Here is a 57,671-nt window from a genome sequence, read left to right on the forward strand (position 1 = left end):
TTTAGGGCGAAACCTAAATTTAGATAAGAAATAATTTAGCTAAAAGTTTTATAATTGATTTTATAAACTGAATGGAGTAATACTTACTCCACTTTTCTGCTATACAAATAATGCTTGGCTGACTAAATTAATCAGGAAACCCCCAATCGACAACCAGAAGAAAACAATTAATCCTAGCACTAAAGGTTTCGCACCTGCTTTTTTAATCGCATCAATATGAGTTGTTAGACCTAATGCCGACATTGCCATCATTAATAAAATAGTATCTAGTTCAACCAACCAATGAGTAATGACAGCGGGAATAATTGGGAAAGAGTTAACAATCGCCACCACAATAAACCAAACAGCAAACCAAGGAATATTAATTTTTCTTGCCTGTGAAGTAGATTGTTCACGACTTAAGAAATAAGAAAGCCCTAATAAGAATGGTGCCAACATCATCACCCGAATCATCTTAGTGATTACCGCACTATCCGCAATCTGATTATTAATATTTTGTCCCGCTGCATAGACTTGAGCCACTTCGTGTACGGTCGAGCCAATATAGATACCAAATTGATATTCGCTCAAATACGCATTTAGCCAGGTGTATAAAATAGGATAAACAAACATTGCAATGGTGCCAAAAATAACCACAGTCGCGATAGCAACAGACACCTTATGCGATTGCGCTTTTACCACTGGTTCTGCCGCCATTACCGCAGCTGCACCACAAATACTCGCGCCGGTTGCACATAATAAAGTCGTTTCACGATCAATCTTCAACCATTTCATACCTAACCAACAGGTAATAAAAAAGGTAGAAAGCAACATTACAGCATCAGTCGCAATAGCATTAAAACCGACGGAATCAATTTGCTGAAAAGTAATACGAAAACCATACAGAATAATCCCTGCACGCAATAAAATGCCTTTCGAGAAATTAACACCTTCGTGAGAAACATCTGCAATTTTGGGGTAAATAGAATTACCAACCAACATTCCAATAAGAATGGCAAAGGTTAAAGCACTAATGCCTAAAGATTGCCCAACTCCAAAATAAGTTAATGTGAAAGCAACGGCAGTCACCACACCAGACAATAGTAGTCCCGGAAATAAAGCTTTAATATTCATTTTTGATTTATCTAATAAATTAATGTTATAAGAAATTATAACTCGTTATATAACGGAATTCCATTGTGGTTAACCGCAATGTGGCGTAATACGCCAATATCGGTCAACACTAAAATATGCTAAAATCGCGTGTCAAATTTTCTCAGCCGATCTTGTTATGAAAAAAAACAGTAAACCCTTTATTTTACATTCCGATTTTAAACCTTCCGGTGATCAACCTGCAGCAATCGCAAAACTGGTAGAAAATTTAAATGATGGTTTAGCGCATCAAACGTTGCTCGGCGTAACCGGTTCAGGAAAAACCTTTACCATTGCTAACGTCATTGCGCAATTAAATCGTCCAGCAATGATTTTTGCCCCAAATAAAACCTTAGCAGCACAACTTTATGCTGAAATGAAAGCCTTTTTCCCCGAAAATGCAGTGGAATACTTTGTTTCTTATTATGATTATTACCAGCCAGAAGCCTATGTTCCTGCTAGCGATACCTTTATCGAAAAAGATGCTTCCATTAATGATCAAATTGAACAAATGCGTTTATCGGCAACAAAATCCTTTTTGGAACGACGTGATACGATTGTAGTCACCTCTGTTTCGGCTATTTATGGCTTAGGCGATCCAGACTCTTACCTAAAAATGATGCTGCACTTACAAACCGGTGATTTAATCGATCAGCGACAAATTCTCTCTCATTTGGCAGCACTACAATACACGCGTAATGATCAAGCTTTCCAACGCGGTACTTTTCGCGTACATGGCGATGTTATTGATATTTTCCCTGCTGAATCTGACGATGTTGCCTTAAGAGTTGAATTATTTGATGAAGAAATCGAACGTTTAAGTCTGTTTGATCCATTAACCAATCATTCGTTAGGGGCTGTTCCTCGTTATACGGTTTATCCGAAAACCCACTATGTCACTCCGCGCGAGAGAATTTTAGAAGCGATTGAGCAAATCAAAGTAGAATTAGCAGAACGTCGCGAATACTTTATTAAAGAACATAAATTACTCGAAGAACAACGTATTACGCAACGCACTCAATTTGATATCGAAATGATGAATGAGCTAGGCTATTGTTCAGGTATCGAAAATTACTCCCGCTATCTTTCTGGTCGTAAAGAGGGTGAACCACCACCGACCCTGTTCGATTATATTCCAAGCGATGGTTTACTGATTATTGATGAATCTCACGTTACCGTACCGCAAATCGGCGGTATGTATCGTGGCGACCGCTCTCGTAAAGAAACTCTCGTAGAATACGGATTTCGTTTACCATCTGCATTAGATAACCGCCCATTGCGTTTTGAAGAATTTGAGCGCTTAGCGCCACAAACAATTTATGTTTCTGCGACTCCGGGGCCTTACGAGTTAGAAAAATCTGGTGATGAAATTATTGATCAAGTGGTACGCCCTACCGGATTATTAGATCCTGAAATTGAAGTGCGTCCTGTCGCGACACAAGTCGATGATTTACTCTCCGAAATCCGTTTACGAGTGGAAAAAAATGAGCGGGTTCTCGTTACCACTTTAACGAAAAAAATGGCAGAAGATCTTACCGATTACCTAGCAGAACATGGCGTATTGGTACGTTATCTTCACTCCGATATTGATACTGTTGAACGAGTCGAAATTATTCGTGATTTACGTGCTGGGGAATTTGATGTGTTAGTCGGTATCAACTTATTACGTGAAGGATTGGATATGCCAGAAGTTTCCTTGGTCGCGATTTTAGATGCTGATAAAGAGGGTTTTTTACGTTCCGAACGTTCTCTAATTCAAACGATTGGTCGTGCGGCACGTAATTTAGCCGGTAAAGCAATTTTATATGCCGATCATATTACCCCTTCAATGCAGCGAGCAATTGAAGAAACCGAACGCCGCCGCCAAAAACAACAAGCTTACAATGAAGAACATGGTATTGTGCCAAAAGCCTTAAATAAGAAAATCGGTGAAATTTTGGATATTGGACAAAGCCCAAATCAAAAAGGTAAAAAACAACGGGTTAATAAAGCGGCTGAACCGCAAGCAAGTTATGCACCGTTGGATAATGCTAAAGATCTGCAAAAAGAGATCAAACGCCTTGAACAACAAATGTATAAGTTTGCCCAAGATCTGGAGTTTGAAAAAGCGGCACAAACACGCGATCAATTGCACGCTCTACGGGAACGTTTTATGCAATTACAGGGGGATTGATTTTAGGCTTAACGAACAAAAGTGTGGAATTTTTTGCACATTAAGCCCATAAAAAAACCGAGTGGTTACCCACCCGGTTTTCTATTTATATCGTCTATTTAACGTTGTTGTTACTTAGCTATTATTTCCATTGGAAACCAACGCCTGCGCCAACACCGAATCTACCGCTGCTATCTGATGAACCGCTAACTTTGAAGATAACTTTACCGTTATCAGAAAGTCTTGAGTAACCTAACGCAACAGAGTTTTCACCGCCGTAAGAACCGCCAGCAACTGCGATAGAGTTATAACCCGCTACACCGGCTTGCGGTAAGTTAGCTGTAGCAATTGCTCCAGCGATACCAGCACGTAAGCGTTTATCCATCTTGTTAACTTTGCTTTCTAAGTTAGATACACGAGTATTCACTTGATAACCTAACTCTTGCATTTGTTTCAAGTTCACAGCGTCAGTTGGGTCTTTCGCATCAGCAACACCGGTTACACGAATACCGTTAACGTTCAACGCAGTTTCGCTGCCTTTATATTGATCTTGACGAACAACAGAAAGTTTCGCGTTATCAGTACCGTTAGTTAAGGTTACAGTTTCGAGAACAAGGTTCTTACTCATATTAACGCTATAAATGCTTTGGCCATTTTCGCCTTTAGTTTCATCAACGCTAATATTTCCACCGCTAGAACCATTATTCACTTCAGAGCGAACTTCTTTCAACGCACCGTCAATAGTATCTTTTGTTGTACCGCCGATACCTTTGACTTTACCATTATCGTCAGTTTCCATACCTAAGACTTTCGCAATTTGTCCGCCGTTAACCGCATCTTTACTATCGTTCGTGATGCCGCCATCTTTCACGTTAGTGACTTTTTGGTTACCTGCGTCAATACCGTCTCTAGTAATTGATGGAGCATTGTTGTCTTTCGCTACTGTACCATCTTCATTGATAGTAACAAAACTTACACCTTTACCATCTACTTGTAAGCCTGCTGTATCTGACTCTTCAAAGATTGCACTCTTCAAGTTTCTGAGGTCTTCAGCGAGTTTAACAGTAAGTTCTGCTTTTTCTGCATTAGTTTCTACAGTAATATTATCTGCTGCGGTACCACCTGTTACAGAACCTTCACCCTTGATAGTTACTTTAGTACCTAACGGACTATGAACAACATCCCCAGAGTTACCAGCAAAGTCTAAACCAGCTTGTGCAACAGCTTGTAAGTCGCCGAGGTTAACTGCATGATTTAGCTCTAAACCAGATTTAGTGAGTAAGCCACCGTTACCATCTTTATTGTCACCAGCAATTGCTTTTTGTGCTGCATCTTTGTGAATAGCTTGTGGGTTAGTTGGATTAGCTGCACCATCCTTATTATCAGCATCACCATTTAATCCTAACGCACTCTTCACATTGGCTAAGGTCATTGTTGAACCATCACCAACTTGTACAACTACATCAGTATCAGCAACATCAACAACTTCTTCATCAGCATTTTTATATGTGCCATCATCTTGTTTAAAGAGTTGTTCTAACACTTGATTTCCATTTTTAGTAACATAATGCGCATAACTTACTGGAATAGCGCCATTATCAATTGCACTATTCGCAACAGCGCTGTTATCAGTAGAAATCTTAATCTCACTACCAGTTTGATCAAGTTTGATATGCTTACCAGCAACTAGTGTTAAACCATTTTGTCCAGGTTGAACGCGATATGGATCTTCAGAAGTATCTTTAGTTACTGAGCCACCATCAGCTTTAACACCAATTGTCCAACCAGCTTGAACCATATTGTTTACAGCTTGTAAATCTTTAATATTTACTGCTGCTGTTGGTGAGTTTTCTGCAGCACCATTTAATGCGTCTGTGAAGCTATCAACATTTTGCTTAGTGATATCTTTTAGATCTGTTACGTTAGCAAGATTATCAACAGCATTTGAATCTTCCTCAGTGATTGCACTCTTCACACCAGTTAATTTCACATCATTAGTTCCATCCGGACTAAAGAGTTTTACTCCAGTAATTTCAGTAGTCTCTACTCCATCGATTTTGTTTCCATCATCATCAACTTTGTAGAAAGCATCATCAAATTTAGCCACTTTATCACCATTCTCAGTAACATAATATGTTGGAGAAGCCACATTATTAATTGTTACTGTGTGTTCAGTACCTTTTTCATTAGAAGTTACAGAAACATGAGTATTGGCACCATCTTGAATGATAACTTTATCACCAAGTTCTACTCTTGAAGCATTATCGCCATTTGATTGTAAATCAAAACCTCTTTCAGTTAATGTTGTATCTAACTTTTCGATAGCATTATCAACATACTCTTTATTTGCTGCACTAGCCTTGTCTGTTGGAGTAGCAACATTGGTGATTTCTTTACCGCCGTTATTCAAGCCTTTATTAGTCAAGCTAACAGCATTTCCACTTGTTGGAGTAATAGTTACACCACTGCTATCCACTTTAGTTGAACTTGCTGCGTTATCTTTCGTAAATGTCGCTTCTTCTAAAGCTTGTAGTTTCTTCGCTAACTCAATAATAAGTTGGTTATTAGTAGCATCTGCAGTAACGCGGATATTACCTGCTGCATTAGCCACTCCAGCAAAGTTAGTGTCAGTTATTGTACCAGCGCCAACAATACCTAATGATTGACTTAATGCTCTATGAATTGAAACATTTGCTGTATTTCCAGTAAAGTTCAACCCTGCTTGAGCAACGGCTTGTAAGTCGCCTAAAGTAGCTGCATAACCAAGGTTTGCTCCACTTAGAGTTAATAAACTACCAACTGCTGTATCAGCATTCTCTTTAGTAATTGCTGTTCCTTGTGCTGTTGAATCAATTAAATTAGACAGACCAGATTTCAAGTTCTTTAATTTAATTGGTGTACTTGTACTATTACCATCCCCTACTAATGCAAGTTCTGAATTACCATCTGGAACATTTGATGCACTTAAACTAGTATATCTAACTGGACCTGCAACACCATTTTGAAGATCACCAATATTGCCTTTCAATGTTGCAAATGCACCGCTGATAGTTGTTGCCCCTGTAATACCTGCAATAGTGCCATTTACAGAAAGTGTGCCATCATTTGCAATGTCAAAATCACTACCTAAAATATTAGTCTTCAGGTTGCTTAACACAGTATAGAGTTGACCACCATTAACTACTTGTTTTGAACCATTTTTAATATCACCATCTGCTACACCACGAATTTTCTTATCATTTAATTTCAATGAATCATCATAAAGTGTAAGCGTAATAGAATCATCTCCTCTGCTAATAGAAGTAATACCTGTCAACTTATTATTTAAAGCATAATTAACAACACCATTAGCTCCAGTAGTAATCGTAATATTTTCGTCACCATTAAAGGTTAAACCAGTATCTAAAGTTGTTTCTTTAGCAGTAGTTTCCGTACCTGCTTTATATTTCAACTTCGCACCAGTGGTAACATATTGTTGAACTGCATATGCAGTAGCTAACTGGCCATCAGTATTTGTAGCTGAACCAATTGCAGCAGCTGTTTCAGCACGATTATTTGCTGCCTCAATCAATCGATTAATTGCCGTTAGTGCATTTAATGGAGCATCAACTGAAGTAGAACCTTTCACTGCTGTTGCAAAAGTAAACTTAGATTCATCTAATGTTCCATTATTACCGCTACTCATTGCACCACCAAGTTTTGTGACTAATGCTTTATATTGTTCAACATTAACCGCATCAGTATCAGCAGTACCTTTTGCCACGTTAATAATCTTATTGTTACCGTTGTCTAATCCAGTATTACTTAAAATAACTGATTGACCGCTTCCGGCAAATGTAAGTTGCGAAGCAGTAAGAGTTGCTGCTGGAGAACCTGCTGTTGAACCAGTAGCAATATTTACACTATCTTTATTAATGGTAGTATGTTGACCTTCAGTATCTCCAACGAACTGAGCAGAAGTTAAATTGGTAAGTACAGGATTTAAGCTAATTGTAGAATCAGTAATCTGAATATTACTTCCTGCAACTAAATCAGCAGCTTTTAAGAAAGTCTCATCGAGTTTGTCTTTTAACCCAGAAAAATTAACTGCTACTTTGTAGCTATTACCTGTTAAACCTTCAGGTTCTGTTGATGTAACAGTAATATAACTATCGCCCTCACCAGCAGTTACTTTTGTCTTCGCGCCTGCAATTGCATCATATACAACATCTGAGGTAACAACTTTTGTATCATTATCAGCAACAGCGGTGGCTTTGTTTAATGAAATAGTAATAGTTCCTGATGTTGCTGTTGTGGTGATATCCTTACCATCCCCATTGATCGCTAAAGTTGTCGCCCCTGATATCGCTTGTTCTCCTCCAGAATTACCCCTAATCTTTGTAATTCTATTATCTATAGCTTCAGTAATTTGCTTGTTGAAGCTACTTTCTAATTTATTTTGAGTAATTATTCCATCATGAAGATCGTTTGTTTGAATAGAGCCATCTATAATTTTTGAGCTGTCAACAGCATCATTCTGAATCTTATTTTTGCTTACTGAATTATCAGCTAATTGAGTAGTACCTATCCCATTCTCTTTTACAGAAATTATAATATTATTATCTTGTCCTTTTGTTTCTACGGTAGAATTATCCCCAAGAATCCCAAGTGTATAGGTACTATGTTCTTTTTTTGGAGTTGCTGTACTCTGATTAGCCACAAATGTAGTTACAACTTCAGTAAATGTCTCCTTATTTTCACCAGTTTCTGGCTGTCCACCACCAGCCATCACAACATTTGAAGCACCCAATCCAACAAGCAATATTGTACCGGCAGTAGCTGCTGCTTTAGTTAGAGAATTCCCCCCCCCCATTGACAATTTCTACAGGGTTAGCATTTTTTTCAGATTTGGTCTTACCATGAGCCTTAGTAAGTTCTGATACCGCAATCCAAATTCCTTTTGAATGATCGAAAATTACGCGAAATATATGGCTCATAAACCGTTCCTTTTTTGGTTATATATAGCATACAGCTACTATACGATTGAAAAATATGACTTTGACTTGAAGGAATTACGTCAATCGGCTTGAGGGAATTTCGTCAATCAGAGCCACTCCGATAAAATCGGGTAGAATGTAACACTGAGATAAATTTATGTAAATAGTGAATTTTAAATTTAGTGATATTCTTCAAATTTTTTGCAAAAAAAGCCATTTACTTTATTTTTATCTATCTGTTTATTTTTTATAAAAAATCATTTTTAACAAGAAAAAGTACAAGTTTTTTGTTATTTTTTACAAGTATAAAACCGCTTAATGCATTGGTATTACTGGTTTTGACAAAATCGCCTGGGGGGGGGTAATTTGTTTTAATTGTTACTATATTTTTAATTTATCGTTATCATAAACTGAATGAGAGGATGGATATTTTATCACCAATTACAACTTTAAATATTTTAGCGAAATGATTAATTTTAAAATGTCAATTTGGTTAAATGGTGTTTAATTTTATCTTCAAATAACACTTAAATGTAACACCTAAGAGGTACAATTCTTTTTTATTAATCACCTAGATGACTATTAGCCTTTGCTTTGCGCTTGTTTTTACAATGATTTTTCAGCCAACAGAGATGTAGCATTGATATGCCATAGTTTAAAAAGAATTTATTTCTTGTTACTAATTTGGTTCAAGATAAATTTCATTTGGAGTGAAAGTTCAGTCTATTTTTGCACTAAAAAATAAATTTAGATTTCGTGGTGAAATTTATTTTATCGTTTGTGTTGGTTGGTGAGATTGGCTTATTTCGCGTAAGCGATCTTGTCTGGTGTATATTAAAGTTGGTGTTTGCTAGGAGTAGTTTTTGCTACTGAATTGAAGTGAATATTTGTAGCAAATGCTTTTGTTGTTATCGAAATGCGCGGGGTTATGCGTTTCACTGGCAGAGGGTACTGGAGATTTGAAAAACTAGACTTTTCAAAGGGTTAGAAAAAAAGTACTGGAATATCTGTGAAAATGTGAGTGTGTTAAATAAATTATACTTGTTTGCTTTTATTGGGTTTAAATCTCCCCCCCCCCCTCTTTATTGCATTAAAGAGGGGGCCCTATCATCATTTGGATTAAGGATTGTGCTTTGTAGCAATATCTTTTACCACTTCAATGAAGAACTGTGCTTTCGATATCTTTTACCACTTAATAACAAATGCTTTTGTTGTTATCAAAATGCGCAGGGTTATGCGTTTCACTGGCAGAACCCTCTTCAAGATTGAAGAGGGTATGGGAGATTTGAAAAACTAGACTTTTCAAAGGGTTAGCAAAAAAGTGCTGGAATATCTGTGAAAATGTGAGTGTGTTAAATAAATTATACTTGTTTGCTTTTATTGGGTTTAAATCTCCCCAACCCCTCTTTATTGCATTAAAGAGGGGGCCCTATCATCATTTGGATTAAGGATTGTGCTTTGTGGCAATATCTTTTAGCACTTCAATTGAGATTTGTGCTTGTGGTGATATCTTTTGTCCCTCAATGAAGAGCTGTACTTGCGGCGATATTTTTTGTCCTTCAATTAAAAACTGTGCTTTGTGATGATATCTTTTACTACTTCAATGAAGAGCTGTACTTTGTAGTGATATCTTTTACCACCTAAATAGAACAAATATTCTTCTATTATTTTCTTTAAATGGCAGAGAGATACTTTTTCTTACCATATTGCAAGCCTTTTATTATTGCTCTTTTCAATATTTCTACTTAGATCACAAAATGAAATAAATTTTTTATTTAAATAAATAGATGAATTGAAATTTCCATTTTGCAATAGTATGTTACCTGCTAATCAGATTAAATTACTGCTCTATCCTTCTTAACAACAACCTACGTTAATTCCGATATGGGCAACTTTCTCAATCTATTTTTCACAAAGGAGTCAAATATGGACAAGGTAAGAATTGGTTTAGTGGGGACTGGTTATATCGGTCGTTGTCACGCCATCGCTTATGCCCAACTACCCACTGTCTTTAACTTACAAGGCAAAGTAGAGCTTGAATATCTTGCCGAAGTTACCCCTGAACTTGCTGCACAACGAGCAAAAGAGTTTGGTTTCCGCCGTTCTACTGCTCATTGGCAAGAGTTAGTCGCCGATCCTAATGTTGATGTTGTTGATATTTGTACCCCAAACTTTTTGCATAAAGAAATTGCCCTTGCGGCAATTCAGAATGGTAAAACCGTTTATTCAGAAAAACCGTTAGCGCTTACCGCAGCTGAAGCAAAAGAGATGTATTTAGCGGCAAAACAAGCTGGCGTTAAAACTTTGGTCGGCTTTAATTATGCCAAAAACCCGACCAGCCAATTAGCGAGAGAAATTATTGCTAGCGGCGAAATTGGTGAAGTTATCCATTTTTATGGCACCCATAATGAAGATTATCTCGCCAATCCGAATACACCAATTGATTGGCACTGCTACCGCCATTTAGCCGGTTTAGGGACTATCGGCGATCTTGCTGCTCATATCGTTCATATGGCGGAATATCTGCTTGGTACAGAAATTAAAGAGGTCTGCGGTGATATGCAAACCGTAATTAAACAACGTCCAGATGCAAAAGACCCAAGCAAACTCTGCACTGTTGAAAATGAAGACCAAGCCAGTGCGTTAGTGCGTTTTGCGAATGGTGCAATGGGCACGATTGAATCCTCTCGTATCGCTTGTGGTAGAAAAATGGGCTTAACGTATGTGGTCACTGGTACAAAAGGCACATTAAGTTTTACCCAAGAAAGAATGGCTGAATTGCAACTCTACATTCACGCAGATGCTTCTAATCGTCAAGGTTTTAAAACCATTTTGACCGGCCCTGAACACCCCGATTATCGCCCATTCTGTATTAGTGCCGGACATGGGATTGGTTTCAACGATCAAAAGGCAGTGGAAGTGCGCGATTTAGTTGAAGGATTGCTATACGACAAACCGATTATGCCTGATTTCTATGTTGGTTATCACGTTTCTCAAGTATTAGAAGCGATTGCCCAATCTGCACAAACTAGATCTTGGGTTTCCGTTACTGAAATTTAATTATTTGCAATTTAACTATTTGATGCTTTTGTAGCTTAATCATCGCTAATGATTAAGATGATGTAGGAGAAAATAATGTTTGCTTTTATTTCATTTATTGCATTTACCGCATTTGTTGCTGGTTACGCCTACTATAAAACGCGTAATGCTCATCTCACTGAATCCGCAGAAGGCTATTTTCTTGGCGGACGTTCATTAACCGGTATTTATATCGGCTCATCAATGTTATTAATGAATCTATCAACCGAACATCTTGTTGGTTTAAATGGTTTATCTTTCCGTACTGGTTTTATTGTAATGGCGTGGGAAGTTATGGCGGCGATGACAATCGTTCTCTTTGCGGTATTTTTCTTACCACGTTATCTAAAACTCGGTATTTCTAGTATTCCGGAATATTTGGAAAATCGTTTTGATAAACAAACGCTAACCATTACCTCTATTTTATTCCTTGGTTTATATGTGATTTCGCTGTTACCGATTGTGTTATATACAGGCGCAATTGCCTTAGAAAATCTCTTCCAAGTATCAAACGTGTTTCATTTAGATCGCTCCACTGCACTGTTGATTATGGTTTGGGGTGTTGGCGCTATTGGTGCTATTTATGCTGTCTTTGGCGGTATTAAAGCGATTGCGATTGCAGATACCTTAAATGGTGTTGGCTTAATTGTTGGTGGTTTAACCGTTACCTTATTTGCGCTCGGTTATGTTGGCGACGGTAACGTTTGGTCTGGCTTAGTAGAAGTCTTTGAATCCCATCCAGAAAAATTTAATTCTATCGGTGCCGAAGATTCATTAGTGCCATTCTCTACTTTATTTACTGGTTTAATCGTTTCTAATATGTTCTTCTGGTGTACCAACCAATCAATTGTACAAAAAGCTTTGGGCGCCAAAAATCTTGCCGAAGGACAAAAAGGGGTTTTCCTTTGCGCTTTCTTTAAACTGTTAATTCCTAGCATTATTATTCTGCCGGGTATCATTGCCTATCATATTTTTAACGGACAAATGGATAACCCAGATAATGCCTACCCTCGTTTGGTGCAACTTGTTTTACCGGATCTATTAGTTGGTTTCTTTGCCGCCGTAGTGGTAGGCGCCGTATTCTCAACCTTTAGTGGTGCGTTAAACTCATCGGTGACTTTATTTACCGTCAATATCTATAAGAAATCTTTAAATCCAAAAGCTTCTGAAACACAAGTGGTGACCGTTGGTAAAATTCTTGGCTTAAGTTTAGCGGTGATCGCAATGGTCGCGGCACCATTAGTAGCTAACAGTAGCGATGGTTTATTCTATTTAATCCAACAATTACAAGGTATGTTCAACGCGCCAATTCTTAGTGTTGTTCTCGTTGGTTTACTCACCAAACGTGTGCCGGCTATTGCAGCGAAACTAGGGCTATTATTCGGAATGAGTGCTTATATTGTGTTCAACTTTATTATTAAAGTGGATATTCATTTCTTCCACCTTATTGGCTTATTATTCGTTGCTAACATTATCTTTATGTTAACTATCGGCTACTTCTATCCTCGCCAAACCGAATACCAAGAAGTCTATACCGAACAAGTTGATATTAAACCTTGGTCATTGACTAAACCTGTTGCGGTTTTAATTACCTTAGCATCAGTATCAATGTACACCTTCTTAGCGCAAAATGTTGCTGATTGGGTAATGCCTAGTTATTATGTGCTCGCCGCAGCATCAATCAGTTATGTATTATGGTCAATTATGCAGGCTTTACGTTACGCTAGAGTAACTGAAACTGCCTAATTGCTTGATCGAACAAATAAACCGCTAACCATTAGCGGTTTATTTTATCCAGTATGAGTAGTAGCTATGACAGAAACATCACTTTTACCCAATATTGTTAATTTCTTATCTAATATTCACCCTTTTGCGCAGCTTAATCTTGAAGATCAAAAAGCATTAGCCGGTGCGGTAGATATTTTATATTTGATTAAAGATCAAACATTAGAGCAACAGCAATTAGTGGGTAAAGGGCTATTTATTATTCGTTCAGGCGCCATAGAACAACGGTTGCCATCAGGCGAGCTAAGAGCAAGATTAACCGATGAAGATCTATTTGGTTTTAGTCAGCTCGATCAAGAAGGAATAGGTGACTATTATGTAACTGCTATCGAAAATACACTGCTCTATCGCATTCCTAAAACAAAGCTGTATCAATTAATTGAGCATAATCCAACTGTTCGCAATCATTTCGCCGCTCAAGAGGGCGTTCGGATTGCACATTCCACCAGCAAACCATTTGCCGAAGAAGCTCTTTATTTAAAAACTGTTGAAACAGTGATGAATAAACAGATGGCAATTGTTTCGCCCGATCTTTCCATTCAGGCAACGGCGCAAATTATGGTGAAAATGCACCGTTCCAGTGCTTTAATTATGCAAGATCAACGCTTGCTCGGTATCATTACTGACCGAGATATTACTAAACGTGTTGTCGCTGAAGGTATCTCGATTCAGCAACCGATTCATACCGTAATGACACAACAGCCAAAAGTGATTGAGAAAAATGCGTTACTGATTGAAGCGATTGAAATGATGATGTTGCACAATGTCCGCAGTTTGCCTGTGATTGATACCAATAGCGACAACGTTATTGGGGTGCTGACCGCAACCAGTCTGGTTGAACGAAGTAAAGTACAAGCGGTATTCTTAATTAGCCGTATTTATCGGCAAGAGTCGTTAGAAGAATTACTCTCTTTAGTGCCACAAAAACAAGCAGTTTTTCTTACTTTGCAGGAAGCTGGCACACACGCTTTAATTATTCAGCAAATGCTGACGTTAATCGCCGATGCCTTTACTAAACGTTTATTACAACTTGCTGAACGAGAATTGGGAAAACCGCCAATGCGTTATGCGTGGTTTGTTATTGGTTCGCAAGCTCGACAAGAAATGCACCTCAACTCCGATCAAGATAGCGGCTTAATTTTAGAACGTTCGCCTACTGACGAAGAACGAGCTTATTTCCAACGCTTAACTGATTTCGTTTGTAATGGCTTACAGCATTGTGGTTATCCATTATGCGATGGTGAAATGATGGCAAATCAAGCCAAATGGTCGGTGGAATTAGCGAAATGGAAAGAGTATTACCGACAATGGATTTACAACCCTGATCCACAAGCACTATTAGATGTCAGCGTCTATTTAGATATTCGCTTCCTGTTTGGCGATCAGTCATTGGTAGAACGTTTGCAGGAAACCATACTAATACATATCAAAGGCAATCAACGTTTCTTATCGTTGTTGATTGCTAACTCATTACGGGTTAATCCGCCATTAGGTCTATTCCGCCAATTTGTCTTGGCAAAAAATGGTGCTAATCAAAAGGTTCTCAATCTGAAAAAACAAGCTATCAATTTAATTATTGAATTAGCCAGAGTTTATGCTTTAGCGGCGAATAGCTTAGCGACTAATACCGCAGAACGCTTAAAAATTGCCAGCCAGAAAGAGATTATTAGTGAAGATAGTCAGCAAGAACTTTATGAAACGCTATCTTTCATCAGTCAAGTACGATTATCGCATCAACAACAGGCGTTACTGCAACATTTGCCGTTGAGTAATGAAATTGCCCCTACTTCATTAACGCCGTTTGAAAGAAATCATCTGAAAGATGCTTTCCGTATTATCGCGCGCTATCAAGAAGCGGCACAGATACGTTTTAATAGCAAAGGATTGTTACGATGATTTGGCAATTTTGGCACGATCCCTTAAAAAAATTAGAGAAACAGCGGCAAAAAGCACTGGATTCAGCGGATATTCCTGCGATGGCTTTACCGTTATTTGCACAAGCTATTCCTAATGGAGATACGCCGTTATCTCAATTACCACTAGTCGCATTAGATTTTGAAACTTCAGGGTTAGATATTACTCAAGATCGCATTTTATCGGTTGGCACTGTTGAAATTAATCAGCAAGTGCTTTCGCTTGCTACTGCACAGCATTACTATCTTTCTACTGGCGAAGCAATCAAGCCGGAAACGGCAATTATCAATCATATTCGCCCTGAAGTTTTAACGCTTGGAATGAGTGAACAAAGTTGTTTACAACAATTGATTCCTTATTTGGCAGGTAAAATTGTGATTGCCCATTGTGCAACTATCGAGCAGAATTTTCTCAGAAAAGCGCTAACTTTATCCTCTTCACTACCGTTGCCATTAATTTTTCTTGATACCCTTTGTTTAGCGCGTTCACTTTCTGAATATTGGGGAAAAAGTAATCCGGATCTACGTCTAGCAGAAATCAGGCAGCATAAAGGCTTGCCTGCCTATTTGGCGCATAATGCTATCGCAGATGCTATTGCTACTGGAGAACTCTTCTTAGCTTTAATTGCGGAAATTTTTCCTCATCAGCCGGTTACATTGCGACAAGTGATGAAACAATGCGCAACACAACGATGATTAAATTTTCTAAAAATTCTTAAAAATAAAACGTTATTTCTAAAATAAGAGATTATCAAAGTTGTTCCTTAGCTACTCCCAAGATACCGCTTGAAACAATTTATGATTGTCCCTTTTTATCTTTCCCCCTCTATTTTTATCAAACTTAACAAGATTCCATATCAATATAATTAATTGAAAAACAATTATTTTTATAAAAACCTAGAAAATACTATAACTGATAAAAATCACTTAACTAAAAGATTTTTGCACAAAAAATGAGAGATATTTCACAATTCATTAACTTCGTGATTGTCAGAAAAATATCTTAATGTTATACATAGCGCCAGATAATTTATTTCAAATTATCATTATTTGGAATTTATATTCTTTAATTGACGTCTTTGTAGAATATAGTTGTATTTCCGTCGTGATTAACTCAACTTAAAAGGCTAATCTTATGATGAAAAAAACATTACTCACTGTCCTATGTAGCGGTCTGTTATTAACTTCACAAGCGGTAACAGCCAAAACTTATGTTATCGGGGCGCCAATGAATTCATTTGCTGATAAATGGCAAACTTACCTACAAGACGCAATTCGCGAATTTGATAAACAACACGATGATGTTGTATTCAAACTAGCTGATGCTAACGCAGACTCTGCAAAACAATTAAGTGATGTTGAAACCTTTATCGATCAAAAAGTTGATGCACTATTAGTGGTGCCAAACGATCCTAACATCGTCAAAGCGATTGGACGTAAAGCAAAAAATGCCGGTATTCCATTAATTATCGTGAACCGTCGTCCAAACGAAGATGATATGAATAAATATGTCACCAGCTTTGTTGGTTCAGATGAAATCGAAGGTGGACGTATCCAAGGTAACTTCATTGTTAATGCTTTAGGCGATAAAAAAGGCGAAGCATTAATTTTATTAGGGCCATTAGGACAAGATGCGGTAACTAAACGCACCGAAGGTAATAAAGACGTTTTCAAAGATCATAAAAACATTACCATTGTTGCTGAACAAGAAGGTAAATGGGAACGCGATAGAGGGCTGGCAATTGCTGAAAATGTTTTATCAGGACAAAAATCAATCAATGTCGTCGTAAGTAACAACGATGAAATGGCTATTGGTGCGGTACTTGCTTCACGTAAATTAGGCATCAAAGATGAAGATATTCTGATTGTCGGCTTAGATGCTACGCCAGACGCATTAGAGTATTTAGGTAAAGGCTTAGATGCAACTGTATTCCAATCAGCACAAGGTCAAGGTTCCGCTGGTGCAGAAATGGCATATCGTGCAGCTAAAGGTGAAAAAGTAGAAAAAATCAAATGGGTTCCATTTGAACTCGTTACTCCAGATAAGAAAGAAGAATATCAAGCAAAATATAAATAATGTTGTTAGGGAAAGAGATTCCATTATCTCTTTCCTTAATTTTTATTTGGTCGTCAATTTTAATAATAAAGATAACTTTGAACATAGCTTATAAGGTAACCAAATCAATATTTCCTGCAGTTCTCATTACTCGAGTTACCTTAACAATAAACTTCTAATTTATTAAGGAGTTCTAAATGAATTCATTAACTCATAACCCCTATATTTTAGAAATGAATAACGTTTCAAAAACCTTTCCTGGGGTCAAAGCATTAGACGGCATCAATCTAAAAGTTAAACGAGGAAGTGTTCACGCGTTAATGGGCGAAAATGGTGCTGGTAAATCTACTTTAATGAAAATTCTCTACGGCATTTATACCCCTGACGATGGTGGTGAAATTATTTTCAATGGCAAACCATTTAATCCTTCTCGTCCGATTGATGCTATCCGTAAAGGTTTAACGATGGTGCCGCAAGAGATTTCACCTGCCGCTAATCTCACCATTGCAGATAACTTTTATCTTGGGCGTGAACTCACTAAAGGAAAATTTTTCTTAAATCAAAAAGAGATGGACGAGAAAGCAGCAAAAATTTTAGAAGGACTCGGTATTCCAATGGATGTGACCGTCAAAATGTCCGAAGTTTCTGTTGCTAAAGCACAACTTGTTGCAATTGCTACTGCAGTTTCTAACAATGCCAAAGTGATAATTATGGACGAACCCACCACCGCATTGACTGAAACTGAGGTTGAACAGCTCTATAAAATTATTGAAACCGTTAAAAATCATGGTATCGCCATCATCTTTATTTCACATAAATTAGATGAAGTCTTTAAAGTTTCCGATGAAATCACCGTTATTCGTGATGGTCAATATATTGGTACTAAACCTGCCAGTGAAGTAACAAAAGAAGAATTGATTTCGATGATGGTTGGACGTGATATGTCGGAAATGTTCCAACGTGAACGTATTGAGATTTCTGATGAAATCATCTTGGAAGTTAAAAATTTAACCCGCGCTGGAAAATATGAAGATGTCAGTTTTCAGGTTCGTAAAGGTGAAATTTTTGGTATCGCCGGCTTAGTCGGTGCTGGTCGTTCCGAAATTGTGGAAGGACTGTTTGGTTATAAACCAGCGGATAGTGGTGAAATTTATATTCATGGTCAAAAAGCAAATATCAAAACGCCACTCGATGCAATGAAATACAAAATCGGCTTTGTTACTGAAGATCGCAAATTAACCGGATTATTCCTAAATCTTAGTATTACCGACAATATGATTATGCCAAAAATGTCGCCTTACTTAGAAAATTTCCTAATTTCAGTAACTAAAGCACAAAGAACTGCATTAGAACAAAAAGATAAACTCAAAATTAAAGCACCTAATGTCGAGGTGATTACGAATAATCTTTCTGGCGGTAATCAACAAAAAGTATTGTTAGCACGATGGTTACTCCTTGAACCAGATATTTTAATTCTCGATGAACCTACCAAAGGGATTGATGTTGGTGCGAAAGCCGAACTCTATAAATTGATGGTAGAACTCGCGAAACAAGGAAAGACCATCATTATGATTACTTCCGATATGTTGGAATTACTCTCTATGAGCGATCGCGTGATGGTTATGCACGAAGGCCATCAAGTCGGCATTATCCCACATCAAGAATTAACGCAAGAACGTGTGCTCGAATTGGCTTCTGGTTTAACACATAACTAAAAAATTTATCTACGTATGAGGAATCTATTATGTCTAACGATACAATAAAAAAGATGCTAAATGCCTATGGTATGGTGTTTATTTTAATTGCGTTATTTTTAGTTTTATCTGCCTCTATTGATGGCTTTTTCTCGCCAAGAACTGTCTGGAGTATCATCGAACAAGTTTCAATGTTTGGGATTATTGCAATCGGGGTAACTTTTGCCATTGTCACCACAGGAATTGACTTATCATCCGGCTCAATGGTTGCTCTTACTTCTGTTGTTGCCGCTTCTATCGTAACCGGCGGTGATAGTGTGAGCGCTGCCTTCCTTGCTTTTGCTCTTTCTATCGCATTAGGTGCATTACTCGGTGCAATTAATGGCGGCTTAACTGCAATCGGTTCTATTCCTCCGTTTATTGCGACACTAGGAATGATGATTATTGCTCGTGGCGCAGCGCAACTTTATTCTGACGGTCGTCCGATTGATGCTTCTTCTGAAGCCTTTACTTGGATCTCAGATGTCAGTTTCTTTGGCTTACCCGGCTTAGTGATCTTATATATTCTTGTGGTGATCGGTGCTCATATTTTACTTAGCCGCTCTACTTTTGGACGCCACGTTTATGCCGTAGGCGGCAACCTTAACGCTGCAAAAATTTGTGGTATTAATACTACCAAAACACTGATTTGGGTATATGTTTTGGCTGGAGCATTATCTGGTTTAGCGGGTGCAATGTTAGCTGCACGTACTTATGCAGGAAATCCGTCTTATGGTTTAGCGTGGGAGTTAGATGCCATTGCTGCAGCGGTTATCGGCGGCGTTTCACTTAGTGGCGGTATTGGTACAATTCCAATGTGTGTAATTGGCGCATTAATTATTGGTACTACAAATAAAGGATTAAATATGTTGGGCGTTGATCCATATTGGCAACAGATTGTGAAAGGTTTAATTATTGTTGTGGCAGTATTAATTGATACCTTAAAACGCCGTAAAAAAGGAAGTTAATCCGAAAATCTTTATAGATGAAAATAGCGGCAATCTCGGCCGCTATTTTTATACTTATTTTATTGAATGTTATTTTGATAAATTATCAAAGAAACGTTTAACACCATCTAAAAAGCCACTTTCCTTGGGACGATGTTGATTACGCCCTTCTAAGCTTTGTTCAAATTTTTGTAATAACTCTTTCTGCTCTTTATTCAATTTCACTGGTGTTTCCACAATCACGCGACAAATTAAATCGCCTTGATAATGTGAACGAGTAGAAGTTACCCCTTTACCACGTAAGCGGAATAATTTACCTGTTTGTGTTTCTTCTGGGATCTTCAATTTCACTTTACCATCTAGGGTTGGTACTTCAATTTCTCCACCCAAAGCTGCTAAAGTGAAACTAATTGGCACTTCACAATAAAGATTATTACCATCACGTTGGAAAATATCGTGTTCTTTAACGTGGATCACGACATATAAATCTCCCGGAGGTGCGCCATTTTCACCTGCTGCGCCTTCACCATTTAAGCGAAGTTGGTTACCTGTATCTACACCAGCCGGTACTTTTACCGAAAGATTTTTTTGTTTGTGAACACGTCCATCGCCATGACAAGTGTCACAAGGTTGTTCAATAATTTTTCCTGTACCATGACAATGCGGACAAGTTTGTTCTTGTACAAAGAAACCACTTTGACGGCGGATACGGCCAGAACCATGACAATAGCCACAAGTTTCTACTTTTGATCCTGCTTTTGCACCTGAACCATGACAAGTATCACAAGTTGCTAAGGTTGCAATACGAATATCTTTGCTGACACCTTTTACCGCTTCCTCTAAAGTAATTTCTAGATCATAGCGAAGATCTTCACCTCGTACGACACGTTGACGACCACGTCCGCCACCAAACATATCGCTAAAGATATCACCAAAAATATCACCAAAATCAGCACCACCGAAACCGCCGCCAGCGCCACCACCTTGTTCAAAAGCAGCGTGACCATATTGATCGTAAGCAGCACGTTTCTCTTTATCACCTAAAACATCATAGGCTTCTTGGACTTCTTTAAATTTCTCTGCTGCATCTTTATCACCTTGATTACGGTCAGGATGCAATTTCATCGCTAAGCGTTTATAAGCCTTTTTAATAACTTTTTCATCATCTGTTCTCGATACGCCTAGCACTTCATAATAATCACGTTTTGCCATTCGTTTACCTATTACTCAATTGATTAATAGCGGATGTAGTTCTTCTGAATACACTAAAAGGGCGAGGTGTTGAACCGTCGCCCATTAGTTAATTGCAGCAACCTATTGAATAAACTGCTGCATCAGGAGGATAAATTATTTATCTTTTACCTCTTCAAACTCAGCATCAACAACATCATCTCCGTTGTTCTTTGCACTACCTTGTGCTTGTTGTTGCTGTGCTTGACCAGCTTGAGCTTGTTGTTGAGCAGCTTGCATTAATTTTTCAGCTGCTTGAATTAATGCTTGAGTTTTCGCTTCAATCGCAGCTTTATCTTCGCCTTTCGCTGCAGTTTCTAGTTCGCTAGCTGCTTTTTCGATAGCTGCTTTATCATCTGCTGAAAGCGCATCACCTACTTCACCTAATTGTTTACGAGTTGAATGAACTAAATGATCTGCTTGGTTACGAGCTTGCACTAATTCTTCAAATTTACGGTCAGCTTCTGCATTTGCTTCTGCATCACGTACCATTTGTTGAATTTCTTCATCACTTAAACCTGAAGAAGCTTTAATAGTGATTTGTTGCTCTTTACCTGTACCTTTATCTTTCGCAGATACATGGATAATACCATCCGCATCGATATCGAAAGTTACTTCAATTTGTGGCATACCACGTGGTGCTGGATTAATACCTTCTAAGTTAAATTGACCTAAAGATTTATTATCTGCTGCACGTTTACGTTCACCTTGTAATACGTGGATAGTTACCGCACTTTGGTTATCTTCCGCTGTTGAGAATACTTGTGATTTCTTAGTAGGAATCGTTGTATTCTTTTCAATTAAGGTAGTCATTACACCACCCATAGTTTCGATACCTAGTGATAATGGAGTAACATCAAGTAATAATACGTCTTTTACATCACCTGCTAATACACCGCCTTGTACTGCCGCACCGATTGCTACAGCTTCATCTGGGTTAACATCTTTACGTGGTTCTTTACCGAAGAATTCTGCCACTTTTTGTTGCACTAATGGCATACGAGTTTGACCACCAACCAAGATAACATCATTGATTTCAGACACACTCAAATCAGCATCTTTCAATGCAACACGAATTGGTTCCATTGATTTAGCCACAAGATCTTCAACTAAAGATTCTAATTTCGCACGAGTTAATTTGATATTTAAGTGTTTTGGTCCAGTTGCATCTGCAGTGATGTATGGTAAGTTCACATCAGTTTGTTGCGCTGAAGAAAGTTCAATTTTCGCCTTTTCACCAGCTTCTTTCAAACGTTGCATTGCTAATGGATCATTACGTAAATCAATACCTTGTTCTTTCTTGAACTCATCCACTAAGTAGTTGATAACACGATTATCGAAGTCTTCACCACCTAAGTGGGTATCACCGTTAGTTGCTAATACTTCGAAAGTTTTTTCTCCATCTACTTCATCAATTTCGATAATTGAAAGGTCAAATGTACCACCACCTAAGTCATATACTGCGATAGTGTGGTTACCTTTTGATTTATCTAAACCATAAGCTAACGCTGCAGCTGTCGGTTCGTTAATGATACGTTTTACTTCTAAACCAGCAATACGACCAGCATCTTTTGTTGCTTGACGTTGCGCATCGTTAAAGTATGCAGGTACAGTGATTACTGCTTCAGTAACAGTTTCACCTAAAAAATCTTCTGCCGTTTTCTTCATTTTTTTCAACACTTCAGCAGAGATTTGTGGCGGAGCCATTTTTTCGCCTTTCACTTCTACCCAAGCATCACCATTGTCTGCTTTCACAATATCAAATGGCATAATGCTTACATCGCGTTGTACTTCATCATCAGTAAAACGACGACCAATTAAACGTTTGATTGCAAATAAAGTATTTTTTGGATTTGTTACTGCTTGACGTTTTGCCGGTTGACCTACTAAAGTTTCACCATCTTGTGTATAAGCAATAATTGAAGGGGTTGTACGATCGCCTTCTGCATTTTCAATTACACGTGGTTTATCACCATCCATCACAGCCACACAAGAGTTTGTTGTACCTAAGTCAATACCAATAATTTTTCCCATAATAGTTATTCTCCTGATTTTGAATTCATTTTTGACATTCGACTAAATAAGGATCGTTTTGAGAAATACAAGGGCAATTTTAAATTTTTGCTCAATTGTTTTTCTGAACGCCTTATCGTTCGTGCCACACTAAATTGAAGTTAAAATTGGATTTTCAAGGGGTATCTATAAAAATTTTTCATTTTTTTCTATTTAACCCAAAATCATTGAATATTCATCTTTTTACTAGCGCATATTTTTTTACTGTGTATATTTAGCAAGTATATTTTTATCCTATTTCATTAATGCTTGTTGCTAACCTGATGAGGCTTTATGAATTCACATTTACAACCTTTTGAGCAAACCTTAATTAATATTGTTAAACAAGATGTTGTTCCTGCACTAGGCTGTACTGAACCCATTTCTTTAGCTTTAGCTTCTGCGACCGCAGCAAAATATTTAAAACAAATGCCTGAAAAAATTATTGGCAAAGTGTCACCTAATTTAATGAAAAATGGCTTAGGTGTTGCCGTACCTGGTACTGGTATGGTCGGGTTACCAATTGCTGCTGCCATCGGTGCGATTGGCGGTAATGCAGATGCGGGTTTAGAAGTATTAAAATCCATCACTGCCGATCAAATCGCCGCAGCAAAAACAATGTTGCAACAACAACTCGTCAATGTTTCTATCAAACAAACCGATCATATTTTATATGCTGAATCGACCTTATATGCTGGCGATAATTGGGTGCGTGTTGTTATTCAAGATCAACATACTCACATCGTGTTAATCGAACAAAATGGCGCAATACTGTATCAAGCACCGCCCGAAACAGCTAATAATGATGAAAACTATGCAGTATTTAACCAATTAAAAGCGAAAGATATTTTTGATTTTTCGATGCAAGTTGCTCTCGATAAAATTGACTTTATCAATCAAGCGGAAACCTTAAATGCTGCGCTTTCTCAAGAAGGATTACGCAAAGATTATGGATTGCATATTGCTCGCACATTGCAAAAACATATTGGTGATGGTTTGTTATCCGATGACTTACTTTCCCGAATTATGATCAATACGACCGCTGCTTCTGATGCCAGAATGGGTGGTGCAACTTTACCTGCAATGAGTAATTCAGGTTCTGGCAATCAAGGCATTACAGCAACTATGCCGGTAGTCGTGGTAGCGAATCACCTCAATGTTTCCGCTGAACAACGTACTCGTGCGTTATTTCTTTCTCATTTAATGGCAATCTTTATTCATAGCAAATTGCCAAAACTTTCCGCACTTTGCGCAGTGACTACCGCAGCAATGGGAAGTTGTGCCGGTATTTCCTATTTAATTAACAATAACTTTGAAACTGCTGCGATGGCAATTAGCAGTATGATTGGTGATATTAGTGGAATGTTGTGCGACGGTGCAGCAAATAGCTGTGCAATGAAGGTTTCTACTAGTGTGACTTCTGCCTACAAATCCGTATTAATGGCAATGAATCAAACTTGCGTTACAGGTGATGAGGGTATTGTTGAACATACTATCGATCGCAGTATTGATAATTTATGTGCTATCGCTTGCAAAAGTATGCAGCACACCGATTTCCAAATTATTGAAATTATGGCAAATAAACCACAAAACCAATGTAAATAAGTTATACTAACTCAGAGAAATTTATTTTTAGACTAAGAGGATCACATTATGCAGAAAAAACGGTTTATTCTTCCCGCTTTAATTATCGTTCTTGGCGGTATTTGGGCAGGTTCAGCTTGGTACACTGGTACAGAAATCGAAAAAAATTATGCTTCAACTATTGAAAAAATTAACCAAAATTCAGTGGCAAAAATCGAAAATGTACAATTAGATCGACATATTTTTTCTACTGATATGCAGTATCAATTAACGATAGGTAAAGCTTCTTTCCCTATGCATACTGTTATCTATCATGGCCCATTTCCTCTTAATCTTGTCAGCCATTTTAACTTTGTACCACAAGCTTCTTCTAGCCAAACTACACTGCAAAAAACAGCAGAAACAGAACCGCTTTTCGCTGCATTTGCTGAAAAAACACCTTTCTTATTAGATCTTAATCTCGGTTACCAACAACAGATACAAGCAGATTTATTGATTAACTCAGGTAAAGTGCAAAATGAAGAAACAACTGCAAATTGGCAAGAAAGCCGCTATACATTAGATATGGATGGGAAAAAAGCTATTAAAGCGACTTTCAACATTCCGCATATTGATCTCAATGTCGTCACTAAACACAATCTGCCAGTTAAATTATTAATTGAACAATTTGATCTTAATGCTGACCTACAATCTACAGATTGGAAATATCTGCCAACAGGGAAAATTACCAGTAGTTTGAAGTTACTACAAACTACAGAAGCTAATGGCGACAAAGGTTTAACGATTGCTTACAAAGATCAAGTTGGCGAGACCAATCTTATTAAACAAGATGATTTTTATTCCATCCAATCCACTAACAAAGTCGGTGATTTTAGTTTAAATGGACAATCTCTGTTATCCCAACAAGATTCCAAGAGTGAATTCAATCATTTACAAGGAGAGGCGATAATCCAATGGATTGAAGCATTGTTAAATGATGATAAAGCAGCAGCTTCTCAAGCAGCCACTACATTATTTGATAATCAGCCACAATTTGTGCTTAATCCATTACATTTAGCTAATAGTGAAGGTAGAGTGGATTTAGTGACCATTATTACACCTGAAAAGAATGCGGTCACAAATTTAAACAAAGGTGATGTAGATAACTTCTTTTCACAATTCATTATTAAATTAACTTTTGATAAAGCTTTCCAAAGAACATTCACAGAAACCTTGATCAAACAACTTAATGAGTCAGCTAACCCACAACAAAGAATCAATTCGTATGAAACTCAACAAATGATTGAACGAGAATTACAATCTCAAGTTAAGCAAGGTGTGTTAGTCGAAACCGACAAATCTTATCTATTATATTTTGAGCAAAAAGATGGAGAGTTCTACCTCAATCAACAAAAAGTACCAAAAGAAGCGCTATTTTTTAGTTTATTACAATTCCTTTCCGCATTTTGATCTAGGATAACTCCCTAGTTAATCGCAGAAGCAGAACATTGTTTCAATAACGAATAAAGCGTACCATACCAGTATCTTTATTCGTTATCGAGTAATTATTATGAAACTAAGTACTTTCACCGATTACAATTTACGTGTTCTGCTCTACCTAGCCGCTCATCAAGAAAAATTATCAACAATTCAAGAAATTGCAAAAGTCTATAATATTTCTGAAAATCATCTGATGAAGGTTATCCACCATTTGTCAAAAAATAATCTTATTCAATCGGTTCGTGGCAAAGGTGGTGGTATTCGTCTTCACCGTAAGCCAGCTGAATTAAATTTAGGGGAAATCGTTCGTCTTGCCGAAGAAAAGAGTGTCATTGTTGAGTGTTTCGGTAATAAAAACCAATGCTGTATTAATCAAAGTTGCCGTTTACCACCCATTTTACTGAAAGCTTTCGACGCCTTTTATCAAGCATTAGCACAATATACCTTGCAAGATATTCTGCTAAATCATCAAATTTTTACTCTATTGCCAATCGCAACCGAACATAAATAGCGATTTTTATCACAGATAAACATGGCTATCTGTTGACAAAGCAAAACAAAATCAATAAAATGCAGCCCGCATTGCCCAATGGGGCTATTCCTCCTTAGTTCAGTCGGTAGAACGGTGGACTGTTAATCCATATGTCGCTGGTTCAAGTCCAGCAGGAGGAGCCAAATTTTTTTCTTTTGGTACTATGTTTTATTTGTCTCCTTTTATGAAATTTAGTTTTTATACCAAAAGAATTTCGCCCATAGTTTTTACTATGGGCTTTCTTTTTTCGATCACATCACTACTGTGGTAAGGCTAAATTCACAAAATAGCCTTGATATTGTTCTTCTACCACAAATACAGAAAGCTCTTCTCGCCAATCTCCTAAAACAATACGTTTTTTATCTTCTAGAAAGTGAATAGCTTGACGATGTGTATGCCCATGAATGATTTGCTCTACATTAAAATGAGCAAAAGTTTGCCTTACCGTATCAGCATTAACATCCATAATTTGTGCATTTTTCTCTTTTTTATCAGCTTGGCTTTGCTGACGAATACGTTGTGCGAGTTTAATGCGATATTTCAATGGTAAACAAAAGAACAATTTTTGCAGCCAAGGTTGATGAACTCGTTGGCGAAATTTTTGATAAGCAAGATCATCAGTACATAAAGTATCACCATGACATACCAATGTCGCTTTGCCATATAGCTCCATTTTGTGATATTCAGGTAATAACTGAACTCCTGTTTGTTCAGCAAATTTTTTCCCCAATAAAAAATCACGATTACCATGACAAAAATAGCAAGCAATGCCCTGTGTTGTTAATTGAGTTAATAATTGTTTAATCTCTCTGATCGCTTCAGAATCTTCATCATCACCAACCCAAAAATCAAATAAATCCCCTAAGATATATAACGCTTGCGCTTGTGGTGCAATGTCAGTCATAAAATAACGAAATAAAGCGAGCAAATGTGGCGATTGCTCACTCAGATGTAAATCAGCAATAAAATAGGTAGGTTTACTCATTGTTAAATCAATCATTAATCAAGAAAGGCATACTATAAAGCATTTTCTGCTCTAACGCTTTGTTCTTTTGTACTTATTACAGCAAATTCGCTATACTTGCTGCAATTTATTTGAGGGATAAGTCATGCTTAAAATTCTTCGTATTATTATTGTCGTTATTTGTTGTATTTTGATTTGTGTAATAGGCTCTATTTATTCACTGATTCGTTTTAAAAATCCTAATAATGTTGCTCTTTTTGCACATTGGTTTGCTCGTTTACATCCGCTTTTTGGTCTAAAAGTGGAATATCGTTATCCCGATGGCGCAGATAAATTTGAACGCTGCATCTATATCGGTAACCACCAAAATAACTATGATATGGTAACGATTTCTCATATGGTGATGCCGCGCACTGTCAGTGTCGGTAAAAAAAGCCTAATCTGGATTCCTTTCTTTGGTGTACTCTATTGGGCAACAGGAAATATCTTTATTGATCGCGAAAATCGGAATAAAGCGCATAATACAATGACTACATTGGCAAAACGGATCCACAAAGATAATCTTTCTATCTGGATGTTCCCAGAAGGGACTCGTAGTCGCGGCAGAGGTTTATTACCATTTAAAACAGGCGCTTTTTATGCCGCTATCGAAGCTGGCGTTCCCGTCGTGCCTGTTGTTTGTTCTTCTACGCACAAACAAGTAAACCTCAATCGCTGGCATAATGGTAAAGTAATTTGTGAAATGTTGCCGCCAATTGATAGTAGCCAATATAGTCGCGAAACAGTGCGTGATTTTGCTAAATATTGTCACGATTTGATGGAACAACATATTGCAAAACTTGATGCTGAAATCGCTGCAGATCAGCATCAATCTTAAATATTAAGGAGGAGAAAAATGGGTAACTATTCTCGTCGCCAATTTATACAAGGTTCTGTCGCTATTGCAGCTTGCAGTAGCTTACCGCCTTATGCCATTGCCGAAGATAAAGTACCCCTCTGGATTCCTCCTCTCACTTCAGTTGGACGCGGTTCACCGATTGTTTTAAATGCACATAATGTGAAAAAAGCCTTTGATGGTAAACAAAAAGTCGATGCTTGGGGTTTCAATGATTTCTATCTTGGACCGACAATTAAAATGAAGCAAAATGATTTTCTGCGTCTAACTTATCGTAACAGCCTCAGTGAAGTTATCGCCATTAATATTCAAGGTTTACAAGCAAATGGCGAAATTTCTGGCAGTATTAATCGCAATATTGCTCCGCAAACTTCATGGTCACCAATTATTCCAATCAAACAAAATGCTTCTACCTGCTGGTATCATAGCGACACGATTGGACGTTCTGCTTACCAAAGCTATCGTGGCTTACTTGGTATGTGGATTATTGATGATGAAGAGAGTAAAAAAAGTTTAGTGCCTAATAAATATGGGGAAAATGATATTCCACTGATCTTACAAGATATTTCCCTTAATTATGAAGGACAGCAACTCTTTAATCTCGATGGCAATCAATTCTTAGGAAAACAATTATTCGTCAATGGTCAACGCAATTGTTTCGTCAATGTGCCGAGAGGTTTTATCCGTTTACGTTTACTTAATGCTTCAGTTTCCCGTCCTTATCACCTTACATTAAGTAATCAACAACCATTCTTCAAAATTGCTTCGGGTTTAGGTTTTCTCACTAAACCACAAGAAATAGATGCGCTATTACTTGCACCCGGTGAACGAGTTGAAGTGTTAGTCAATTTAACACAAGGTCAAACAGTTCAATTATTAGCGGGTAAAGATCGTACTTTAATGGATAAAATTCGTGGCATTTTGGGAATGTCCGATGATTTGGAAAATAATTTGGTACTGGAATTACGCCCTCAAGGATTAGCTTCAGCATTTTCACAACAAAAACCAACATTACCAGATGCTAATCTAGGATTACCGCTTACACCCGTTAAAGAAAGGAATATTACTTTAAGCACCCAAGATGCAATGATTAATCAACGCCGTTTTGATCCGCGTCGTATTGATATTATGGCAAAATTAGGCACTGTTGAACGATGGGTATTGAGCGCTGATCAAGCCACTGGTTTCCAAATTCAAGGCGCAAAATTTCTTATTGAGCAACAAAATGGCAAACGTGCAACCAAAGAACAATTAAGCTGGACTGATACCGTTTGGGTTGAAGGTGAAACCAGAATTTTAGTCAAATTCGATAATCAATCGTCCAACTCTTATCCATTTATCTTTGGTGCTTCCAATCTACTACTTGCCGATAAAGGCTGTATGGGATTATTAGTCGTGCAATGATGTTTTATGATGACAGCAACTTTGCCCGCTTAAAGAATTAATAATCGGACAATCTTCACTATCATCACCCGGACATTGTGCTGCTAATGCCGTTAGTTTTTCCCGCATTTGTTGCAAACGCAAAATTTGCTGATCAATTTCACTGATTTTTGCTAATGTCTGTGCTTTAACATCGGCACTGCGTCGGTGAGGATTACGATATAAAGACAATAACTGTTCACATTCTGGTAATGAAAAACCAATTTCTCGTGCTTCCCGAATTAAATTTAATGCTTCAATATGCTGCATACCATATTGTCGATAACCATTAGCGCTACGGCTCGGTGCACTAATTAATCCTTTATCTTCATAAAAGCGAATCGCTTTCGCCGTTAAATTAGTTAATTTAGCAACTTCATTAATATACATCTTTTTTCCTTGACTCTAACCTTACAGGAAGGTTTATTGTAGCACCGTTTTTCAAACAAAGAATATTTAGTAATAAATAAGGAGAAAGAACAATGATTTTACTTAAACTTGCAGATTTATCTTGCCAACATTGTGTAAAAAGTGTCACTAATGCTCTCAACTCAGTTGCTGGTGTACAACAAGTTAAAGTATCGCTTCATTACGCAAAAGTTGAAGGAGAAGCTAGCGCAGAACAATTAATCCAAGCGGTACAACAAGCTGGTTATCAAGCTGAAATTGCTACTGAACCAAGTCAAACTCTCTCACTGTCAGGACTAAACTGCCAACATTGCATTAATAGCGTACGTAATGCGTTAGAAAATTTAACTGATGTTGTCTATGCCGATGTCGAAAAAACAGCAGCAAAAGTTTATGGTGACGCAAGCACAGAAGCCTTAATTCAAGCTGTCGAACAAGCAGGCTTCTCAGCAAAGTAGCCACTCAACGTGTTGAAGCGTTCACTACAGCAACACAACACGTTGAACCAAATAAAGAACAAACAACGGCTGTTCACCAAGCTGTTACTGCTACAACCCAAGAACAAGCTATTGAACAGATTTTTCTGATCAATGGAATGTCTTGTGCTGCTTGTGTAGCCAAAGTTGAAAAAGCGATTAAACAAGTCGCACAAGTCAATGCAGTACGCGTTAATCTTGCTGATAATACTGCAACCGTAGTTGGCGGTGATCCACAACAAATCAGCCTTGCCGTTGAGCAAGCTGGCTATCAAGCAGATTTATTAGAAGATGAAATTACTCGTGCTGAACGTGTCGAACAACAATTCCAACAAGAGATCCAACATAAAATAAAACAGGCTATTGTCGCTCTTGTAGTTGGTTTTGGTTTAATGTTGGCAATGTGGTTTGACTGGCTACCTCACTATGAAGATTTAGTAGCGAGCAAGCCAATCCACTATCAAGCAATCTATCTTGTAATTAGTTTGTTTGTGGCACTAGCAATCTATTATTCAGGCAAACACTTTTTTGTACGAGCTTGGATCAACCTATGCCATAAAACTACCTCAATGGATACTTTAGTGGCTTTGGGGGCATTAACTAGCTTTTTACTTTCATTACTGATTATTGTCTTTCCACAATATTTTACTCAACATCACCTTTACTTGGATTCAGGTTTAATGGTGATCGGTTTTGTTAATATCGGTAAGATTTTAGAAAGTCGTGGTAAAAAGTCCGCCAGTAAAGCGCTTTCCGCCTTAATGGATTTACTTCCTAATCAAACTACAATTATTGAAAAGGGAGCAAGCAAAGTTATTCCAACCAAGCAGGTTAAAGCCGGGATGCTGATTCAATTGCAAACTGGCGATAAAATTCCTGTCGATGGTCAACTCAAAGTTGGTGAATTGTGGGTGAATGAAGCAATGCTAACTGGCGAATCACAACCAATCAAAAAAATCATTGGTGATGTAGTTACTGCTGGTACGCTAGTGAATAATGGCGGTGGGCAGATCGTAGCGACTCAAACAGGACGCAGTACCACGTTAGCACAAATGATCCATACTATCGATCAAGCACAAACTTCTAAACCGCAATTAGCGACCTTAGTGGATAAAGTAGCGTCTATCTTTGTTCCTGTCGTTATCTTAATTGCACTATTTACGCTTATAGGTTGGTTAATTGCAGGCGCGACCTTGAGTGATGCTACTGTTGCAGCAATTTCAGTATTGGTTATATCTTGCCCTTGTGCTTTAGGTTTAGCAATTCCAATGTCGATCATTGTTGGTACCGGACAAGCTGCTAAATTTGGTATTTTGGTAAAAGAGGCTAACGGCTTACAGCAATTAAGCAAAGTAAAACGGATCTTCTTTGATAAAACAGGCACATTAACCACTGGTAAAACAGCAGTTACCGCACTTTGGCAACAAGATCCGCAAAGTATTGCGATTGCCGCAAGTATTGAGCAACAAATGGTACATCCATTAGCTGATGCCATTATTCAATTTGCCAAACAACATCAACTTGATTTATGCCAAGTTGATACAGCTAACATTATTGCTGGTAAAGGTTTGCAAGCAATGGTCAATCAGCAACAATGGTCATTAGGCAGTTTACGTTTTATGCAAGAATTAACTGTTGATATCGAAGCTGCCCAATCCTTTATTCAACAACAATTAGCAAATGCGGCAAGCCTTGTTTTCTTAGCTAAAGATAAGCAACTAGTAAATATTTTTGCAGTGAGCGATCAAATCAAAGATGATGCACTTGAATCTTTAAAACGGTTAACCACAATGGGAATTGAAACCGTAATGCTGACTGGCGATAACCAACAAACAGCGAATGCTTTTGCACAACGTTTAGGTATTACGCAAGTCATTGCTCAAGCAACACCACAAGAAAAAGCTGATCATATCCAGCAAAGTAGCGAAAACACTACTACTGCAATGGTGGGTGATGGCATAAATGATGCGCAAGCTTTCGTAATGGCAAATGTTTCTATTGCAATGGGAAATGGCGCTAAAGTTTCAATGGAAACTGCAGATTTAACTCTGCTTAATACACATCTGCAAACCTTAGTGAATGCAATTAACATCGCTAATGCTATTTTCAGTAATATTAAGCTAAGTCTATTTTTTGCTTTTTTCTATAACATTATCTTAATTCCGATTGCTGCTTTGGGTTTACTCAATCCCATGTGGGCAGCATTAGCAATGGCTTGCAGCTCTGTAACCGTTGTAATTAATGCCAATAGGTTACGTCATTTCCATATATAAAATATAACTACTCTCTTACACTGGTTAAGAGAGTAGTTTATTAAATGAGAACTCCTCTCAATTACTTTTACTTTCCTTTACAGAATAAGCCTTGCATTTTCATCAAAATAGGCATAGTTTAATTGCCCTTAATTACTATACGTGAGGAAATCTTATGTCTAAATCATTGAAAAATATCAATAAAATCACTTTAGCCTTATCTGCTTATGCAATTGCTACCTTAGCCAATGCAGATATACTTACCTCTGTTCGCCCATTAGGTTTTATCGCTTCTTCCATTGCTGATGGAGTGACCCAAACACAAATATTAGTGCCTGCTGGTGCTTCTCCTCACGATTACAGTTTAAAACCATCTGATGTTAAACGTGTTCGTGATGCTGAATTTGTGCTATGGGTGGGAAAAGATATCGATGCTTTTTTAGCGAAATCAATTGAAAAACGTGATGCCAAAACTGTACTAACTATTAGTGATATCAAAGGTCTTGACGCATTACTTGGTGAAACTTCTGCTCACCACCACGATCATGACCATGAACACGGGCATGAGCATGAACACAGCCATGCTGACCATGACCATGACCACGACCACGCTGACCACGACCACGACCACGCTGACCACGATCATGCAGATCACGACCACGAACATGAACATGAACATGAACATGAACATGAACATGAACATGAACATGAACATGGCCATGGTGAATTAGAACAAGATTGGCACGTGTGGTTCTCACCAAAAATTAGTCAGCTTGTCGCAGAACAATTAGCAGAACAACTTATTCAACACTACCCTCAACAAAAAGATAAAATCACCGCTAACCTAAACGAATTCAAACAACAACTAACAGCAAAGAATAACCAAATTAGCCAACAACTAAGCCAATTCAAAGATAAAGGTTTCTATGTATTCCACGACGCCTATCGCTATTTTGAAAACGCTTATGGCTTAAAACAAACTGGTTATTTCACTATTAATCCATTAATTGCCCCTGGCGCTAAAAAATTAGCAGAAATTAAAGAAGAGATCACTGAACATAAAGTGCAATGCTTATTTGCTGAACCTCAATTCACACCAAAAGTGATAGAAAGTTTACAAAAAAGTACTAAAGTTAATGTTGGACAACTCGACCCTATGGGTGAAAAAGTAGCTTTAGGAAAAGGCTCTTATAGTGCATTCTTACAACAAATCGCTAATGATTTTAGTGGGTGTTTGAAAAAATAAAAAAAGAAACTGCACCTGAATCCCTAAGGTGCAGTTTCACTCATTCATCTAATAATGATTTTACGCCACAATAAACCACATTAAACAAACAATTAAGAAACCAAATGTTCCATAAATTGTCGTTAAAATTGTCCACGTTTTTAACCCTTGTGATACAGAAATACCAAAGAATTTAGTCCATACCCAGAATAAAGAGTCATTAACATGGGAAAGTGTCATCGAACCTGCACCAATCGCAGCAGTAAGTAATGCAATTTGGATATCGCTATACTGTGCAGCTGCAATTGCTGGAGCAAGAATCGTTGCTGTAGTAATAATTGCTACTGTTGCTGAACCTTGAGCTGCTCGCAATAATGCTGACAAAATAAATGCTAATGCTAATACAGGTAATCCAGTACTCGCTAATACATCAGATAATGCCTTACCAACACCACTTGCATCCAACACTTTACCAAACATACCACCAGCACCAGTAATAAGGATAATACCCGCAATTGGTGCTAATGCAGAATTAAGGATTTCTTCTAATCTTACTTTATTCCAACCACGACGAATACCTAACACATAAGAAGATAAACATACAGCGAATAGTAATGCAAATGGTGAACTACCAATCATACTGAAAATCTCTCTTATAACATTTCCTTTAGGTAAAGTAGTTGCTGTTACTGTTCCTAACATAATTAACACTAGTGGTGTTACAATCATTGTTAATACTGTGCCAAATTTTGGTAAGCCACTTGCATCTTGTGCTAATTGTTTTTGATATTGGATGAGATCTGTTGATGCTGGAATATCAACAAAGACACGATCTGTAAAAAATGGAATAAATAATTGTCCTAAAAGATATGCTGGGAAAGCTGCAACTAAACCTAAACCTAATACAAGTCCAACATCAGCATTTAATACTTGAGCTCCTGCTACTACTCCTGGATGTGGTGGTAAGAAAACATGTACAGTTAGCATAGACAAACCGATTGGTAATGCATAAACCAACATATTTCCACCAATTCTTCTTGCAACACTAAAAATAATTGGAATTAATACAATAAAGCCAACATCTACGAATACAGGAATACCAAAAATAAATCCTGTCATACCCAAAGCAAATGCAGCTTTTTTTGCACCAAATTTATCAAGCAACCAGGATGCTAATACATCTGCACCATTTGATTTTTCAATAATTTTCCCTAGCATCGCACCTAAACCAACTATTAATGCCACGCTACCTAATGTATTTCCCATTCCTGAGATCAAAGTTGGAATAACTTTGCTCATTGGAATGCCAGCGCTTAGTGCAACTGCAATACTCACTAAACCTAAAGCAAGGAATGGATGGACTTTTCCTTTAATCATAATAGTAAGTAACGCAATAACACTTACAATACCTATCAAAATTAGCATTTCGTTTGACATAGAATCACCTTAAAATTGGCGTAAATGTTCCCTGTACAGCTCTAAAAGAGCTGTACAGACTCTGTTTATTGTTGAGAAATTTTAAAAATTATCGATTCTTATACTTTTCAAACCACACTAACCCATCCTCAGTTTTTCCGCGTGGGTTATACTCACAACCAACCCAACCGTCATAACCGATTTCATCAAGTTTATTGAATATATGGGTATAGTTAATTTCACCTTCGTCAGGCTCATGGCGATCTGGGACAGAAGCGATTTGGATATGACCTAATTTAGCTTTTACATCATCTGTAATACGAGTTAAATTTCCTTCTACAATTTGAGCGTGGAAATAATCTAATTGAACAAAAACATTATCGCGGTCAATCAAATCAATTAGCTCTAATGTCTGATATTGGCTGGCATAAAGATAATTTGGTTTTACTGCAGCACTTAATGCTTCTAACATGACATTAATACCATGTGGTTTAAATTTGTCTGCAGCATAGCGAACATTATCAATAAAAGTTTGTTTATACTTCGCATACTCTTTTGGATCTGGTACCACACCAGCCATGACTAGTACACTTGGACACTCTAATGCAATCGCATATTCCAATGCACGATCAATGTCACGATGACTTTCTGCTTCACGACCCGGAATTGCAGACACACCCCATTCACCCGCAGCAACATTACCTGGCGCTGTATTGAATAACACTTGTTTCAAACCATATTGATCCAATTTTGCTTTTAACTCTGCCGCTGGATATTCATATGGGAAAAGGTATTCCACATATTTAAATCCGGCTTTCGCCGCAGCTTCAAAACGATCTAAAAAAGGAACTTCGGTAAACATCATTGATAAATTAGCAGCAAATTTAGGCATCTCTATTTCCCCCTATTTTTCAAATCATTCACTTCTGCATCAGTGAGATAGCGAATGTTTTGTGCTTGTAAAATAAACATTAATTTTGCGGTTTCTTCTAACTCTTCACTATTATCAACAGCATCCTGTAAATCACTGCCACAAACGACAACGCCATGATTTGCTAATAAAAATGCCTTCCCTTCGTGTGCTTTTGCCGCTAAATCACGACCAATTTCCGCCGCACCTGGGCGATAATATGGAATCACAGGCAAACGACCAACGCGCATCACGTAATAAGGTGTAAACGCTTTAATCGCATTGTCATAATCAAGATCAGCTTTGCAGGACAACGCCGTTAAATAAGTAGAATGTAAATGTACAATCGCATTACACTCTGGTTTCTTTTGATATAACGCTAAATGAAAGAAATACTCTTTTGATGGTTTCTTACCGCTTAATACATTGCCATCCGCATCAATTACTGAGAGATCTTCTTCTTTTAAACGTCCAAGAGAAGAACCGGTTGGTGTCACCAGAAAACGATTATCATCGAGTCGAACTGAGATATTACCTGCACCGCCAACGCTAAAACCACGTTCAAATAATGAACGAGAAAGTTGGACTAATTGTTGTTTAACAGCTTGTTCGTTCATTGCATCATCTCCTGTGCTTGACTAAAGAAGCCCTCTTTTCCAAAATTACCTGACTTCAATGCAAGATAAATTGGTGCATCTAACGCTGCCAACCAAGGTACACCCGGTGCAATTTGTTTACCAATACGGAAACCTTTAAAACCGAGTTGTTGCACTACAATACTTGAGGTTTCACCACCAGCAGTGATAAAGTTGGTTACACCATAATCACGTAATCTTGCCGCCAATTGTGCAAAAGTTTCCTCAATGGCTTTACTTGCTGTATCAGCACCAAATTGTTGCTGAATTTGTTTTAGCTGTTCAGGCGGAACAGTGGCATAAACAAGCGGAGCATATTGATCATTCAAATGTGCAACTACCCAAGAAAATAGCTCTTCAACATAATTATCTTGACTTAAGCATTGGCTAACATCTAACCATTTAGTTGCAGCTTTTTGTTGATAATCAGCTACTTGTTTATTCGTCATCACCGAACAAGAACCAGATAAAATGACGGTTTTACCTTTTGCCGGCACAAAAGCTTGATGTTGTTTTCCTTGTACCTGATGTTGCGCCATATAAGCAGCTAACCCAGAACCACCAGTAACTAATTTCATATCATCTACGGCTTGTGCTAACACATCGAGTTGTGAATTATCTACTGCATCTACTACGGCATAGCGATAGCCTTGTTGTTTTAATTGTGCAAAACAACGTTTTACATTTTCAGCACCTTTAATTACCTCTGCATATGGCACTAATCCTGTTTTTCCTTTCGCTTGGCGATCCATCAAACGTAATAAATTGGCATCTGTCATTGGTGTAATTGGGTGGTTTTGCATACCTGACTCATTCAACAAAACTTGTCCCACAAATAAATAGCCATTAAAAATGGTACGTCCATTCACTGGTAATGCAGGTGTAATAATGGTGAAATCTTCTTTTAATTCATCTAATAAAGCATCTGTTACAGGCCCAATATTCCCTTCCGCTGTACTATCAAAAGTTGAGCAATATTTGAAATAAAACTGTGTCGCACCATTTTTTTGCAACCAATGTAATGCTGCTAAAGATTGTTGAATAGCTTCTTTCACAGGGTTTGAGCGTGATTTCAAGCTGATAACAATCGCGTCTACTTCTTCCTCTAATACCCCATTCGGTACACCATTCATTTGTACTGTTCGCAAGCCGTTTTCTACTAGAAAACTGGCAATATCACTTGCCCCAGTAAAATCATCTGCGATAACACCTAACATCTTATTTCTCCTGTTTTTGTGGTAACTCAATACCGCTAAAAATTTTAATTACTGCACTATCATCTTGTTTGCCGTAACCTGCATTACTTGCTTCTGTGAACATACTGTACGCGGTACTTGCTAAATGAAGTGGGAATTTCAATGATTTTGCGGTGTCATTAACCAAGCCTAAATCTTTCACAAAAATATCCACCATTGATAATGGAGTGTAATCACCATCTACAACATGTTTCATACGATTTTCAAACATCCAAGAGTTACCAGCTGCATGAGTAACTACGTCATACATTAAATCTAATGGAATGCCTGCTTTAGCCGCTAATGCCATAGCTTCTGCACCGGCAGCAATATGTACTCCAGCTAATAATTGGTGAATAATCTTAACGGTCGCACCTAAGCCGATTTCTGTACCAATGTTATAAACTTTACTTGCTACTGCATCTAATACAGGTTTGAGTTTAGCAAAAGCTTCTGCAGAACCGGCTGCCATCACAGTCATTTCACCTACTGCAGCTTTTGCAGCACCGCCTGAAACTGGCGCATCTAACATAAGCAAACCAAGATTTGTTAATTTTTGTGAAATTTCTTTTGAATCTTGTGCAGAGATTGTAGAAGAAACCATTACTGCTGTACCTGGTTTAAGTTTTGCTGCCAAACCATTATCGGCAAATAAAACTTGATTTACTTGTTTAGCATTCACTACCAATAACACAACAGCATCAAGCTTATCTGCAAAATCATTGGCATTTTTTGCTACTCCTTTTGCACCTGCAGCTTTTAACTTATCAAGTAATTTATCATCTAAATCAACACCATAAGTATCTAATCCTGCTTTAACACAAGATTGAGCTGCACCCATTCCCATTGCACCTAAACCTACGACTGCCACTGAATATGTCATTTTTAATTCTCCTTTAGTTGTTCATTTTTTGATGACGCTTATACTACTCGATTCAAAAAAATAATAACTCGATCTAGATCACACTTTTTAACAAAAATTAACATTAAATAAGATTTAATTTGTGAAGAAATGATATTTAACTGTGCAATGATTGTTAGATGTTTAAGTTCTATTCTTTGGTTAATCTATTGAATTACTAGGAATATCAAGGATATAATCACTAAAAATAGATTATGGATAAACATTGTATGATTCCTGCAGAACGACAAAAACATATCTTAACAATTCTTGCGCAACAGAATATTGTCAGTATCAATTCGTTAATGGAAATGTTAGATGTATCGCATATGACGATACGGCGTGATATTCAAGCCTTGGAGAAAAAGGGAATTGTGATTTCTGTATCTGGTGGAGTACAGTTACAACAAAAATTAACAATTGAACCAACTCACACCGCAAAATCACTACTCTCACAAAGTGAAAAAGAAAAAATTGGTCGCTGTGCAGCAACTCGCATACCTGAACATTCAACAGTTTATTTAGATGCAGGTACGACAACACTAGAAATTGCTCGACATATTGCTGAACGCGATGATTTATTAATTATTACTAATGATTTCGCTGTTGCCGATTTTTTGATTAATCATGGACAGAGTGAGTTAATTCATACTGGTGGTAAGATTAATAAACTTAATCGTTCCGCAGTTGGCGAACTAGCTGCACAATTTTTGCGTAATATTTCCATTGATGTTGCTTTCGTATCAACCTCTTCATGGAGTTTAAAAGGATTAACCACACCAGATGAAAGTAAATTAGCAGTCAAACGCGCTATTTTAGCCTCTAGCCGTCACCGAACCTTGGTTAGTGATTCTTCAAAATATGGTAAATTGGCTACTTTCTGGATCTGTGAACTCAACGCTTTTGATAGCTTAATTACGGATAACAAATTGCCTGATAATATTCAAAAGGCAATCCAAAATATGGATATTGAATTAGTGCTGGCTGAATGAATCATAGATAAAAAAGGAGTAACAACCGAAATTGTTACTCCTAATTTTTAGGACTTTAATCACTATTAAAGCGCTTCAATACTTGCATATTGCTGACGTAATTTTTCCAAACCTTGTTGATAATCTTGCATCTTTTCACGCTCTTTGGCGATAACCGCTTCTGGCGCTTTGGCAACAAAGTTTTCATTGCTAAGTTTGCCTTCAATACGTTTCACTTCGCCAATCAATTTCTCGATTTCTTTACTTAAGCGAGTAAGTTCCGCTGCTTTGTCAATAAAGCCAGCCATTGGAATTAACAATTCGGCATTACCTAATAGCTTAGTTACCGCTAATGGTGCAGTGTCATCTTTACCTAATAAATTGATACTGCTAAGTTTCGCCATTGTTTGTATTAACGCCTGATTATTCGCTAAACATTGCTGTTCAGCATCACTTAAATTACGTAATAACACTTCTAACGGTTTACTTGGTGCAATATTCATTTCGGCACGAATATTACGCACGTTCACAATAAATTCTTTAATCCAGTTAATTTCGTTTAAAGCTTGTTGATCTACCGCCGCTGGATTAAATTCTGGGAACGCCTGCAACATAATGGTTTCCCCTTTAATATTCATTAAAGGTTTCACTTTTTGCCAGATTTCTTCAGTAATAAACGGAATAATTGGATGCGCTAATCGTAATACTTGTTCTAATACAGTAATTAAAGTATGACGTGTACCGCGTTGTTGCGCTTCATTACCTTGACTTAATACTGGTTTAGTTAATTCCAAATACCAGTCACAGAATTGGTTCCAAATAAATTCATATAGAGTGGTTGCCGCCATATCAAAGCGATATTGATCCAACGCTTGACGGAATGCTTTTACCGTTAGGTTAAATTCCGCCAAAATCCAGCGATCCGCTAATGAAAGTTCCATTTCTTGATTACCGCTATAACCGCAATCTTTACCATCAATATTCATTAAGGCAAAACGGCTCGCATTCCATAACTTGTTACAGAAATTACGATAACCTTCAAGGCGTTTCATATCCCAGTTAATATCGCGTCCATTGCTCGCTAATGCTGCTAAGGTGAAACGCAATGCGTCCGTACCATGCGCCGCAATACCGTCAGCAAACTCTTTACGAGTCGCTTTTTCAATTTTCGCTGCTAATTGTGGCTGCATCATATTACCAGTGCGTTTCGCCACTAAACTTTCCAGATCAATACCATCGATCATATCGAGCGGGTCAAGCACATTACCTTTAGATTTCGACATTTTCGCGCCATTTTCATCACGCACTAAACCAGTTACATAAACGGTTTTAAATGGCACTTGCGGTTTACCGTCTTTATCTTTGATAAAGTGCATCGTAAACATAATCATTCTGGCTACCCAGAAGAAAATAATGTCAAAGCCCGTAATCAACACGCTGGTTGGGTGGAACATTTGTAGATCTTTGGTTTGATTTGGCCAGCCCAATGTTGAGAAAGTCCATAAACCTGATGAGAACCAAGTATCTAATACATCTTCATCTTGACGTAACACTACATCAGCCGCTAATTGATATTTCTCGCGGACTTCCGCTTCATTGCGCGCCACATAGACATTACCAGCTTCATCATACCAAGCTGGAATGCGGTGTCCCCACCAAAGCTGACGAGAGATACACCAATCTTGAATATCACGCATCCATGAGAAATAGAGATTTTCATACTGTTTTGGCACAAATTGAATTTCGCCATCTTCTACCGCTTTAATCGCTACTTCTGCTAACGGTTTCACGCTTACATACCATTGATCGGTTAGCATTGGTTCGATTGGCACACCACCACGATCACCGTAAGGTACTTTCAAATCGTGCGGTTTAATTTCTTCTAATAAACCAAGCGCTTCAAATTCCGCAACGATCTGTTTACGCGCTGCGAAACGTTCTAAACCGCGATAATTGGCTGGAATTTCTGCGGCATAATCTGGATTTGGTTTGCCTTCAAAGGTGAATACTTCCGCTTGCTCACGAATATCCGCATTTAGTGTTAATACATTCACCATCGGTAATTGATGACGTTTACCCACTTCATAGTCGTTAAAATCGTGGGCAGGAGTAATTTTTACTACACCAGTACCAAATTCTCGATCAACATATTCATCAGCAATAATTGGAATTTCACGATTTACGAGCGGTAATACCACTGTCTTACCAATTAGGTTTTGGTAACGCTCATCTTCAGGGTGTACTGCTACGGCGGTATCACCAAGCATAGTTTCCGGACGAGTAGTTGCCACCACTAAATAATCTAAACCATCAGCTGTTTTTTCGCCGTTCGCTAATGGATAGCGGAAATGCCATAAACTGCCTTTTGATTCTTTATTTTCTACTTCAAGATCGGAAATCGCAGTGTGTAATTTCGGATCCCAGTTTACTAAGCGTTTACCACGATAAATTAAGCCTTCTTCGTGAAGACGAACAAACACCTCTTTTACCGCTTCCGATAAACCTTCGTCCATTGTGAAACGTTCACGATCCCAATCGACAGAATTCCCTAAACGGCGCATTTGTTGGCTGATGGTACCGCCAGATTCTGCTTTCCATTGCCAAATTTTTTCAATAAAGGCTTCGCGTCCATAGTCGTGACGTGTTTTATTCTCTTCAGCAGCAATTTTGCGTTCCACCACCATTTGGGTAGCGATACCTGCATGGTCAGTTCCCGCTTGCCAAAGGGTATTATCCCCTTGCATACGGTGATAACGAATTAAGGTATCCATTAGAGTTTGTTGGAACGCGTGCCCCATATGCAAACTACCGGTCACATTCGGCGGTGGAATGGCGATTGAGTAGCTTGGTGCATTTTCATTTTCTGACGGTTTGAAATAACCTTGTTCTTCCCAATGTTTATACAGGGTTTGTTCTACTGCAGACGCATCAAAGCGATCTGCCATTTCGAATGGTTTTGTCATTGTGTTTTCTCTTTATATATCTAGAACTTACTCTAAGTGAAACATATTGATTTAATTTTCTTCAGTATAAAAAGCATCTAACTGAAATGTAGTTACAGGTTTGATATACAATTGATATTTTTCAACTAACTCAACAATTTTATCCCCATCAATTAATGTAATTGCTCTCTGACCACTCCTAGCTCTTTCTATCGCATCACGAGAAAAACTAGTTGTTGTAATAAAAATTCCAAACTCTGCATTGTTATACATCATCGCACCAGCAAATTGGTCTATATCAGGAGCACTCACTCTTTGAGTTTCTTTCCATCGTTTAGCCTGGATAGCAATTCGAGATGTTCTAAAATCATCTGATACAATATATCCATATCCATCAATTCCTCCATCTCTACTAGCTGCAACACCTTTTTTCTCATCAATATCAACACCCATTTTTCGTATTAAAGCTCTACAAAATAACTCAAATTTTTTCGGAGGCATTGAAAATAAAGAATCTTTTAATTTTTGTTTCCATTGTTCAGAAATATCAACAGACTCCTGTTCTATATCATTTTTAAGTCCAATAGCATTAACAATACTGACATTTTCTTTATTTTTCTTTTGATTTTTTCGCTCTTTCCAGCCAGGGATAGAATATGTATAAATATCCTCATCGACATTTAATAAAGAAATGTCACACATTCTTCCTTTTTCTGTTAAAGCAATCATCCCTTTCTGTGGACAACGCAAATATCCTGCCATCTCAAGATTGATAATGCTAAAATTAAATAAAAAATTAAATGGTTGATAAAAACGTCCATTTTTCCTAACTTTTATCTCATCAACAACCTGTTCTGGAATTTCGTCTACAGACGTTTTAATCTCTGTTCTTAATTCATTTCTTGTTGCTTTTCCACCTAAATTCTGCAAAAGGCGAATCAGAATAGGCATTAAAATACGTTCTTTTTCATTTCTCGATAATTTATCAAATCCCATAATGCCACCTAATTTTTCACAAAAAGCAATCAACAAAGTTTTATAACTGTTCTGTACTCAACTGCCAACCTAATTGGCGATAATATTTATAACGTTCTCGCGCTAAGATTTTTAATTGTTCATCGGCAGGAACAAATTCAATTACCTGTGGAAAAAGTAAAGCAAAATCCGGCACCTGATTTAATAATGAGATCAATACATCTCGCCGCTGTGAATTGCGCTTTTCCGGCCAACAAATTTCTACCGGCGTCATATAAGCGCCAGCTTCACCAGATAAATTATGCGGGACAAACTGATCCGGATCACGCTGCCAAAGCATTTCGTCAATCAATAAGGCTTGTTGCTCATTCTGACAAGCAATTAATACTTTTTTGCCTAAACGCCAAGCATCAGCAGCTAAATCACACACTTTACTTTCTAATAAATGTGCTGAGGTTGGCTGTTCTGCCAGAATATAAAAAAGAGCTTGTTTCGCCATAACTGTCCTACTCGTTTACACAAGTCGGTTATTCTAGCGTAAAAACAAGATGATAGAAATATTCAAAACTAACTATGGTCTATTTTAATTCACGTCTGCCGATAAATGAGTGCGAAAGCGTTGTGCCATCAACCATCTCTAATTCACCACCAACTGGAATTCCATGCGCAATACGGCTTACTTTTACCCCAAATTGCTGACACATTTCGGCGATATAGTTAGCGGTCGCATCACCTTCAATCGTTGGATTAGTCGCTAAGATCACTTCGCTAAAAGACTCTGTTTGCAAACGCTTATGCAGTAAATCCAAACCAATTTCTTTTGGGCCAATACCATCTAATGGCGAAAGATGTCCCATTAAAACAAAATAACGACCGGAGAATTGTCCAGTTTGCTCAATCGCTTGAATATCTGACGGCATTTCCACTACACAAAGTTGTCCACTTTCTTGACGGCGAACATTATTACAAATATTACAAACCTCTTCTTCTGTGAAGGTACGACATTGGCTGCAATGTCCGATATGCGCCATTGCATCGGTCAAAGTTCTCGCCAAATTCATCGCGCCACTGCGATCACGTTGTAATAAATAATAAGCCATACGTTGTGCCGACTTTGGCCCTACACCGGGTAGGCAGCGTAACGCATTCATTAATTCGTCTAATAAAGGACTAATTTGCATATACAGAAAGGTTTTGTTGAAAGATAAATAAGAACTAACGTGATAAATTAGGGAGTAATTTATACTCCCTAACCCCAATATTTAGAATGGCATTTTAAATCCTGGCGGTAATTGCATACCCGCAGTAACAGAGGCCATTTTCTCTTTTTGCATCTCTTCAGCACGACGTACTGCATCATTAAATGCTGCTGCAATTAAATCTTCTAACATCTCTTTATCATCTTCGACTAAAGAGGGATCAATCTCAACGCGGCGGCAGCTATGTGCACCATTGATAGTGACTTTTACTAATCCAGCACCTGATTCACCAGTTACTTCTAATTGTGCAATCTCTTCTTGCATTTTTTGCATACGTTCTTGCATTTGTTGGGCTTGTTTCATCAAGCCGCCTAATCCACCTTTTCCAAACATAATTGTCATTCTCTCTTTAATTGAAAAAACAAAAGCTGTATTTTAACTGAAAACTGTTATTCTGCAACGCGCAAAACTACGCTTCTCCAGTCGGTCGCACCGAATCTAAATCAATTTTTGCTGAAAATTGCTGGATAAACGCATTTAACTTTTCATCTTGTTGTAAGTTTTGTTGCGCTTGCTCGACTAATTGTTGATAAATTTCGCCACGAATCTCATAGGGGGTGATTTCTGGCCCGGTATATTCTTCCAATTCAATCTTAATTTTTCTACCATAAAAATCGTGAAACGCTTGATTGATAAAGGTTAAATCTAAATATTTTGCTAATAAAAAGGATTCTGGACGCACACCTAAACGCATATGGTGTTCATCTTGTTCTAAAATCACTGAATTCAATAAGATACGTTTACTACCACCTGCTAAGGTTAATCGCTCAATATCGGCACTCCATTGGCTTCTCTCCGCCGCTAATTGCACCACTTTATCCACCACTTCCGGTGTATATTTTTCTAATAGTGCTTTTTTGATATCAGATGGGCGCATTACCTGATTTTGCGATTCTAACGAAGGGTCACTCCACGACCAGTGATAATTCTCGTCCAAAAACTCCCCGTCCTCACTCTCTTCAAGATTTGCTGCGGACGGAGCTTCAACGTTGTCAATTGTGACATCTTGTAATGCATTATCCGGTTCTGACTGATCAGTATCCTCTGTAAATTCAGGAGTAATATTTGCTATCGTCTCACTTGATGTTGTTTGCGTTTCTGATGTAGGTGTTATAACGGGTTCAGCTGGTGCAGTTATGGTTTTGCTCACAGGATTAGTGGTTGTATTGATCGCTGCTGCTGGAGATGTAGTCACAGCTTCAGCTATTTTACTTAAATCCTTTTTTTTTTCGCTGCTTTGCTCTGAACTATGATCAGTAACCACTAAATGTTGCGCTTGTCCCTGCTCTAAATTAGCGACTTGCTGTAAAATATCACTGGATAATAAAGCAGACGATCTTGTGCCATTATTTTCTGATTGATTGGTTACTTCTGTATTAATTACTGCGGTACGAGTGGTTGCAACAGCTGCCGGAGTTGCCGTCGTTACCGTTTTCTCCGCTGGTGCAGTATGGCTAACTGGCGTTAGAGCGGTTACTGCTTGTTGTGATGCTTGAGGCGCTTGTGTTATTGTATCCGTTGTGATTGTTGCTGTATTCGTTATTGCAGACAAAGAAAAGCGTTTTGGGTGAAATGCCAACGCGCGTAAGATCGTCATCTCAACCCCAGTTTTAGCTTCTGGTGAGAACTCTAACTCCTTACGACCATTGATCATTAATTGATAGTAAAACTGCACGTCCTCAGCAGAAATTGTTTTTGCTAATAATGCTAATGATGAATCTGGTTGCTGATTTTTCGGTGGCAATAATTGCAACATCGCAATTTGGTGTAAGGTTTCCGCCATATCTTGCAACACACGTTCCCAATCAACACCTTGTTGCGCAATATCATTTAACACTTGCATTGCTGCTTCGCCATCAGCCTGCGCAATTGCGGTTAGTAATGAGATCGACTTATCACTATCCAGCAATCCCAACATCGCATTTACCGCAGCGGTGGTAATATTGCCATTACTTAAAGCAATCGCCTGATCTGTTAAACTCAATGCATCACGCACGCTCCCTTGCGCTGCTTGTGCTAATTTATTTAATGCGGGAATTTGATAACTGATCTTTTCTTGCGCCAGCAATTTACCAAGATGATCCGCGATAACATCCGTATCTAAAGCTTTTAAATGAAATTGGATACAACGCGATAACACTGTAATAGGTAATTTTTGCGGATCGGTGGTAGCCAATAAGAACTTCACATATTCCGGCGGCTCTTCTAGTGTTTTTAATAGTGCATTAAAACTATGGCGTGACAACATATGCACTTCATCGATCAAATAGATCTTAAAACGCCCACGCACCGGTTTATATTGCACATTATCCAGCAACTCTCGTGTATCTTCGACTTTCGTCCGCGAAGCCGCATCAATTTCGATTAGATCAATAAAATTGCCTTCTTTGATAGCACGACAATTTTCACATTCGCCACAAGGCTGTGCAGTAATGCCTTTTTCGCAATTTAAACCTTTTGCAAATAAACGAGCAATCGAGGTTTTCCCGACGCCGCGCGTACCAGAAAAGAGATAAGCATGATGTAATCGTTGATTGGTTAAGCCATTACTTAAGGCAGTTATCACATGATCTTGTCCAACCACTTCAGAAAATTGATTTGGTCGCCATTTACGTGCTAATACCTGATAACTCATGCCTATCCTTATTTTGAATTGATTAATGGCCAGCAAAATCCACTAAAGTGAATGGTTCAACACCAAGTTTACGTAAACGATCTTCGCCACCTAATTCAGGCAAGCTAATCACAAACGCAGCGTGTTCGACTTTACCGCCTAAACGATGAATTAATTTGATCGTTGCTTCAACTGTACCACCTGTCGCTAACAGATCATCAATAATCAAGACATTATCTTCCGCAGTAACAGAATCAACGTGCATTTCTAATGTATCTTGACCATATTCTAATTCATAAGATTGTGAAATTACTTCACGCGGTAACTTGCCCGGTTTTCTCACTAAGATAAAAGGTACATTTAACGCTAACGCGACTGGTGCGCCAAAAATAAAACCACGTGATTCAGTTCCCGCAACTTTGGTAATTTTTTTATCTTTGAAGTGTTCTGCAATCAACTCGATAGTTGTTTTAAATGCCGCTGGTACTTCAACTAAGCTAGTAATATCACGAAAGATAATTCCTTCTGCAGGGTAGTTTGGAATTGATTTAATAGATGATTTAATTAACTCTTTTTGTTGTTGGTTCATAATTATTTGCCTAACACAAATTATTTATAGCGAATGCTACTCTCAAAGCCTGCTATTCTAACAGCGCAAATTGCGAAAAAATACTCTTTAATATCAAAAAAAGCGAAATTTCTAGCAATAAATATCGGCACCATCTTTGCGGGTTTTTAGCAACCGTAAAATCCACACATATTGTTCCGGCGTTGGTGTGACAAAGTTTTCAATCACTTCATTCATTAAACGCGCACTACGTTGCTCATCATCATCTAAATCTAATGGCGCTGTAATTTCTATTTCATAGCGGCCAGATTGTGCGTTATAACGCGCAAACATTGGAATGACTACGGCTTTTGCCACTTTACACATTTTATTTAAGCCGGGTAAAGTCGCTTTATAAGTAGCAAAAAAATCAGCATAAACACTTAACTCTTCACCATAATCTTCATCTGGCAAGTAATAGCCCATTTCACCTTTACGCACCGCATTTAAGAAAGGTTTAATACCATTTTGGCGTGCGTGCATTTTGCCGCCAAAACGTTCACGCACACTATTCCACAACCAATCGACTAATGGATTACGGTGTGGATTGTACATTGCTGTCATTGGCATACCATAGGTATGCAAAATTATCCCTGACGCATCAATTGCCCAAGTGTGCGGCACCAATAAAATGATATTTTTTCCTGCCGCTTTCGCTTGTTGTAAATGCTCTATACCAGCAAAAGTGCTGCGCTGTTGTAAATGCTTTGCTGAACGTAACGCGATTTCCCCAATGCCAAGCATTGTTTGTGCAACCGTAACAAACATCTGATCAATCACTTGTTGTCGTTGTTCATCACGCCAATGCGGAAAACAATAGCGTAAATTAACTTCGGCACGATGACGTTGTTTTTTCGCTACTTTTCCCACCAGCAAACCAATTTTTGCCGCCAAATAATCACGCCAACGAAACGGCAAAAAACCTAATAGGGCTAACAAAAGTACACCTAGCCAAACACCCCAATATTTCGGTAATAAATATTGCCAACGAAATTGAGGTTGATAACCTACTCTTGCAGTAATTCTTCTTTTATTATCAGACATGCTTACTCTTTATTTTGTGATCGATTAATTAAACCAACCATAGTCATACATCATTTTGGCGGTCATAATAAATGCCATCATTACCACCATTGGGCGAATCAATTTTTGCCCTTTTGTTAATACCATTTTTGCGCCTAATCTCGCCCCAATAAAACCGCCAAGCATCATAATAAAACCGAGAGTCCAATACACTTCCCCACCCAAAATAAAGAAAACTAATGAGGTAAAATTGGAAGTGAAATTCAAAATTTTGGCATGTGCCGTCGCTTTTGCTAAATTAAAGCCTAATAAAGTAACAAACGCCATACACAAGAAAGAACCTGTGCCAGGCCCAAAAAAGCCATCATAAAAACCGATCGGAAATGCAGCAGCAAACGCAAATGCTAAGAAACTTAAACGTTGATGACGATCTTGTTCACCAATTTTTGGCGAAAACAAAAAGTATAAACCTACCGCTAACACCAAAATCGGCAACAATGATTTTACAATAGAAGCATCTATCGACTGTACCGCAATAGTCCCAATCATTGCCCCAGTAAAAGTGCCAACAATCATTTTCCAAATTTGGCGTAAATCCACCGCTTTTTTACGTACAAAATACAAACTTGCCGAAAAAGAACCACCACTTGCCTGTAATTTGTTGGTTGCTAGCGCCGCTGCTGGTGGTAAACCTACCGCCAATAATGCTGGAATGGTGATTAAACCGCCACCACCGGCAATTGCATCAATAAAACCAGCTAAGGCCGCCAATAAAAAAAGAATGGCATAAACATCTAATCCAAGTTCAAGCATACTCTCTCCTTGATCTTTTTATCCAGCAAACCATTGCTGTTTATCTGGGGAATCTAATAATTGCTGACATAAAATCGGCATCACTGGCGGTTGTTTTTCCGGCGCAGGTGTTGTTGATTGTTTTGGTTCAAACCAAGACATCAATTCAGCACCACAACCATCGCCTGCCGGAATAGCAGCTTGTTCCTCACAATATTGTGCACCTTGTGGGCAATGTAATCGCACATGGAAATGTGCATCATGACCAAACCAAGGACGGATTTTGCGCAACCAACTACGATCGCCAGTAACGGTTTGACATAATTTCAGTTTAATCGCTGGATTCACAAAGATACGAGCAACTTGTGGATCATTCGCCGCTAACTGGATTAATTTAGTTTGATTATTAGTCCATACTCGATCATCAACACGCTGTAATTTACGATTTACCATTAAAATCGCGGTTGGATTAAGCGCCTGCTTCGCACTCATCGCACCCATTTTTAACCAAATATCAGCATCTAATCCCATTTGATGGCTTGCGTGCCCGGTTGCAAAACGCCCACCAGCAGGCATAGCAATATCACCAACCAACATTGTCGGTAATCCAGCCACTTTTACTTTTTTTCCTAAACGAGCTAAATAGTTCAACATATCTGGATGACCGAAATAGCGTAATTTTTGCGAACGAATCACCTGGTAGCCTTCGCCTTGTAATGGCAACGCTCTAGCACCAATAATACAACCATTACTGTAACTACCAATCGGCAATGGTTCTCCCGGTACTGGGCGCTTAATCCGCTGCCATTCTGTTTCTGCAAAAGCTTGGGTTATCCCAAAAAACATTAGCAATGCAGCAACAATGCCTTTCCATTTAAGTTTCATCATTTATTTATGTCCACATTGCCCTTGATAACGTAATAAGTGATCCATTAACACAATCGCTACCATCGCTTCCGCGATTGGTACCGCGCGAATTCCAACACAAGGATCATGGCGACCTTTCGTTACCACTTCGACAGGTTGGTTATCTAAATTCACACTACGTCCTGGAATCGTAATACTTGAAGTTGGTTTTAACGCAATAGTGGCAATAATCGGTTGCCCAGAACTAATTCCGCCTAAAATGCCACCCGCGTGATTAGAACAGAAACCGTCCGGTGTCATTTCATCACGATGTTGGCTACCACGTTGATTTACTACCGCAAAACCATCACCAATCTCTACACCTTTTACTGCGTTAATTCCCATTAATGCGTGAGCTAAATCAGCATCTAAGCGATCAAAAACTGGTTCGCCCAATCCTACTGGTACATTTTCCGCAACTACGGTTAATTTCGCACCAATAGAATCCCCTGCTTTTTTTAATTCACGAATCAATTCATCAAATTTATCAATGGTCGCCGCGTCTGGGCAGAAAAATGGATTGCTATTAACAAAATCCCAATCAATTTGTGTTAAATCTTGTGCTGGAATCGCAATATCACCGATTTGCGATAAAAAGCCATGAATTTTAATACCAAAACGAGTCGCTAAATATTTTTTTGCGATGGCGCCAGCGGCAACACGAATAGCGGTTTCTCTGGCTGAAGAACGACCACCACCACGATAGTCACGTAAACCATATTTTTGTTGATAAGTATAATCGGCATGACCGGGACGAAAACGATCTTTAATTTCACTGTAATCTTGCGACCGCTGATCGCTATTTTTGATGATTAAACCAATGCTGGTTCCAGTGGTTTTTCCTTCAAACACGCCAGACAAAATTTGCACTGCATCATCTTCACGACGCGGCGTAGTATAACGAGAAGTTCCCGGTTTACGACGATCGAGATCAGGCTGTAAATCAGCTTCGCTTAATTCTAGTCCTGGTGGCACACCATCTACTACGCCACCTAATGCGATACCATGCGACTCACCAAATGTCGTCACTTTGAAAAGCTGTCCAATACTATTGCCTGCCATATTTAAATCCTTCCTAACTATTATTTTTATTGATTAAGTTTAATACTATCTTCAGTTGATGAAGCTACTTTCATCTCTTCGCCAGTATCTTGATTCTTGATAAAGACATCCAACTGATTAAATGCGATTTCAATATCGTGTTCTGCAAATAACTGATTAATTTTGCGATTTAAGTAATCTGTTGTTGGTAAGCGATCTGCTAAATCGCCAACATACACACGCAATTCATGATCCAGTGTACTTGCACCAAACACTAAGAAATAGGCTCGTGGTTCCGGCTCTTTTAATACCGCAGGGCATTCTGCCGCTGCTTGTAGTAACAATTTCTTGGTTAATTCAAGATCACTGCCGTAAGCCACGCCAACTTTGATCACCAAGCGAGTAATAGTGTTAGATAATGCCCAGTTTGTCAAACGCTCTGTCACAAAGGCTTTATTTGGCACAATGACCTCTTTACCATCATAATCCACCAATGTCGTTGCACGAATACGGATCTTAGAAACTGTTCCTGAATATTCGCCAATGGTGATGGTATCGCCAATACGTACTGGACGTTCAAACAAAATAATGATACCGGAAACAAAATTCGCAAAGATTTCTTGTAAACCAAAACCTAACCCAACGGATAATGCAGCGAATAACCATTGCAACTTCGACCACGACATTCCCAATGTAGAAAAGGCCCAAGCAGCACCAATTGCAACAATAAAATAGGTTAATAAAGTGGTAATAGTATAAGGCGCACCTTGCGATAATTTCATTCTGGAGAAAATCAATACTTCCAATACCCCAGCGAGGTTGCGAATTAATACATAAGTGACGATTAAGATAAAAATCGCCAGTAACATATTTAACAATGTAATCGATTCAACAACTGTGCCTGTTTCAGTAGTAATGGTTTGCTGCCATAACGTAATACTTTTTAAATGATAGGCTACGGTTAGCAAATCTGACCACACCGCATAATAGAAACTAAGCAATACTGCCCACAATAGCCATTCCGCAATACGTGAAACTTGTTGTTTAACTTGACTAAGCGCCAATTCAGAATCTTTCGTATCAATGACAATATCTTCAGCATGACCACTACTTTCAGTTTTGCTTTGGTTCTTTTCACGTTGTTCTTTCAAACGTTTATAAGCTAAACGACGTGCCGATACCACCAACGTACGATCACTAACTTGTTTAATTAATACCCACAATACTGTTACTAAGTAACTCGCAACAAAGTGAGAAATAAGATTGAGCGCTGTATAGTAGTAACCCAAAACAATTAAAATAATTAGTGCGACTGGAATCAGCAACAACAACACTCTAATAATTCTTAAGAGCAACGGCCCAATATGTTGATGATTATTGACCTCTTCCTGTTGAGTATCCTGATATTTTTTAACCGCATAGCCAAAACGCGGTGCAATAATTAAAACACAGAAAATTAAGGCTGAAATGGTACACACTTCTCCAATTACATCATTGTTCAACGGTGTATTACTCATATCACTGAACAATGTCGTATTGATGAGGAAAATAATTGCCCAAATAGAACGTTTTAATACCGCAAGAAAGAGGTCACCACTCTCTTTTGCTAAGCCAAAATGACGATATACCAAACCATTTGGTTTCAATAACTCAATCAGAAAAGCAAATAACCACCAATAACCAGCCATTTTTAATGTCCATGGCCAAGCGAGAATAGGATCAGCAATGGTGAAATGCCCAACCAGAACAAAAAAGATTAAGAAGAGTAATGGGTATGGAATAACCAATAATGCCGTTAAGAAAATCGCTAATGGCGTATGCCATTGACTATCTGCATTTAATGTACCGACTTGAGAGTTAATTTTTGCCAACCACGCCTGTAATTTACGTTTTTGGGAATAAATCAAGCCAGCAATTAATGAGAGAAAACTCACAAACGCCAACATTGGTAATAGGTTACGACTCAAATGCGTCATATCAATATTGTTACTGATATTTTTCACTTGATTTAATGCCAATTTTGGAAATTCAGCTAGCCAATCCCAATCAATTGGATTATTACTTTTGACCCAGAAACTTTGTTGTTGTAATTTTTGTTGTAAATCGTCACTAATTAAGCGTACTTGTTGTTGATTTAACTCAATAGTAATCGCCAAATTTAACTGTGCATTCAAAGATTTAAGAATATTAGAATAGATATTTTTTCTTTCATTCAAAATATCAATTAAGGTATTACGTTCCGCTTCTGTTAATTCTTCTGCGTGTGGTATATGTGAGATGTAATTGTCCGGCGTGTAGATCGCATCTCTTGATTGGGTTAAATCAAAAATCTGTACTCGTAAATCAGTAATACGTTTCCCTAACCCATCAATCGTTTGATCGGTCGGTAAATTTTGTTTTTGTTGATTAATAATACGCGACAATACTAACGTGCCTTGCAGTGCACTGATCTGTTCATCAATACTACGTTGGGTTTGCGTTAAATTATCCAATACATTTTTGATCCGTAAACTTTCTTGTGAAAGTTGGTTCGATGCTTGAGTTTCATTAAGCAATTGCTGACTTAATTGTGTATTTTGATTAAGTTCATTTTGGATAATTGGATTGCCATTATCACTACTGTTTTCTTGTGATTTTTCTAATTGTGCTAGCTGTTTTTTCGATGCGGCTAAACGTTTTGCATTTAACGCCGCTTGCAGATTTTGTTGTTCTATTTTTTCTTGTTGTAAATAGAAATTTTGTTGATCACGTTGTAATTCATACCAAGAATTTAACGTTGCACTCTCCTTTAACAACGTTTGATTATAATTATTTTGTGCGTCAATTAAGGCTAATTCAATTTGATATCTATTCGCTAAAATTGGATCTAATTGACTATCTGATAACGTACGATTAATTGTCTGTGTTCTAGATAAATTAGTACTTAAAATCGACTGAATTCGATCTGGTAAAGTTTGCTGATTGACGATCTGTGAAGCAACATCATTCAATACCGATTGAATTTTTTCTGTTTCTTGGAAAGAGGCTTCTAAACGTTTTTGCAAAGTATCTTCTGACAATTTTGCCAATTCATCGCTATTATCACTTTGCGTGTTATTATTTTTTAAACGAGTTAATTCTGCCTGTAACTTAGGAATAGCAACTGTCGCGGTTTTAATTCGATTATTTAAATCTGTATTCTGTTTCTTTTGATCATCCAGTTGTTCTAATAAATCTAAACTCTCTTCGAGTGCAGTCAGTTCTTTTTTATCAGCCGCATCATTTGCATTCGGATTGGCTTTCAACGCTGCTATCTGAGCTTGAATATCTGTCGCAGTTGGAATTTGAGCATTAGCAAAAGTTGCAGCAAATAGCGTTAACCAAAACGTCATCACAATAATAAATCGTTTGCTCATCTTATTCCTCACTCTGTAAAAATTTCGCTAATTGTTGTGTTAAGAGATGGCGAGAAAGCTTAATGCCCGATTGTGTCGGCATAATCTGTTGCAACGGATAATAAGCAATTGGCCATTTAAATTTTTCTATTCTTTGTTGTAAAACATTTCTAAGTTGCTCTACTTTTTGAGGTGAAAAACCCTCCACAAAGTCAAGCAAAGCAACAGGACGTTGCCCAAACTTTTGATCTTCAATTGGTAAAACAAAGGCTTGGCGTACAGTTGGATCTTTTAAGATAATCGCTTCAATTTCTTCCGGTTGAATGTTTTCTCCACCTGAAATAAACATATTATCGAACCGACCTAAAATAAACAATTCTCCCGTTACGCTATCTTGTCTTGCTTTATCTCGTGTCGCAAACCAGCCTTGCGAATTTAACAACGGTCTGATTTGTTGCCCTTTTTGCCAATAGCCTAACGCTAAAGTTGCACCTTTCACCCAGACTTCATCATTTTCCAAACGATATTCTCGTTCCGGTAATAGATACCCAACACCATCACTCGTATCACTTATTTTTGCAAATACGGTCGAAGCCATTTCTGTCATACCGTACCCTGCATAACAGTTAATACCATAGCGTTGTGCACGTAAGGTTAATTCCGTAGGAATATGAGCACCGCCTAACAAAATATGTTTTAACCGAGAGTCAGCAATATGCTGTTCTTCTAATAAGGATAACCACTGTTGTAATTGCGTTGGCACTAATGAAGTATGCGTGACTTTGGGCAAATCTTGATAAATTGACTCGCCAACACAGCGTAATACCGCACTATTAAACAACCAGCGCCAAATAATGCCCTGTCCAGATACATGGAACAATGGTAATGACAACAACCATTCGCTTTGTGATGTAATCTCCAATAAAGGAGAAATTCCACGCGCGCTCGCTAAATGTTGCGTCATCGTATGCACCACTGCTTTTGGTAAGCCTGTCGAACCTGATGTCAGCGTTAATGTTAAAGGACAAAGTGCAAACCAAGCTGCTTGCTGATCGACAGTACTAATCGGAGTTACTAACTCTATTGGCAGCAATTTATCGCCATCAATCAGCGTGTTTTGACAATCTACAACAAAATTAATTTCATTTTGTGTGCAAATTTCTGCGATCTTACTTTGTGGAAACGTTGGATTGATCACCAATACACGACAACCAAGTTGTAATGCAGATAAATAGGCAATAACTAAGGCTTGCTGATAACGCCCAAGCAAAGCAATACCATCACCATAGCTTACACCTTGTTGCTGCCAATAGGACGCTTGTTGCTGTATCAACTGATTTAAACCTTGCCAAGACCAACTTTTTTCCACAATAGAAAAGCGGGTTTCATCCCCGCTTTCATTTTGTTGCTTTATTTCGAGCTTTAACGCTATCTCATCTAGCTTAGTTTTTGCATACTGCTGCCATAACATTAATGATTTTCCTCATTATGTGATGAAGTAAATTGAAGTTTGACTAATTCAATTAAATGTTCAGGAATATACATAGCACGCATCACTGATTCCAACATATTCAACTTACGTCCGGTGTTGTTATTCGTCGCCACCCAAAATGGTGATTTAGGAATTTGTTTCGGATTAACGCTGCTTCCTGATGCTTCAATTTCCGCCACTTCTAAAGAGAAATAAACTCTTGAACGACCTTGACTCACTTCAGTTGCACTCGAAAAACCTTCCGGATTTGCGCGATATAACACACTCAAAATCAGTAAAAAACGGTTT

General features: G+C 38.0%; 43 protein-coding genes and 1 tRNA gene (1 of these 44 running past the window's edge). 18 read left to right on the top strand and 26 right to left on the bottom strand.

Features of this window, described 5'->3' with window-relative positions:
- Nucleotides 1-99 precede the first annotated feature (99 nt).
- A complete protein-coding gene (locus QS62_RS00875) occupies nt 100-1,113 on the bottom strand; it encodes a YeiH family protein (RefSeq protein WP_066104480.1) in 1,014 nt (337 codons plus the stop codon).
- Between the two features lie 157 nt (nt 1,114-1,270).
- Between QS62_RS00875 and uvrB the strand changes: the two genes are divergently transcribed.
- Nucleotides 1,271-3,304, top strand: coding sequence for an excinuclease ABC subunit UvrB (gene uvrB, locus QS62_RS00880; RefSeq protein ID WP_066104484.1), 2,034 nt, complete (start codon nt 1,271-1,273; stop codon nt 3,302-3,304).
- Nucleotides 3,305-3,425: 121 nt separating this feature from the next.
- Here the strand turns inward: uvrB and QS62_RS00885 are convergent, their stop codons facing one another.
- Complete coding sequence (locus QS62_RS00885; RefSeq protein WP_066104487.1) at nt 3,426-8,135, bottom strand: YadA-like family protein; 4,710 nt, start codon at nt 8,133-8,135, stop codon at nt 3,426-3,428.
- Entirely contained in the window at nt 8,110-8,259 is a 150-nt protein-coding gene (locus tag QS62_RS11840) for an ESPR domain-containing protein (protein WP_082966100.1), read from the bottom strand. Before QS62_RS11840 ends, QS62_RS00885 begins: the two co-directional genes overlap by 26 nt.
- A gap of 1,926 nt (nt 8,260-10,185) precedes the next feature.
- Here QS62_RS11840 and QS62_RS00890 point away from each other — a divergent pair.
- The 7 genes from QS62_RS00890 (at nt 10,186) to QS62_RS00920 (ending at nt 19,792) form a co-directional block, all read left to right on the top strand.
- Nucleotides 10,186-11,319, top strand: coding sequence for a Gfo/Idh/MocA family protein (locus QS62_RS00890; RefSeq protein WP_066104490.1), 1,134 nt, complete (start codon nt 10,186-10,188; stop codon nt 11,317-11,319).
- Between the two features lie 75 nt (nt 11,320-11,394).
- Nucleotides 11,395-13,083, top strand: a complete 1,689-nt coding sequence (locus QS62_RS00895; protein WP_066104494.1) for a solute:sodium symporter family transporter — start codon at nt 11,395-11,397, stop codon at nt 13,081-13,083.
- A gap of 66 nt (nt 13,084-13,149) precedes the next feature.
- Complete coding sequence (locus QS62_RS00900; RefSeq protein ID WP_066104498.1) at nt 13,150-15,018, top strand: DUF294 nucleotidyltransferase-like domain-containing protein; 1,869 nt, start codon at nt 13,150-13,152, stop codon at nt 15,016-15,018.
- Nucleotides 15,015-15,731, top strand: coding sequence for an exonuclease domain-containing protein (locus QS62_RS00905; RefSeq protein WP_066104500.1), 717 nt, complete (start codon nt 15,015-15,017; stop codon nt 15,729-15,731). The genes QS62_RS00900 and QS62_RS00905 overlap by 4 nt, the downstream gene beginning before the upstream one ends.
- 442 nt (nt 15,732-16,173) lie before the next feature.
- The gene (locus tag QS62_RS00910) at nt 16,174-17,112 is read left to right on the top strand and encodes a substrate-binding domain-containing protein (protein ID WP_066104663.1); all 939 of its coding nucleotides are present in this window, start codon (nt 16,174-16,176) and stop codon (nt 17,110-17,112) included.
- 176 nt (nt 17,113-17,288) lie between these two features.
- Complete coding sequence (locus QS62_RS00915) at nt 17,289-18,806, top strand: sugar ABC transporter ATP-binding protein (RefSeq protein ID WP_066104502.1); 1,518 nt, start codon at nt 17,289-17,291, stop codon at nt 18,804-18,806.
- 29 nt (nt 18,807-18,835) lie between these two features.
- The gene (locus QS62_RS00920; RefSeq protein ID WP_066104505.1) at nt 18,836-19,792 is read left to right on the top strand and encodes an ABC transporter permease; all 957 of its coding nucleotides are present in this window, start codon (nt 18,836-18,838) and stop codon (nt 19,790-19,792) included.
- Between the two features lie 69 nt (nt 19,793-19,861).
- Here QS62_RS00920 and dnaJ read toward each other — a convergent pair whose 3' ends face one another.
- Together dnaJ and dnaK are read right to left on the bottom strand one after the other, a co-directional pair.
- On the bottom strand, nt 19,862-20,983 hold the full coding sequence (gene dnaJ / locus QS62_RS00925) for a molecular chaperone DnaJ (protein ID WP_066104508.1): 1,122 nt from the start codon (nt 20,981-20,983) through the stop codon (nt 19,862-19,864).
- Between the two features lie 135 nt (nt 20,984-21,118).
- Nucleotides 21,119-23,035 (bottom strand): molecular chaperone DnaK, encoded by a 1,917-nt coding sequence (gene dnaK, locus QS62_RS00930; RefSeq protein ID WP_066104511.1) that lies wholly within the window; start codon nt 23,033-23,035, stop codon nt 21,119-21,121.
- A gap of 312 nt (nt 23,036-23,347) precedes the next feature.
- Between dnaK and QS62_RS00935 the strand changes: the two genes are divergently transcribed.
- The 4 genes from QS62_RS00935 to QS62_RS00950 all read left to right on the top strand — a co-directional run bounded on the left by QS62_RS00935 (nt 23,348) and on the right by QS62_RS00950 (nt 26,791).
- Nucleotides 23,348-24,658 carry an L-cysteine desulfidase family protein gene (locus tag QS62_RS00935; protein WP_066104514.1) on the top strand — a complete coding sequence of 437 codons (1,311 nt, stop codon included), beginning with the start codon at nt 23,348-23,350 and terminating at the stop codon, nt 24,656-24,658.
- Between the two features lie 48 nt (nt 24,659-24,706).
- Nucleotides 24,707-26,086: a YdgA family protein gene (locus tag QS62_RS00940; RefSeq protein WP_066104518.1), complete on the top strand. Its 1,380-nt coding sequence runs from the start codon at nt 24,707-24,709 to the stop codon at nt 26,084-26,086.
- A gap of 100 nt (nt 26,087-26,186) precedes the next feature.
- Nucleotides 26,187-26,627, top strand: a complete 441-nt coding sequence (locus tag QS62_RS00945; protein ID WP_066104519.1) for an RrF2 family transcriptional regulator — start codon at nt 26,187-26,189, stop codon at nt 26,625-26,627.
- 88 nt (nt 26,628-26,715) lie between these two features.
- Nucleotides 26,716-26,791, top strand: a tRNA-Asn gene (locus QS62_RS00950).
- 116 nt (nt 26,792-26,907) lie between these two features.
- Here the strand turns inward: QS62_RS00950 and lpxH are convergent.
- Nucleotides 26,908-27,633 (bottom strand): UDP-2,3-diacylglucosamine diphosphatase, encoded by a 726-nt coding sequence (gene lpxH, locus QS62_RS00955; RefSeq protein WP_066104666.1) that lies wholly within the window; start codon nt 27,631-27,633, stop codon nt 26,908-26,910.
- 124 nt (nt 27,634-27,757) lie between these two features.
- On the opposite strand from lpxH, the gene QS62_RS00960 reads away from it, so the two are divergent.
- Together QS62_RS00960 and QS62_RS00965 are read left to right on the top strand one after the other, a co-directional pair.
- Nucleotides 27,758-28,489 carry a 1-acylglycerol-3-phosphate O-acyltransferase gene (locus QS62_RS00960; protein WP_066104522.1) on the top strand — a complete coding sequence of 244 codons (732 nt, stop codon included), beginning with the start codon at nt 27,758-27,760 and terminating at the stop codon, nt 28,487-28,489.
- Between the two features lie 18 nt (nt 28,490-28,507).
- Complete coding sequence (locus QS62_RS00965; protein WP_066104526.1) at nt 28,508-29,911, top strand: multicopper oxidase domain-containing protein; 1,404 nt, start codon at nt 28,508-28,510, stop codon at nt 29,909-29,911.
- Here the strand turns inward: QS62_RS00965 and cueR are convergent.
- Nucleotides 29,897-30,319 carry a Cu(I)-responsive transcriptional regulator gene (gene cueR / locus QS62_RS00970; RefSeq protein WP_066104530.1) on the bottom strand — a complete coding sequence of 141 codons (423 nt, stop codon included), beginning with the start codon at nt 30,317-30,319 and terminating at the stop codon, nt 29,897-29,899. The genes QS62_RS00965 and cueR overlap by 15 nt on opposite strands.
- Before the next feature lie 92 nt (nt 30,320-30,411).
- Between cueR and QS62_RS00975 the strand changes: the two genes are divergently transcribed.
- From QS62_RS00975 to znuA, 3 genes are all read left to right on the top strand, one after another.
- A complete protein-coding gene (locus QS62_RS00975) occupies nt 30,412-30,795 on the top strand; it encodes a copper ion binding protein (protein WP_066104533.1) in 384 nt (127 codons plus the stop codon).
- A 128-nt stretch (nt 30,796-30,923) separates the two neighbouring features.
- Complete coding sequence (locus QS62_RS00980) at nt 30,924-33,086, top strand: heavy metal translocating P-type ATPase (RefSeq protein WP_269147571.1); 2,163 nt, start codon at nt 30,924-30,926, stop codon at nt 33,084-33,086.
- A gap of 154 nt (nt 33,087-33,240) precedes the next feature.
- Nucleotides 33,241-34,311, top strand: coding sequence for a zinc ABC transporter substrate-binding protein ZnuA (znuA, locus tag QS62_RS00985; RefSeq protein ID WP_066104540.1), 1,071 nt, complete (start codon nt 33,241-33,243; stop codon nt 34,309-34,311).
- Between the two features lie 60 nt (nt 34,312-34,371).
- Here the strand turns inward: znuA and QS62_RS00990 are convergent, their stop codons facing one another.
- The 5 genes from QS62_RS00990 to ltnD form a co-directional block, all read right to left on the bottom strand.
- Nucleotides 34,372-35,727 (bottom strand): GntT/GntP/DsdX family permease, encoded by a 1,356-nt coding sequence (locus QS62_RS00990; protein ID WP_066104543.1) that lies wholly within the window; start codon nt 35,725-35,727, stop codon nt 34,372-34,374.
- Between the two features lie 88 nt (nt 35,728-35,815).
- On the bottom strand, nt 35,816-36,598 hold the full coding sequence (gene otnI, locus QS62_RS00995) for a 2-oxo-tetronate isomerase (RefSeq protein WP_066104545.1): 783 nt from the start codon (nt 36,596-36,598) through the stop codon (nt 35,816-35,818).
- 2 nt (nt 36,599-36,600) lie between these two features.
- Complete coding sequence (otnC, locus tag QS62_RS01000) at nt 36,601-37,233, bottom strand: 3-oxo-tetronate 4-phosphate decarboxylase (RefSeq protein ID WP_066104547.1); 633 nt, start codon at nt 37,231-37,233, stop codon at nt 36,601-36,603.
- Complete coding sequence (gene otnK, locus QS62_RS01005) at nt 37,230-38,468, bottom strand: 3-oxo-tetronate kinase (RefSeq protein WP_066104550.1); 1,239 nt, start codon at nt 38,466-38,468, stop codon at nt 37,230-37,232. The genes otnC and otnK overlap by 4 nt, the downstream gene beginning before the upstream one ends.
- A gap of 1 nt (nt 38,469) precedes the next feature.
- Entirely contained in the window at nt 38,470-39,369 is a 900-nt protein-coding gene (ltnD, locus tag QS62_RS01010; RefSeq protein WP_066104553.1) for an L-threonate dehydrogenase, read from the bottom strand.
- Nucleotides 39,370-39,617: 248 nt separating this feature from the next.
- On the opposite strand from ltnD, the gene QS62_RS01015 reads away from it, so the two are divergent.
- The gene (locus QS62_RS01015; protein WP_066104669.1) at nt 39,618-40,379 is read left to right on the top strand and encodes a DeoR/GlpR family DNA-binding transcription regulator; all 762 of its coding nucleotides are present in this window, start codon (nt 39,618-39,620) and stop codon (nt 40,377-40,379) included.
- 65 nt (nt 40,380-40,444) lie between these two features.
- On the opposite strand, the gene QS62_RS01020 is transcribed toward QS62_RS01015, so the two are convergent.
- The 14 genes from QS62_RS01020 to seqA form a co-directional block, all read right to left on the bottom strand.
- Nucleotides 40,445-43,321, bottom strand: coding sequence for a valine--tRNA ligase (locus QS62_RS01020; RefSeq protein ID WP_066104556.1), 2,877 nt, complete (start codon nt 43,319-43,321; stop codon nt 40,445-40,447).
- Nucleotides 43,322-43,372: 51 nt separating this feature from the next.
- Nucleotides 43,373-44,296, bottom strand: coding sequence for a restriction endonuclease (locus QS62_RS01025; protein ID WP_066104559.1), 924 nt, complete (start codon nt 44,294-44,296; stop codon nt 43,373-43,375).
- A gap of 40 nt (nt 44,297-44,336) precedes the next feature.
- A complete protein-coding gene (locus tag QS62_RS01030; RefSeq protein ID WP_066104562.1) occupies nt 44,337-44,774 on the bottom strand; it encodes a DNA polymerase III subunit chi in 438 nt (145 codons plus the stop codon).
- 79 nt (nt 44,775-44,853) lie between these two features.
- A complete protein-coding gene (gene recR, locus QS62_RS01035; protein WP_066104566.1) occupies nt 44,854-45,456 on the bottom strand; it encodes a recombination mediator RecR in 603 nt (200 codons plus the stop codon).
- Nucleotides 45,457-45,537: 81 nt separating this feature from the next.
- Nucleotides 45,538-45,867, bottom strand: a complete 330-nt coding sequence (locus QS62_RS01040) for a YbaB/EbfC family nucleoid-associated protein (RefSeq protein WP_066104673.1) — start codon at nt 45,865-45,867, stop codon at nt 45,538-45,540.
- Nucleotides 45,868-45,943: 76 nt separating this feature from the next.
- Nucleotides 45,944-48,169: a DNA polymerase III subunit gamma/tau gene (dnaX, locus tag QS62_RS01045; protein ID WP_066104568.1), complete on the bottom strand. Its 2,226-nt coding sequence runs from the start codon at nt 48,167-48,169 to the stop codon at nt 45,944-45,946.
- A gap of 22 nt (nt 48,170-48,191) precedes the next feature.
- A complete protein-coding gene (gene apt, locus QS62_RS01050; RefSeq protein ID WP_066104571.1) occupies nt 48,192-48,737 on the bottom strand; it encodes an adenine phosphoribosyltransferase in 546 nt (181 codons plus the stop codon).
- Nucleotides 48,738-48,848: 111 nt separating this feature from the next.
- Nucleotides 48,849-49,799, bottom strand: a complete 951-nt coding sequence (gene lpxM, locus QS62_RS01055; RefSeq protein ID WP_066104574.1) for a lauroyl-Kdo(2)-lipid IV(A) myristoyltransferase — start codon at nt 49,797-49,799, stop codon at nt 48,849-48,851.
- 24 nt (nt 49,800-49,823) lie between these two features.
- Complete coding sequence (locus tag QS62_RS01060; protein ID WP_066104577.1) at nt 49,824-50,591, bottom strand: TSUP family transporter; 768 nt, start codon at nt 50,589-50,591, stop codon at nt 49,824-49,826.
- Nucleotides 50,592-50,609: 18 nt separating this feature from the next.
- Nucleotides 50,610-51,458, bottom strand: coding sequence for a penicillin-insensitive murein endopeptidase (gene mepA, locus QS62_RS01065; RefSeq protein ID WP_066104579.1), 849 nt, complete (start codon nt 51,456-51,458; stop codon nt 50,610-50,612).
- Complete coding sequence (aroC, locus tag QS62_RS01070) at nt 51,459-52,538, bottom strand: chorismate synthase (RefSeq protein WP_066104582.1); 1,080 nt, start codon at nt 52,536-52,538, stop codon at nt 51,459-51,461.
- A 26-nt stretch (nt 52,539-52,564) separates the two neighbouring features.
- On the bottom strand, nt 52,565-55,912 hold the full coding sequence (gene mscK / locus QS62_RS01075; protein ID WP_066104584.1) for a mechanosensitive channel MscK: 3,348 nt from the start codon (nt 55,910-55,912) through the stop codon (nt 52,565-52,567).
- A gap of 1 nt (nt 55,913) precedes the next feature.
- The gene (gene menE, locus QS62_RS01080) at nt 55,914-57,362 is read right to left on the bottom strand and encodes an o-succinylbenzoate--CoA ligase (protein WP_066104587.1); all 1,449 of its coding nucleotides are present in this window, start codon (nt 57,360-57,362) and stop codon (nt 55,914-55,916) included.
- Nucleotides 57,362-57,671 carry the end of a replication initiation negative regulator SeqA gene (gene seqA / locus QS62_RS01085; protein ID WP_066104590.1) on the bottom strand. It continues 329 nt past the right edge of the window, so the window shows 310 of its 639 coding nt (coding positions 330-639); its start codon lies beyond the right edge, outside the window; its stop codon occupies nt 57,362-57,364. Before seqA ends, menE begins: the two co-directional genes overlap by 1 nt.

The sequence above is a fragment of the Gallibacterium salpingitidis genome (genome assembly GCF_001678495.1).
Taxonomy (GTDB): Bacteria; Pseudomonadota; Gammaproteobacteria; order Enterobacterales; family Pasteurellaceae; genus Gallibacterium; species Gallibacterium salpingitidis.

Bases quoted from the DNA above. Each gene is read 5' to 3' on its own strand.
- QS62_RS00990 (WP_066104543.1), bottom strand. From the start codon at position 35,727: ATGTCAAACGAAATGCTAATTTTGATAGGTATTGTAAGTGTTATTGCG.
- QS62_RS00910 (WP_066104663.1), top strand. From the start codon at position 16,174: ATGAAAAAAACATTACTCACTGTCCTATGTAGCGGTCTGTTATTAACT.
- QS62_RS00940 (WP_066104518.1), top strand. From the start codon at position 24,707: ATGCAGAAAAAACGGTTTATTCTTCCCGCTTTAATTATCGTTCTTGGC.
- QS62_RS01040 (WP_066104673.1), bottom strand. From the start codon at position 45,867: ATGTTTGGAAAAGGTGGATTAGGCGGCTTGATGAAACAAGCCCAACAA.
- QS62_RS00890 (WP_066104490.1), top strand. From the start codon at position 10,186: ATGGACAAGGTAAGAATTGGTTTAGTGGGGACTGGTTATATCGGTCGT.
- QS62_RS00960 (WP_066104522.1), top strand. From the start codon at position 27,758: ATGCTTAAAATTCTTCGTATTATTATTGTCGTTATTTGTTGTATTTTG.
- QS62_RS00875 (WP_066104480.1), bottom strand. From the start codon at position 1,113: ATGAATATTAAAGCTTTATTTCCGGGACTACTATTGTCTGGTGTGGTG.
- QS62_RS01025 (WP_066104559.1), bottom strand. From the start codon at position 44,296: ATGGGATTTGATAAATTATCGAGAAATGAAAAAGAACGTATTTTAATG.
- QS62_RS00975 (WP_066104533.1), top strand. From the start codon at position 30,412: ATGATTTTACTTAAACTTGCAGATTTATCTTGCCAACATTGTGTAAAA.
- apt (WP_066104571.1), bottom strand. From the start codon at position 48,737: ATGAACCAACAACAAAAAGAGTTAATTAAATCATCTATTAAATCAATT.
- QS62_RS01015 (WP_066104669.1), top strand. From the start codon at position 39,618: ATGATTCCTGCAGAACGACAAAAACATATCTTAACAATTCTTGCGCAA.
- menE (WP_066104587.1), bottom strand. From the start codon at position 57,362: ATGTTATGGCAGCAGTATGCAAAAACTAAGCTAGATGAGATAGCGTTA.
- aroC (WP_066104582.1), bottom strand. From the start codon at position 52,538: ATGGCAGGCAATAGTATTGGACAGCTTTTCAAAGTGACGACATTTGGT.
- recR (WP_066104566.1), bottom strand. From the start codon at position 45,456: ATGCAAATTAGTCCTTTATTAGACGAATTAATGAATGCGTTACGCTGC.
- lpxM (WP_066104574.1), bottom strand. From the start codon at position 49,799: ATGTCTGATAATAAAAGAAGAATTACTGCAAGAGTAGGTTATCAACCT.
- QS62_RS00905 (WP_066104500.1), top strand. From the start codon at position 15,015: ATGATTTGGCAATTTTGGCACGATCCCTTAAAAAAATTAGAGAAACAG.
- dnaK (WP_066104511.1), bottom strand. From the start codon at position 23,035: ATGGGAAAAATTATTGGTATTGACTTAGGTACAACAAACTCTTGTGTG.
- lpxH (WP_066104666.1), bottom strand. From the start codon at position 27,633: ATGAGTAAACCTACCTATTTTATTGCTGATTTACATCTGAGTGAGCAA.
- cueR (WP_066104530.1), bottom strand. From the start codon at position 30,319: ATGTATATTAATGAAGTTGCTAAATTAACTAATTTAACGGCGAAAGCG.
- QS62_RS01020 (WP_066104556.1), bottom strand. From the start codon at position 43,321: ATGACAAAACCATTCGAAATGGCAGATCGCTTTGATGCGTCTGCAGTA.
- QS62_RS11840 (WP_082966100.1), bottom strand. From the start codon at position 8,259: ATGAGCCATATATTTCGCGTAATTTTCGATCATTCAAAAGGAATTTGG.
- QS62_RS01060 (WP_066104577.1), bottom strand. From the start codon at position 50,591: ATGCTTGAACTTGGATTAGATGTTTATGCCATTCTTTTTTTATTGGCG.
- uvrB (WP_066104484.1), top strand. From the start codon at position 1,271: ATGAAAAAAAACAGTAAACCCTTTATTTTACATTCCGATTTTAAACCT.
- QS62_RS00895 (WP_066104494.1), top strand. From the start codon at position 11,395: ATGTTTGCTTTTATTTCATTTATTGCATTTACCGCATTTGTTGCTGGT.
- QS62_RS00885 (WP_066104487.1), bottom strand. From the start codon at position 8,135: ATGGGGGGGGGGAATTCTCTAACTAAAGCAGCAGCTACTGCCGGTACA.
- otnK (WP_066104550.1), bottom strand. From the start codon at position 38,468: ATGTTAGGTGTTATCGCAGATGATTTTACTGGGGCAAGTGATATTGCC.
- znuA (WP_066104540.1), top strand. From the start codon at position 33,241: ATGTCTAAATCATTGAAAAATATCAATAAAATCACTTTAGCCTTATCT.
- dnaX (WP_066104568.1), bottom strand. From the start codon at position 48,169: ATGAGTTATCAGGTATTAGCACGTAAATGGCGACCAAATCAATTTTCT.
- QS62_RS00900 (WP_066104498.1), top strand. From the start codon at position 13,150: ATGACAGAAACATCACTTTTACCCAATATTGTTAATTTCTTATCTAAT.
- dnaJ (WP_066104508.1), bottom strand. From the start codon at position 20,983: ATGGCAAAACGTGATTATTATGAAGTGCTAGGCGTATCGAGAACAGAT.
- QS62_RS00935 (WP_066104514.1), top strand. From the start codon at position 23,348: ATGAATTCACATTTACAACCTTTTGAGCAAACCTTAATTAATATTGTT.
- QS62_RS00965 (WP_066104526.1), top strand. From the start codon at position 28,508: ATGGGTAACTATTCTCGTCGCCAATTTATACAAGGTTCTGTCGCTATT.
- mepA (WP_066104579.1), bottom strand. From the start codon at position 51,458: ATGATGAAACTTAAATGGAAAGGCATTGTTGCTGCATTGCTAATGTTT.
- QS62_RS00945 (WP_066104519.1), top strand. From the start codon at position 26,187: ATGAAACTAAGTACTTTCACCGATTACAATTTACGTGTTCTGCTCTAC.
- QS62_RS00915 (WP_066104502.1), top strand. From the start codon at position 17,289: ATGAATTCATTAACTCATAACCCCTATATTTTAGAAATGAATAACGTT.
- QS62_RS01030 (WP_066104562.1), bottom strand. From the start codon at position 44,774: ATGGCGAAACAAGCTCTTTTTTATATTCTGGCAGAACAGCCAACCTCA.
- QS62_RS00920 (WP_066104505.1), top strand. From the start codon at position 18,836: ATGTCTAACGATACAATAAAAAAGATGCTAAATGCCTATGGTATGGTG.
- otnC (WP_066104547.1), bottom strand. From the start codon at position 37,233: ATGAACGAACAAGCTGTTAAACAACAATTAGTCCAACTTTCTCGTTCA.
- mscK (WP_066104584.1), bottom strand. From the start codon at position 55,912: ATGAGCAAACGATTTATTATTGTGATGACGTTTTGGTTAACGCTATTT.
- ltnD (WP_066104553.1), bottom strand. From the start codon at position 39,369: ATGACATATTCAGTGGCAGTCGTAGGTTTAGGTGCAATGGGAATGGGT.
- otnI (WP_066104545.1), bottom strand. From the start codon at position 36,598: ATGCCTAAATTTGCTGCTAATTTATCAATGATGTTTACCGAAGTTCCT.